A 57,671-nucleotide genomic window follows, 5' to 3' on the forward strand; every position below is an offset into this window, starting at 1 on the left:
TCGAGACGACCTCGGAAACCGCCCCAAACTTTTTGTCGTCATCTTCGATGATCAGAATCTTCATGGAATTTCCTTCATTGCGTCTGCTAATCCCTGTTCCCAAGTGTTGTCATTTTGCTTGAACTGGATCACGCGCATCACAGGCGTCCGATATAGTTCTTGCAGCCTTTTGGGTGCGTCAGTGAGTTTAACGTATGAACCCTCGATTTCGATTTCGGGGTACTGTGTGATAATCAGGAGTCGGACGGCTTTTTGCGCGTAGGACAGCTCATAGATGAGTTCTAGCCCGCCGGACGGTAGCGAAGTCGGAGAACCGCCTCGTGCGGCAAGATCATGGCTCGGAAGCGCCATGTCCAGAATGATAAGCTCAAATTCATCGCCTGAGAGCGCTTGAACGCCCGAATGGACGGATTGGCACCATTTGACATCCGTGTAGCCCACGGACTCCAGTAGAACCTTAATCCGGTCGTATTTAAAGCTATCGTCTTCGACAACCAGTATCATCTAGTTAGCCAATCGCAGTGGTGAAGGTTGCCCTGAAGGTAACCCGGTCGTCATGGTGGACTAACGCCTCAATATTAGTGATCTCGTCGACCTCCTGAGCGAGCTTCCGGACCTTCCTAATGCCGCTAAACCCTTCTTCGACCATCGCATTGTCGATGTCCGCTTCCATTGCATGTTGTAGCTGAGCGCGGACAAATTCGATCTCTCCCGGCTTGATCAGAGAGGTCAACGTCAGGACGATTTTTCTTTCGCGTTTGATGTCTGCGGTCACGATATCGAAAATTAAATCTCCGTCGGCAACACCGTGTTCGGCTACGTTGGCCACCAGAACCTCAAGGACGTCATAGACGTAGTGGTAACGGCTACCCATAAAAATAACGGTCGTGTCGCCCGATCTCACGATCTTGGGCTTAAATTTCGGCTCTTGTTCCATGATCTCACGCACCACCGCATCAAATAAAAGCGAGATTGGAGCGGAGGGAATGGCGTTCGATGGCTTCGAAAACCAACGAGTGGCGTCTTTGAATTTCTGTAGAGTGATGGCGTTGAGCCTGTGACAAAAGTCTCTGGCCAAAGGGTGTTTTGATGTATCAAGGAGGGGCGTGAGATCGCTAGGGTTTATAACTCCCACGTCGGCTCGCATACGATCGACGTAAGCTCGCAAGTTCTCGAGATCTTTCTCGACCAGAAGCCAAGAGTAGTCGATCAGCACTTTGGCGATAGACGATATGCTGGCGTCGGCGCGATACTTTTCGGTCAGGTCAGTGAGGGCCGCCTGTGTTGTATTGCGTTTATCAATCGACGCAATCTCTGCCATGATCGCCCCGCTGGGCTTTGATCTCGATTTAACGTGCAAGCGCTCAAGACCAAAGTGGTCGATAGCGTTCGCATATCGCTCGAGCCACTGATCAGTAGCATCCCGGAAAGCTACGACAGATCGAAGGTCTTTAAACTCCGGACCATCGATAAACGCGCTTACCTCGCTCACCATGTAGCCGCGCAATGTCCCGTGGCGAATGCGCCTGCCGATATAGGAGTCTATCCCATAGAACTTATTGGTACAGAACTCCGTGAAAGCACGCAGGATGACTGATGCGAGGCGTAAGCTCACGTCCTGTCTCACCTTGAGGGGATCCGCGATCTCTTCATTGGTCGTAATGACCTGTGGAACGACCAACGCGATACGGCATGCCTCTCTCAGGTCATCGATCAGCTTGTCCTCGACCCACTGCCCAAACCTGACAGGATCTACGTAGATGCGGTTCTCATTGAAGTCGCCGCGAATATCCTGAAGTTTAAGGTCTAGACGCAATGAATGCGCCCGTTCCGTCGTAACGCGATCGTCGAACTTTTTCCCGTACCACTCAAGGAGGGAGGCTTTGGCTTCAACGACGTCTTTAGCCTGGTGGTACAGCTGATAAAGTTGCACAAGAAAGTTTTCGGTGCAGGTGCTTAGGAAATGTTCAGCAAGGTGCCGCCCTTGATCGTTGAACGAATCCGCAAGTTTAACGATGTCGGAGTCGTAGTTCTCGATAATCAGGTCCTGTACAACTCTGCGGACGGCGTGCTCGCCGATATTGGATGGTTGCGAGTCGTGTTTGAGAATTAGCTCGAGGTATTTGCTCATTCGGTCATGCGGATACTCATAAAAAAGGGCTGAAATGGCGTCAGGATCAAGGAACATCGCGATATCCCTTGTCTGATTGAGGAGCTTAAGCAGCTGATGCGAACGTAGATCCGCGAATGTGTTTCCCAAACGCGCAAGATGCAACAGTGCAATGGACCGGGCAAACATGCCGGCGGATGCGTGATGGAAAGTGGTCTGTTCGACTGAAGTGCTGCTGTACGAGCTGGCAAGCAGTTTCATATCGAACGGTTCGGCGAAGAACTCGTTCAGCCGCTCGGTCGCGTGAAGGGAGGTGCGGAACAGCTCCTGCGACCTCATCGAAGAGTAGTAATCAAAGACAAAACGCTTAGAAGCGATGTTGCCATATTCCAGCCAGGCACATGAGCGGCGGTAGAATCTGAAATCGTCGTGTTCAGGCTCGTCCCTCGACACCTCGATTAGATTGAGCGTGTTAATTTTTCCAAAGGTGTCCGACCAGAACTTGATGATTTCGGGGTCCAGATACTGCTCAACGATCTCAGTGATGCCGAACTCGGTGCCGACGGGAGAGTTGAATGCGTAAAAACACACGATAAAGAGCGTGTCAGCGAGCGAGAGGAGACTGAACGACTGGATCGTGGATGAAAGCACCCCTGCTTGCGCATTGTGGGGGTAGAAGAAAAACTTCACGATGTCTTCGGACGTCTGGCTTATCTTCTGTTGTCCGAATACGGCGCTGAAGGACCGCCGCATTCCCCAATATGACACGGTATCGTCCATCATATCGTAGAGCGCCATCGTTATCGGATTCATACGTTTCCCGCTGTGAGCGGAAAAGTAGGTTTCGATGGTGGACGCTATGCTTCCGCCATCCCGGGTCCGATTGTTAAGGAAGACGAACTTCCGCAACAGCCAGTTACTATATCCGAACTCTGCGATGATCTGAATGTAGGCGCCTAGGGCTTCGTTCGACCGACCAGTCTCTGCCAACCGATTGGCGTTGCCAAACTTCTGAATAAAATCGCAGAGCTTGCTCTTCTCGCTATTAAGTCGAGCGATTTGTGCTGAGAGTTCATGGCTCAAGCTAACGTCAGCGAGGCGAACAACCCCTGCAGACGTAACTGGCTGCTTGGGGAATTTGTCGGTGTGCGGACGCTTACTGAACAAGGGATGTGTTTCCAGGATAGTATAAACTATCCGTGCCTCCGTTGGAGACATGGATTTCCGAAGATTATTGATGGTTTCCCGGAATGCTGATTCCTTCGTATTGGCTACGAGGCCACGCAATCTGTTAGCAGTGTCTTTCCTAAGTCTGTTGTGCATAGTGATTCTCCCGTATGCAATCTACGGAAGCAATGGCTGGGAAAACAACCAAATTCAGCAGTATTGAGGAGTTGATCCCGGAATAACTGGAAGATAATCCGGCGCATGTCGGTTGAGTTGGTACTCACGCGGAGTGACGCGCGCGCGCATCGGGGCTGCCCGAATTCGCGACTCTGTAGCTGCTTGCTCTGTATATCCGTCGTCTTCACATCGATACGCTGAAGGCGAGGGCCGAGAATTTTCAATAATTTATAGCTTGAGACGTAAGGTACCGTAGTTCACATCCTTTCACGGCGGAAACGACGAGTCCCGGCTCGGGCGTAGGCAATAAACATCCGAGCCGAGCACTCATTCAATTTTAGGCAGCTTCCCAGACCTGATTGAGAATCTTGGCGGTCAGTGCCGCCTTGTCTTGAGGCAGGAAGCGACCGTAATGCTGTTGCACGACATCGGGCGTGTCCTGAATGGCGTAGCTCGCCTGCTCGTAGGATCCGGTCTGTTTAAGGATATGCGTCGCGAGAATGTCCCGCAGGTTATGCGGACCATGCGGCAGCAAGCCCTTAATCGCGCCTCGCCCGGTGTAGGGGTTATAAATTCCATAGCGTTGGATGACGGTCCGCCAAGCCTCGTAGAATGTGGTGGAGTTGTAGGCGGCATCAATGCTGGTCGTCTTTACCGTCTTGACGAACAGGGTCCCCGGATCTTTGGCTCCGCCGAGCAGAACTCCACGGTGTTTGTCGATATACGCGTCGAGGTATTTGTAGAGATCGAGCAAATTGGGCAGGATCAGCCGGAAGGGCTTCTGTCCGAAGAAGGAGGAGCCGGAGTTTTTGAATGCGACCGATGGGATGAGGACCTCCCACCCATGATCGCGATCGCTCCAGCGCAATTCGCCGCATTTCAAGTCCTCAAGCCGGCGTTCGGATGTTGGATAATGGCCGCGCGGACAGACACGCAGTTGGCGAAGGTTCTTTTGCCGCAGCCCGAGGTGCAGGCCAAGCCGAAGCAGTAGGAATGATCTGACGGCTTCGGCCGCCGGTCGTGGATATCTGTTCTCGTCCGGCATGCGTTCAAGGATCTCTTCCGTGATCTTGCGATACTCGGCCAATGGACTCTCGGCCTCGAGAACGCACATGATAGGCTCGAACGGGTCGCGATGGACGCGCATGACGCGTTGGATTTCCTTCGAGCGGTTGCGGCATGCCGATGAAGAGCGTCGCAGGCACCGTCCCAATCACGGGCCGCGAATTCGATTTCGTCCAGCTCAACCAAACCTGAGATCGGCCTCACGTTGTTAAGCAATTCCGGGTGCTGTCGTATCCAGCCGACACCCGCGCGAGAAAGGGCTTGGGCGACCATCAGCATGTCTTCTTCCCATTTGGTATAGAAGCTGCGGCGCTGTTCTCGCCACTGCAGATACCAGTCCCAAACACCGGGGAAGATGAGGAGGCCAAAGCTCAGTTGGCTGAGTGGTACGCCATAGCCCTTTACTGCCCCGTTTGGTGAAGCGGCCAGCGCGCCAAACATCAGGCCGAGGTGTTCGATCTTCTGAGAGGCCGTTTCCTCACCCCAGACGCCGTTTCGCTGGAAACCAATCGCGGTCAGTGTCGAGGTTTTGAGACGGATAAGGTCAGCCATCTCCATGGCAAGTCTCGGTGGCGCGTCGACAACGCCGGAAAGCAAATCAGGATCGTCGAAATCTGCCGCGACGTCCTGATTGGCGCCAGCAGCGGAGGCCAACGATCGAGAGGCAAGAGCACTGCCGCCATCGGTGACACCGGGAAAGCGGATGGCATAACGTTGCCTGCTGGCCGCCGCCTGGTATCGACGATACTCCGTGGATCCGGAGATAATTACCCGGCGCACCCAATCAAGGATCTCTTCACGTTTGGTGAAGGGCAAACTGCTGAAATCATCCGGTAGGTGAAATGAAATTCTACGCCGCTCCGCCGGGCTGATGTCACCCAGATCATGGCCGTACAGTGAACGTGCCTGATGCGGCAGCTTCTCTTTTAAATACCCCTGTCGCAACCTGTAGCGCCGCTCGATGCGGCCAAGGATCGTGAAACTAGCAATAGATCGCGGCACGCGCTCGCCTTGGATCCAGGATAGCAGCGTCTTGTTGTCGAAGGTCTCATTCAGATGAATAACAGAGCGGTAGAGCTGCCAGTATGTGTCGCCAAACCGCCGCATGTGATAGACTAATGCGTCCTGAAAGCTTGCCGGATCTTCTGTCGCTTCGAATAGCGGTTCTGGAAAAGGACTGATCGGCTTCGGTGCAGGTCCACGCGGTGCGAAAGCTGAGTGAGCAGCATTGTCGCCTTCGCCGACGCGATGCGGCTTTCTGGTTGAGGAGGCGGTGGTTGTCTTTTTGTCTTGATCTGATTTCTTAGAGCGAAGGATCCGCTTCCGAGTTTTTAGGTCTTCGACAGCCGGCGGTGCGCCTAGCCATCGGATGATAGCATCCAAGCCTGGCCCCATCTGCTTTTTCAGTTCTGTCGTCAGCTCGGCTTCGATCCCACACGCCTGACCGATCGTCGTCCAGTCGATATGGCCATTCAGGAGCGGGGGCGATTTTCGATAGATGATGAAACTGACTAGGTAGGGCCGAATATTCTCCAGTACCCTTTTGGACGCAATCGGCGCGATACGCAGCTCGCAGAATTCTAATATCTTTCGCTGAAAATGATGTGATGAAAGGTCGTTTTTGGTCATGCTCTTTCCGTTTCTCTCGGCGTTAATCCCGAGGGCGAGCGGGAATATGAGGTGAGTTTTAAGAAAGGATGTATCGGGTCTGACACTGTGAATGTTGCCTCATCAGCATTATCCCTTTACTCAGATCACTCTGGATCAGCGCTCTGGACTTCGTGTCTCCGCGTTAATTAAGCGCGCTTATCTAAGTCTGTGGCTTAATTAAATGAAAAGCGTCTTGCTTAAATAACGAGCGAGCCCGATAGTGGGTTATGTCAGATTCCCAATCCAAAAATCGCTTAGGTCGCTTCGTCGAGACGACCGCTGCCAGTGAAACAGTACGGGCGTTCGTACCCCCACCTTTGCCGCCCGAACCGGCGATCGATGTGCTTTCATTGCTGGAGCGTCTCAGCTTGGCTGAGCGCGCACTAGGCCGCTTGGACGGTATCACAATGTTGCTGCCGCGGCAGGAGCTGTTTCTTTATATGTATGTGAGAAAGGAAGCTGTTCTTTCCTCGCAGATCGAAGGAACGCAGTCGACGCTTTCCGATCTCTTGCGGTTTGAGACGGAAGCGCAGGCGGGGCAGCCGGTCGATGATATTCGTGAAGTCTCCAACTATGTTGATGCCATGATGTATGGTTTGGAGCGGCTGGAAACGCTGCCCATGTCATTGCGTCTGATCCGCGAAATGCACGCCAGGCTCCTACAAAGTGGGCGAGGCGGCTCCAAGGATCCAGGAGAGTTCCGCCGCTCGCAAAATTGGATTGGCGGCACGCGCCCCGGTAACGCACTCTTTGTGCCGCCACCCCTCACTGAAATGGCCGGTTGCCTGGATGCTTTCGAGCACTTCATCCATGACGACCGATCGCGGCTACCAGCACTCATCAAAGCCGGCCTGCTGCATGTGCAGTTTGAAACGATCCATCCATTTCTCGATGGCAATGGTCGTATCGGCCGGCTGATCGTAACCCTATATCTCTGCATGAACGGCGTTCTGAGAAAGCCGCTGCTATACCTCAGCCTTTACCTGAAGTCCCATCGGCGAGAATACTATCGGCTACTGCAAGAGGTTCGCGAACAGGGAAACTGGGAAGCCTGGCTAGACTTTTTCCTGGCCGGCGTGGCCGATACAGCCAATCAGGCTTTTGAGGCTGCGACTCAGATCGTCGCTCTTTTCAAGGAAGATCGGGAGCGGATCACTATGGAGAGTGATAGAGCAGGGTCGGCGCTGCGCATTCACGAGCTTTTCCAGCAGAATCCTTTTCACACGGCGAACCAGATTGTCCAGATTACAGGCTTGTCTGCGCCAACGGTCAACGCAGCGCTCGCCGATCTGGAGCGCTTAGGCATCGTTGATGAAGTAACCGGCCGCAAGCGAGGTCGCGTGTTCAGCTATCGAAGATATCTTGCAATTCTAAGCGAAGGCACCGATCCTCTACCGCTCAGTTCATGACAAATTGATGGATCGATGGTTCTATTTGCATCACGGCGGCGCCATCGCGAGCAGACCGGCAACGAGCAAATCTGGGGATAGATACTTTCGCTTCTCACTCGGCCTTACGCCGGCCGAGAGGACCGCTCGAGGTAAATCAGCGTAGGTTGGGGTGACAGAACGCCATGCAATTTCGTGCCGCCATTTTGACGTGCATTTAGCCGGTTGCGCTCGCACGCGCTGATGTTAGTTTATAAGGGAGTGCCGATGGACTGGCGATCTGTCGGAGGCCTTTTTCGCCGTGAGGGGGGCACATATCGTGTCGGCGCAAGGATCATAATAGATACAGGGAAGATCTGGGGGACGTCTCGCCGCCTTTTCTGGTTGGTGCTGCTGTTGTGCCTTACCAAAGGTGTTGGGGGAGCTGAAGAGCCGCAACGGGTGCTGTTGTTGCATTCGTTTGGTGCGCGGTTTTCCCCGTTCAACGCCTTCTCGAGCGCCTTTCGCGTTGATCTCATAAGTCGTTCGCTAAGGCCGATCGACATCTACGAGGCATCGCTTGAAACCGCGCGCTTTTCTGCTGACCAGCAGAACGACCCGTTCGTGGACTACATCACCGCTCTGGTAAGGGCGCGGGCGCCGAAGCTTGTTGTCGCTATCGGGGGTGCTGCCACGCGATTTGCCCAGGCTCATCGCAGCGAATTATTTCCCTCGACACCTATGCTTTTCACGGCTCTGGACGAGCGCGTGTTGAAGGCCGACTCTCTGACAGCCAATGACGCTGCGGTCACCGTCAGTCTCGACCTGCCGGCAATGGTCGAAAACATACTGCAGGTGCGGCCCGAGACGAAAAAAGTCTTTGTCGTGATCGGCAGCTCTCCGCTCGAACGGTTCTGGGCGCAGGAAGCCGAGGCGGCTTTCAAGCCCTTTCAGGATCGGGTTGCCTTCGAGTTTTCCAGCTCAATGTCGTTCGACCAGATCGTTTCCCGGGTTGCGGCGTTGCCGCCCAGCACAGCGATCCTGTCAGGCCTGATGGTCGTCGATGCGGCAGGGGTGCCTTACGAAGAGGATCGGGTAATCGCCAGACTGCATGAGGCCGCCAGCGCTCCGTTGTTCGGCCTGTTTGACAGTCAACTCGGCAAGGGCATTGTTGGTGGACCTCTGTTGGCAATTGACGATCTCGCCAGCGACGCCGCCGATGCCTCGTTGCGAATGCTCGCCGGCGATGCGCCAGCCGATATCCACATACCTCCTCGCCGCCCCAGCGCGCCGACCTTCGATGATCGGGAGCTCGCCCAGTGGGGAATACCCGAAAGTCGCTTGCCAGCAGACAGCGTCGTGCTGTTCAGGGAGCCGACTTTCTACGAAACCTATCGATGGCAAATCCTCGGTGTTTTGGCTCTTCTGCTGATCGAAACGATCTTTGTCGTTGCGCTGCTTGAACACCGCAGGCGGTTGAGACGAACCAAGCAAGAGTTGAGTGTCAGCGAGGAGCGTCTGAGCACGGCTGCGATTGCCGCCGACGTTGGCCTATGGGTATGGGACATACAGAAGAACGACATCTGGGTGTCGGAGAGTGGGCGACAACTGTTCGGCCTCGGCGTCGAGGGGACGACGTTCGAGCACTTGGTCAAAGTGGTCCATCCCGATGATCGCAGGCCGTTCTGGCGCGCCGTTGGCGAGGCGCTTACCCAGAGAGGGGAGTTCGAGCCGCGGTTTCGCCTCACTGTGCCGGGCCGCGGCCTTCGTTGGGTCTCCTCACGCGGACGAGTGGAATTCGATTCCGCGGGCAAACCCAGCCGCATGCGCGGCGTAGCTGTCGACATCACCGGCCGGCAGGCAGCGGAGGAGGAGGCAAGGGAGCTGAGCGGCCGGCTCATTCATGCTCACGAAGACGAGCGGGCGCGGCTTGCGCGTGAGTTGCACGACGATGTCACGCAGAGGCTGGCAGTCCTCGCCATCAATGCGGGCCGCGCTGAGCGAAGCGCGGACAGCCCCGCCGACAGTGCCGCGATGTACGAGATGCGCGAGGAGCTGGTTCGGCTGAGCGAGGATGTGCATTCGCTGTCTTATCGACTTCATCCATCGATCCTCGAAGATCTTGGACTTGAGGAAGCGTTACGGGCCGAGTGTGATCGTTTTGCCGCCTTGGAACGGACGATCATCAATCTGGATACCGAGAACTCCACCACGAACATATCGCCGGATATCGCCTTGTGCCTGTTCCGTATCGCCCAGGAGGCGCTCCGCAACGTCGGCCGTCATGCAGGCGCCAGCCGAGTGCGGGTATCTCTGGTCCAGAGGGGTGACAAGTTGAACCTGACTATCAAGGACAATGGCAAAGGCTACAATCCGCTGGCCGTAACGGGGAAGGCGAGCCTCGGTCTTGCCAGCATGCGGCAACGCGCCAGATTGGTCGGCGGAACAATCGAGATCGAAAGCGCCACGGGAACCGGGACCACCGTGTTCGCGTCGGTTCCACTGTAGGAGAAGGCCGATGGAACGGCTACGGTTGCTGCTGGCAGATGACCACGTAATGATCGCGGAAGGCCTGAAGCGTATTCTTGCCGACGATTTTGAGCTGATCGGTGTGGTGGAAGACGGCCGAGCGCTCGTCGACACCGCAAGGAGGCTCAAACCCGACGTCGTGGTCACCGACATTTCAATGCCCAACCTCAACGGCATCGAGGCTATCTACCACCTGAAGCGCGACAACCCGGCCATCAAGATCGTTATCCTGACGATGCACCAGACGGCGGCGTACGCGCGTCGCGCGATCGAAGCCGGCGCCTCCGCCTTTGTGGTGAAGCACGCGGCACCGGCCGAGCTGGTGATGGCCATCCACGCCGCATCCAAGGGGAAGACCTTCATCGCTCCTTCAATGACCGCGGAAGTGCTGACGGATATCGAGCGCGGCCCCAAGCACGATGCCGAGCCCGGCCATGCGGTTCTCACCCAGCGCCAGCGCGAAATACTGCAATTGCTGACCGAGGGACGCTCCGCCAAGGAGATTGCGGCGGCGCTCTCGATATCACCGAGGACCGTGGAATTCCATAAATATCAGATGATGGACACACACCGTCTGCGCAACAGCGCCGAGCTCCTCCACTTCGCGATCAAGAACGGCATCGTCACAGTCTGAACGCTTGAGGCCCCGTAAATTTTCGGGCTGAGAACCCGTATTTTTGCGAGGTGACATTTCAGTTCCCTCGACCGACTTTTTAGGCTGTCCGCCTAAGGGAGGGTACGATTAGCCAGTCACCTCGCTGCGCTCTGCTAGCCGACCGCCACCTGGCCTTGAGCGACGGCATTCGCGGTCTATTGGAGACGACGTTTGCCGTTGTCGTGATGGTCGCGGACGAACCGTCGTTGTTTACGACCATCGACCGTATGCGCGTGGAGCTTGCCGTTGTGGACATATCGATTTCGCATGGCAACGGCTCGAATATCATCAGCCGGCTACGCGAACAGTTTTGCGACCTCAAGCTGATCGCTATCAGCGTTCACGACGAGCCGAGTGTCCGCCGCGCAGTCTTGCGGGCGGGAGCGGATGCGTTCGTGCTCAAGCGAGCGATTGCAACAGACCTCATCCCCGCGCTGGATGCGGCGCTCATAGGCAGTGCTGAGCGGTGACGGGCACTTGAACAGTGAGTTCCGCCGCAGCAACACGAGTGTTGAGACAAGAATTATCAATAGAAATCGTGAGGTTATGGACGGCTCAACCTCCGAGGGCGGGCCTTCGAGAAGGCTTTGACCGATGAGGCGAGCGCTCACCTCGTAAATTTTCCACCCGGGAACTCGTAATATTACGAGGTGATTTTGGGCCTCGTTTTAAGCAACCTAGCGTTGGGGTCAGCGCCAAGCGGGCGTCTGGCTAGCATCTATGTCGATCCTGCGGCGCCTACCCGTACTCGCCTTCTCATTGAGGCAACTGAGCAAGTCGCAGAATACCGTGAAATTGTTGAGGGGAAGCGCATGCAGAAACGATCTCGCATTTTCAGTTGCGCGCTTTTGACGACGTTGGTTGCCGCCAGCGTCGTCCGCGCGGAGACGATCAGCTTTGCAGATGCCGTGTCGACGCTCGCTCAGGCCTGTAGCACCGACATCAAGAAGCACTGCAAGGGCGTGAACCTCGCCAACAACAGCATTCAACAATGCCTGCAGCAGCATCAGGCCGAGGTCTCCCCGACCTGCACCACGACGCTCGGTGAGGTGACGAATTCGATCCAGCAGCGTCTGGAGGCACAGGCCAGCGTTACCAAGATTTGCCGCGAGGATGCCGCGCGGGTCTGCCACGACGTGGCACTCGGCGAGGCGAACCTTGTCAATTGTCTGGCCAGGGCGACAGAGGTCGTCGGCAAGAAGTGTAGTCAAGTCATAACTGATGCCGGTTGGCGATAACCTTGCTGGGAGGGGCAAATGCGGATTTCAGAATTTCGGTTCACGCTCACATTGGTTGGTTTGGTCGCAGCGGGTGCTGCGAGCGCAGAAACGTTCACGAACCAGCAGCTGATCGCGACCCTTGGCCAAGTGTCCGAGGGAGCGCCATCGATCGACGCGGCGCTCCTCGTCGAGGAGGTCGCTGCAAATGTCGGCAAGGGAAGCGATGCGCTGCCGACGTGGTCCCGGCTCGCGGCGATGCCGCAGATCAACGTCGATATCGAGTTTGAACTCAACTCGGTGGCGATCGCACCGGAGTCGTATCGAAATGTCGGCGTGATCGCTGATGCGCTGCATGATCCGAGACTGCTCGGCCACAAGATCTTGATCGTCGGTCACACCGATTCGACCGGCGATGCGAAAGACAATCTCAAACTCAGCGCGGCCCGCGCCGATGCGATCCGGGACGCTTTGAGTACGACATTCGCCGTCGCACCCGACCGGCTGTTCGCGGTTGGGGTCGGTGAGGAAATGCCATTGAACGTCGCCGATCCGAAGGCCGCCGCAAATCGGCGGGTCCAGCTAATCAACGTCGGATTGCTCAAGTAGCGCTGTCTGGAAGGAGCCCATGATGAATATCACCCGTCGAACCCTGACTTTCGCTGGCCTCAGCCTCCTCGCTGGAACCGCAATCTCTCCTGCGTATGCCGAGTTCGGCGAAGGAGGATTGCAGCTCGGTGCGGACCTTGAGGATTTCTGGATCGCCACCGATGCATACATCTACGGCTACCCGTTGGTGACCATGGAGATGACGCGCCGCGTAATGACCAACGTTGCCGAGCTCAAGGGCACGCGCGGCCCAATGGGGCATATCATCAAGCTACGGCAGTATCCGGACTCGTCCTTCAAAGATGTCACCGCACCGAACGCTGATACACTTTACACGACCTCCTGGCTTGATGTCGGCAAGGAGCCCTACGTGCTCAGCGTGCCTGATATGAACGGCCGGTACTTCCTGCTGCCGATGCTCGATGGCTGGACAAACGTCTTTCAGGTGCCGGGCAAGCGGACGACGGGCACGGGGCCGCAGACATATGCGATCACGGCCCCCGGCTGGAGTGGCAAGCTTCCCGACGGCGTCACGAAATACGAGTCCCCGACCAACATCGTCTGGCTGCTCGGCCGAATTTACTGCACGGGAACCCCCGAGGACTACGCCGAGGTCCACAAGCTGCAGGACGAGTTCAAGCTGGTCCCGCTCAGCGCCTATGGCAAGGACTACACGCCGCCTGCCGGCAAGGTCGATCCGTCAATCGACATGAAAACGGCCGTGCGCGACCAGGTGAACCGTCTGACTGCCGTCGAGTATTTCACGCTGCTTGCGGAGCTCATGAAAACCAACCCGCCATCAGACGCAGATGCGCCAGCACTGGAACGGTTTGAGGGCATAGGATTGGTCGCGGGCAAAGATTTTGACGCCAGCAAGCTGAAGGCTGACTTCCAGAAGCGGATCCCGACGGTCGGGTTCGATCGGATCATGTTGCAGTTCAAGATCAACAGCCAGGTCAAGAATATGAATGGCTGGGCATTTACGACCAAGACCGGGCTTTACGGCACCGACTATCTCATGCGGGCTCTTGTCACGGCGATTGGTCTCGGTGCCAATCGCCCGCAGGACGCGGTCTATCCGACGTCCCAAAAGGATGCCCACGAGCGGGCCTATGATGGCCGGAAGAATTACGTCATCCACTTCGACAAGGGCAAGGCGCCACCGGTCTCCGGCTTTTGGTCGATCACCATGTATGACGAGAGCTACTTCTTCGTCGCAAACCCCATCAATCGCTACTCCATCAGCCCCCGACAGGATCTGAAGTACAACGCCGATGGGTCGTTGGACCTTTTCCTGCAGCACGAGTCTCCGGGTGCAGGCAAGGAGTCGAACTGGCTGCCTGCACCGGCCGGCAAGTTCCTCCTGATGCTCAGAATGTATTGGCCGAACGAGAACGCCCCTTCGATCATCGATGCGACCTGGACGATCCCGCCCGTTGAGGTGCGCAGCTAGTGCGTCCGGCCCGTCGTCCAACCGGGACGACGGGCCGGATCGTTCTCACCATTCGAAGGAGAAATACCCATGACCTTCAAAAGAACTGCATTCACCATTGCAGCCTTGGCGGGCTTTGCCCTATCCGCCGGCACCGCGCTGGCACAGGACGCGATTTCGGCTCCCGCCGCGAAGTCCATCGGCGCGCCGAGCAATCAGAAGACCGAGCTGGTTCCCTCGCTGATCGTGATGAATTCCGGCGGTGCGACATTGAAGGGCGATACTCTCACCCTGACGAGCATTTCCGGCAACTCGATCCTGTTCGCCGATCGGCCGGTTCGCTCCGCCGGCCATGCCTTGACCAAGCACTTGCTGGAAGAATGGGCACAGGGCGGCAGCTTTGAAAAGGATCCGCCGAACGCTACCATCTCGGTGCTGAACAAGGACGCGTCAGGTGTCGAAGACGCTGTCGTCGTCCTGAAGGAACCGAAGCTCGAAGGCGCGAACCTGTCGTTCAAGGTGGATGTGCTCGAGGGCGGTCTTTCCAAGGCCGATGGCCCTGCATCGATCTTTATCGACATCATTGGCATGCCGAGAACACCGATGTCCTTTGCAGGCGTGGCACGCCGCACTGCATTTCGGGGAGCATGGTATGCCGGAGCCGCAGCGGGAGCAGCGGCTGCCTACGGCCGGCCCGCTTGTGGCTTCTATCCATATCCTCCCTGCTACTAGGACCCGAGACTTCAATGCGGTTGAAATTCTGGACGATGTCATTAAGTGCGGCGCTGTTGCTCAACAGCGCCGCACTTGCCGCCGATATGGCGCGCACGGTCACTCCTGACGCCAAGGAGATCGAAACGGAGAGTGGCTGGACCTTTGTCTTTGCACCCTATTTCTGGGGCGCGGGGCTATCCGGTGACGTTGCCCAGTTCGGCCTGCCGGCGGTTCATGTGGATACGTCATTCAGTGAAATCTGGGACCATCTCGACTTTGGCGCCATGGCCATAGGAGAAGCTCGCTACGACCGATACTCCGTTTTCGGCGACGTTCTCTACACAAAGATATCCGGCAGCAAAGCGACACCCTTTGGGGTTCTAGCCGATGAAGGGAAGCTCGAAACTGAAGTTTTCAGCGGACTCATTGGCGGTGGATATTCGGTGTTGGAAGATGCGACCGGCCAGCTTGACGTTGTCGGCGGCGCGCGGATTTGGTCGGTCGACACGACGATTTCGTTGCAGGGTGGCTTTCTCGACGGCAGATCGAGGAGCGATGGCGACACCTGGGTCGATGCCGTCGGCGGCCTCAAGGGAAGCTATTCGCTGACCCCGGATGTCTACCTCAGTGGATGGGGTCTTGTTGGGGGTGGTGGCGCAAACCTCGACTGGGACGTTGCTGCAACCGTCGGCTACAAATTCAACGAGACTTTTTCAGCTCTGGTCGGATATCGTGCCATCGGCGTCGATTTCGAGAACGACGGCTTCGAGTTCGACGTCGTCCAACAAGGGCCCATCTTCGGCTTGGTCGTTCATTTCTAGTTCGATGCCACAGACGCGGAGGGATTGGATTGGTCAATTTTTTCCAGAGTTCCGGCAGCGTCGTTCGATGCTCGCTCGGCTCTCTTAGCGCAGCGATGATCCTGACCTTGCTCTGTGCCTGTGCGGGCCGCCCCACGGGCGTGCTCGAACCGGTAACAGCCAATGCCTCAGCAAGTCAGGTCGAGATGCTCGTTGCCACGACCCGTGCGAAAGCAAATAACCCGGGCGAGATGTTCAGCGGCGAGCGCGCTCGCGCGCCGAACTATGCTGACATAACTGTATCCATTCCGCCGGCCAAGGCCCGAAAAGTGGGGGACGTCGCCTGGCCGCGGCGGCTGCCGCCAAATCCTGCGACGGATTTTGCGACGCTGAAGGCCGAGGAAATCGACCGCCGTACGGCAGAACAATGGCTGAGCAACCATGTGCGCAAGACCTCGGACGGCAGCGTTCTGGTCTTCATACACGGGTTCAACAACCAGTTTGACGACGCGGTCTTTCGTTTCGCGCAATTCGTGCATGATTCAGGCGCTCACAGCGTGCCGGTGCTCGCGACATGGCCATCACGCGGCAAACTGCTGGACTACGGCTATGACCGCGAAAGCACCAATTTCACGAGAAACGCTGTCGAAAATTTGTTTCAATATCTGGCGCGTGATCCGCAGGTGAAGGAAGTGTCGATCCTGGCCCACTCGATGGGCAATTGGCTGGCGTTGGAATCCTTACGCCAAATGGCCATTCGCAACGGAGGCCTTCCAGCCAAGTTCAGGAACGTCATGTTGGCGGCGCCGGACGTCGATGTCGACGTTTTCGGCTCGCAGATCGTTGACATGGGCAAGCAACGGCCGCGCTTCACGCTCTTCGTTTCTCGCGACGACCGCGCGCTTGCTGTCTCCCGCCGCCTCTGGGGCAACGTCCCCCGATTGGGAGCAATCAATCCTGACCAGTCACCCTATCGGGAGGAATTGGAAGCGAACAAGATCACCGTTATCGATCTGACGAAGCTTAAGGAGGGGGATAGCCTTCACCACACGAAGTTCGCCGAGTCGCCCGAGATCGTCCAACTGATCGGCAAGCGCCTGTCCGACGGACAAACCTTGACCGACAGCAGGCTGGGGCTTGGCGACGGTATCGTCTTGGCGACGACCGGCGCTGCGCAAACAGTCGGGACGGCCGCCGGCTTGGTCATTTCTGCTCCGGTCGCCATCGTCGATCAAAACACGCTGCAGAACTACGGCCACTATGCCGAGACGCTTGTCGCGTCTGGCAGTGAATCGGAGCCGCATATAGCCAAAAGCAGGTGTAACCCCACCAGCCAGACAGAAGCCAAAAACTGCGATCGTTAGGCTGCTGCAACAATGGCTTGCGCTTGGATGAAAACTCGTCCCCACTGTCCTTGGTAAGCTGCTTGGCGATAGTCCGCCACGTCACCATTGGTTCAACAGGCCAGAAAAACAAAAACTGCTGAGCCACGCGGCCACCCTCGTGATCAACCTCCCAAGGTGAGCTCAAGATAGGAGATGTTATGCTGAACGAAATTACAGCTGCTGAACAGATCTCTCGCGTGATTTCGCAGGCGACTGCCCCGGCCTTTCTATTGGGTGCGGTCGCAGCATTCATCTCGGTTCTGATCACGCGCATGAACCGCATCGCGGATCGCAGCAATGTCTTGAGCGCCTTTCCCGAGGGGGACAACAGCCGCAGCCACCTTCAGGTCGTTCTACCGCGGTTGAAACGGCGTGCGAGGTTGCTCAACAAGGCGATTGAATTTGCCGTGATGAGCGGGATATGCACGACAGTGCTTGTCATATTGGCTTTTGCCAGCTCTCTTCTCAACCTCAAGCACGAATATGGTGCGGCGGTCATGTTCTCGATAGCGCTTCTATTCTTCGCCGCCTCCCTGGTTACATTGCTGTTGGAAGTGCGCGCCGCGCTCCACGACCTCGATTTCTATGTGTAGGTGACGTCGAACATCAGGATAGGAGCACCTATCTGAAAGCGCATATCGTTCTCGTCTTTCAGGGCATAGAGGGGAAGCACTATCCGGTCTTCGCTGAATCCCCTTTCCGCCATCGACGGCCCGATAAGGCCATATCTGGCGGTAAATTTTCAGCTAAACGGGCCGCTCACAAGAAGTTCATGGAATCGATGCAACGCGGGTCGACGGTTCTGATCCTATCAAGAGCAAGTTGCCCGGTATCGGCCCATTCGCGGCTAACCTGAAATCCGCTCCATGCAAACTGCCTTTACGAGCTCCTGCAATACCCTCACGCGCTCGACCAGCCAGGCGAGTTCCTCGCTGGTGATGGTGTATTTCGACGAATACCGCGCCTCGACGTAGGCCCGCGACAAGAGCTCGAAGCAGCGCCGTGAAAACCTGTTGTCACGCGGCCATGCCTCGACCAGCCGATTATCCACCCCCTCGGCCTGGGAGCGCAGCACCTTTATCCGATGAGACTTGGGGCTGTAGAGCGTGAGTGTTAACAGGGCACAATGATAGGCACTCTCGGTTGCTTGGTGAAGCATGAAAACGCCGTGACGCCAAATGCCATTCGACAGACCGTATTCAGCAAGTCTCAACGCTTCTTCAGACAACCTATGCCATTGTTCAAAGAAGCTCTTTGCTTCGACATCGGCATCCACCGCCATCAGCGGCTTCGGTTGCGCCAGCGGATGGCCGGGCTCCTCGTAGAGGGGAATGCCGTCTCTGGCGATGTCGACGAAGAAGGGGCGACCGCGGGAAAGCTGGTCGTTGACATCGGCCAGCGTGTGGACGATCGGCACGACCGGGGTTTCGATGCGATGGGCGATCTGCTCCGTCAATAGCCGCTCCTCGATGTTCTCCCAGAGCTCGTGCTCCTCGGCAAAGGCCTTGCTGTTGACGACGATCAGGAGATCGTAGTCGGAGCGATAGCCGCTCAGGTGATCCTCGACCCAGTCGCCGCGGCCATAAGAACCATAGAGAATGACCTTCAGGATCCTGCCGAAATTGCGCTTGGCCGACAGCTTGCCGGCCTGGAAGCGTTCGACCTCGGCAAACAGGATCTCGAGAATCCGCGCCAGTTCGCGCCGCTTCCTGTCCGGCAGGTGTTCGATATGGTCGGTCAGGGTCAAAGCCGCGTCAAAGCCTTCGGTCAGAATCGCATCCATCGTAGCGGTTCCGTCATGATTGCACACCAAATCCTTTTACGGGATTTCTTTCATGGGAACAATCCAAGGATGTGGTCATTGCGCGATACATCTGTACTTAGATGGAATGCTGCGGGCAGCCAGTCCCGCCCGGCCACCGACGGCAGACTTCGAAACCAATCTCGATCTTGGATAAATCAAAGACTGCGGTAAGCGCTGAAGTTTCCGGTGACGCGGCTATCACAGCTAAAAACCCAATGGCTCTGGCGGCGATCCAGGTCGGGATCCGGCCGCCATCAAACGAGATTAATGCGGCGATCATCGCCGCAAAAACTCATCTTTATAAACCGAAGCTCCCGCTCGTTTTCGCTCAACGAGGGGATCCAGCCTTCCATCGTCGAGGAAATCGAGGCTTATTTCGCCAAGATGGAAGAGGGCCGCATTCCCACCAACAGGCGTTCGAGCCACTCCCTGAAGGCATTTAGCGGCGGGTAAGTCGCACGCGACCGTGGCCAAACGAGCCAGTATGCGCCCGAACCCGCTACTGACCTTTTCAAGATGGGAACGAGACGGCCCTCTTTTATCTCTACGTCAGCGAGATAGTCCGGAAGCAACGCAACTCCCAAACCTGAAATCGCCGCCTGGGTCATGGTGCCAAACTGGTCGAACAGCATTCCTGTCAACTGCGGAACGTCAGCCTCCTGAGCCCCGAACCACGTCTTCCAAGCGTTCGGACGGGTCTCCAACTGAAGGAGGTGATAACCAGCGACATCCTTGACGCTCTCGATCGGACGCTTTGCCGCTAGGGCCGGCGAAATGCAGGCAGTCAGTCTTTCATCAAAAAGCTTCAGGTGATCGGCATCGCGCCAGTCGTTGGTACCAAAATGGATCGCGGCATCGAAGCTCTCGGAATCGAAATTGAATCTCCTAAGACGGGTCGCAAGATTGACCGTGATTCCGGGATGATCCGTCAGAAATTCCCCGAGCCGAGGCGCAAGCCAGCGAGTTCCAAACGCTGGCAGTATCGCGAGAGAAAGGGTGCCTCCGCCTGGATTGGTGGTGAACTCCATGCTGGCCCGTTGGATCAAGTCCAGTGCCCGGGTGATATCCTTGCCATAGGCAATTGCTGCTTCGGTCGGAATAAGCTTTTGCCGGTAGCGCTCGAACAACGATCGTCCCAGTTGCAGTTCCAGATTTTGAAGCAGCCGGCTCACTGTACTTTGGGTAAGGTCCAGATCTCGGGCTGCGGCCGACGTCGAACCGGTTCGCAGCACTGCCTCGAAGGCGGAAAGCAAGCTGACGGACGGAACGAAACGTCGTGACCGCATGGGATCCTATGCCTTTTATACATCGTCGTAGAGAGAAATGCCGTTATTCAGCGGACGAGGCAAGCATTATCTGAATAGGTATTGCTACGTGCGTTCCGCACTTGATGGAGATCTCCTTGACCAACGCTCATCCCTCCAATCAATCTCATACCCAGAAAGCTGATCCCTTTGTTTGGAACGACCCCTTCCTGCTGGACGATCAACTTTCCGGGGAGGAGCGGATGATCCGCGACTCGGCCGCCGCCTTTGCCGAAAGCGAGCTTCTGCCGCGCGTGCAGGATGCTTATCTTGAAGAGAAGACCGATCCAGAACTCTTTCGCCTCATGGGCAGGGCCGGCCTGCTCGGTGTGACGCTGCCGGAGAAATACGGTGCAGCGGATGCCAACTACATCGCCTATGGCCTAGTCGCACGCGAGGTTGAGCGCATCGATTCCGGCTATCGGTCGATGATGAGTGTGCAGTCCTCGCTCGTCATGTACCCGATCTTCGCCTACGGCTCGCAAGAGCAGAAGGACAGGTATCTGCCGGGCCTCGTCGCGGGCGAACTGATCGGCTGCTTCGGCCTGACCGAGCCGGATGCTGGCTCCGACCCCGGTGGCATGAAGACCCGCGCCGAGAAGATCGAAGGTGGCTACCGCCTGCGCGGGTCCAAGATGTGGATCTCCAACGCGCCGATTGCCGACGTCTTCATCGTCTGGGCGAAGTCGGAAGCGCATGACGGCAAAATCCGCGGCTTCATCCTCGAGAAGGGTATGAAGGGCCTGTCGGCGCCAAAGATAGGCGGCAAGCTGTCGCTACGCGCCTCCATCACTGGCGAGATCGTGCTCGACGGTGTCGAAGTCGGCGAAGAGGCATTGCTGCCTGGTGTCTCCGGCCTCGCCGGCCCCTTCGGTTGCCTCAACCGCGCCCGCTACGGTATTTCCTGGGGTGTGCTGGGCGCGGCCGAAGACTGCTGGCTCCGCTCCCGCCAATATGGCCTTGATCGCGTCCAGTTCGGAAGGCCGCTCGCAGCTACCCAGCTTTTCCAGAAGAAGCTCGCCGACATGCAGACCGAGATCGTGCTCGGACTTCAAGGTTCGCTTCGCGTGGGCCGCCTCCTGGACGAACACAAGTTCGCCCCGGAAATGATTTCGATCGTCAAGCGCAACAACTGCGGCAAGGCGCTTGATATCGCTCGTCAGGCCCGTGACATGCATGGCGGCAACGGCATTCAGATCGAATACCATGTCATGCGGCACGCGCAGAACCTGGAAACGGTCAATACTTATGAGGGAACGCACGATGTCCATGCCTTGATCCTCGGGCGGGCGCAGACCGGGTTGCAGGCATTTTTCTGATGGCCGACCGCAAAACCACCGCGCTTGCCGGACTGAAGGTAGTAGAACTGGCCCGCATCCTTGCGGGACCATGGATCGGCCAGACGCTGGCCGATCTTGGCGCGGACGTGATCAAGGTGGAAAGCCCACAGGGCGATGATACCCGTTCCTGGGGACCACCTTTCATCAAGAGGCCGGACGGCAAGGGTGGCACGGAGAAAGTGGCCGCATACTTCCATGCCGCCAATCGTGGCAAACGCTCGATCGTTTGCGATTTTGCCGTCGCCGCCGATCTGGAAAAGCTCAAGGACCTTATCGCCGAGGCCGATGTCCTGGTCGAAAACTTCAAGGTTGGAGGTCTGAAGAAGTTTGGTCTCGACTATGAGAGTGTGGCAAAGCTCAATCCGCGTATTGTCTATGCGTCCGTAACGGGCTTCGGTCAGACCGGACCACGGGCAAGCCATCCCGGCTACGACTTCCTCATCCAGGGGATGTGCGGCATTATGGACCTTACCGGCGAGCCGGAGAGGGAGCCCCAGAAGGTCGGTGTCGCCTGGATCGACATCTTCACCGGTCTCTATGGCGTCATTGGAATCCAGGCAGCGCTCGTTGAACGTGAGCGCTCCGGCAGAGGGCAGCAGATCGACCTGTCGCTGATGGATACGGGCGTTGCCGTGCTCGCCAATCAGGCCATGAACTATCTCGCCGGCAATAATCTGCCACGCAGATTGGGAAACGCGCATCCGAACATCGTGCCTTACCAGGTCTTCCCGGCCGCCGATGGCCATATCATCATAGCCTGCGGCAACGACCGGCAGTTTACCGCGCTTTGCGATGTGCTGGGACTGGGCGGCTATTCAAGCGACCCCGCCTATGGGTCCAATGCAGCCCGCGTCACGAACCGGATCGCGCTCTGTGAGGCCATTGCCGAAGCCACAAAGTCGCGGGCGAAAGCAGAGCTCATTGCGGCTCTCGAGAATGCCGGCGTTCCGGGAGGACCGATCAACACGGTCGGCGAAGCGTTGAACGATCCTCAAGTCCAGGCGCGCGGCTTGCGGATCGAGCCGGAGGGCCTCCCCGGTCTTCGGACTCCCATCCGTTTTTCACGGAGCTCGCTCTCACTCGAACGAGCGGCGCCGATCCTTGGCGACACGGCGTGGCATTTTTCTCGATCAGATGCAGAAGAGGGATGACATGACCGTACACACAGTGGGCATCATCGGGGCCGGGCAGATGGGCTCCGGCATCGCTCAGGTTTTCGCTGTCACGGGCTTCGACGTTGTCCTTATGGACCAGCACGCCCAAAAGCTAACCGAAGCACTCGCCTACATCGAGACTAATGTCGATAGACAGGTGGCTCGCGGCAAGATCACGTCGGACGCGAAGACGGCGGCACTGTCGCGCATTCGAACGACGCAGAAAATCGAGGAATTCGGATCGAGCGATCTTGTGATCGAGGCCGCAACCGAACAGGAAGCTCTAAAACTGACGATTTTCGAATCGCTGAAGCCGCATGTAAGGCGGGATGCGATTTTGACCTCGAACACATCGTCGATCTCCATTACCAGGCTTGCCGGGAGGACGGCTCATCCCGAACGCTTCATGGGATTGCATTTCATGAATCCGGTTCCGGTGATGCAGTTGGTGGAGCTGATCCGCGGCATCGCCACCAGCGACGACACGTTTCACACGGTGCTTTCGGTTGTAGAGCGGCTCGGCAAGACACCGGTGAGCGCGGCGGACTTTCCGGCATTCATCGTGAACCGCGTGCTCATTCCAATGATCAACGAGGCTGTCTACGTGCTCTACGAAGGTGTGGGATCTGTCCGCGACATCGACTTAAGCATGAAACTCGGCGCCAACCATCCGATGGGGCCGCTCGAACTCGCGGACTTCATCGGGCTGGACACCTGCCTTTCGATCATGGGTGTCCTGAACGATGGATTTGCCGATCCGAAATACCGGCCGTGCCCGCTCCTCATCAAATATGTCGAGGCAGGTTGGCTGGGGCGCAAAACTGGTCGCGGTTTCTATGACTATGGAGCTGGCGAACCAATCCCGACACGATGAGCTGGGCTTCTTAAAGTACGTGTTCAATCGACCAGGAATGAGCTTTGAGGAGAACCTGACGATGGTGACGACACCGATCGGCGTGTCCAGTTTCGAGGAGGATCGGACACCGATGCACGATCTGTTCCCGCGCCTCAAGAAACAGCAAAACCAGGCCGCCGGCACTATGTCGGGCGGTGAGCAGCAGATACTCGCGATCGCACGCGCCATGACCGTCCGCCCGGAATTGATCCATTGGACGACCCTCGCCCGGTCTGGCGCCACTCGCAGTCAAACCCCTCTTCGAACTTCTCTGCGTGAATAGCGGCCATGGGCAAAACCATCTTCCTTGTCGAGCAGAACGCCAACCATGCGCTCTAGACAAAGCCGAGGGCCGCAAAGCCTACCTCGGTCTTCACTGAACGGACACTCGATATGCTCCACAGAAATCTGATCGGCGGCGAATGGGTCGCGGGCGAAGCCTCGCCGAACATCAACCCGGCCAACACGAACGAAACCATTGGCGAGTATGCCCGTGCCAGCGTCAAGGATGCCCAAGCGGCAATCGCTGCCGCAAAGGCTGCCCTCCCGTCCTGGTCGCGCGTGCCAATTCTCCAACGGCAATCCGTTCTGCGAAAAACCAGTGACGAGATCCTGGCGCGTAAAGACGAGCTTGGCCGGCTGCTTGCGCGGGAAGAAGGTAAGACATTGCCGGAAGCAATCGGCGAAGTCCTGAGGGCGGCACAAATCTTCGATTTCTTCGCGGGAGAGGTCTTGCGCCTTGCCGGCGAAACCCTGCCGTCGGTCCGTCCGGATATCGGCGTCGAAATCACCCGTGAACCAGTTGGCGTTGTCGGCATCATCACGCCCTGGAACTTTCCGATCGCCATTCCCGCCTGGAAGATCGCCCCGGCACTTGCCCACGGCAATACCGTGGTATTGAAACCGGCCGACCTGGTGCCGGGTTCGGCCTGGGCCCTCGTCGATATCCTCCATCGCGCCGGTGCGCCGGCCGGCGTCATCAACCTTGTCATGGGACGCGGTAGTGTGGTGGGCCAGACCCTGCTCGACAGCCCCGACGTCAATGCACTGACCTTCACCGGCTCGACCGGAACCGGCAAGCGCGTGGCGCTCGCCTCGATCGAGCACAACCGCAAATTCCAGCTAGAAATGGGTGGCAAGAATCCCTTTGTAGTTCTCGACGACGCCGATCTCGACGTCGCAGTCGAGGCCGCCGCCAACTCGTCGTTTTTCTCCACAGGCCAGCGCTGCACCGCCTCTTCGCGCCTGATCGTCACAGAAGGCATTCACGACCGGTTCGTGGCAGCCCTCACAAGCAAGCTTCAGTCGTTGGTCATCGACGATCCGCTGAAGGCTGGCACGCATATCGGGCCGGTGGTGGACGAAAGCCAACTTTGCCAGGACGTCGACTACATCGCGATCGGCAAGGCCGAATGCGCTAGGCTCGCTTTCGGCGGAGAACGGCTCGAGCGCGAGAACCCAGGCTTCTATCTGCAACCAGCACTCTTTACCGAGGCGACAAACGCCATGCGTATCGCGCGCGAGGAGATCTTCGGCCCAGTCGCTACGGTCATCCGCGTTAGGAACTATGAGGAAGCGCTGGCCACCGCCAATGACACCAACTTCGGACTGTCTTCCGGCATTGCCACGACGAGCCTCAAGCACGCCACGCATTTCAAGCGCAATTCCGAAGCGGGGATGGTGATGGTCAACTTGCCGACAGCCGGTGTCGATTTCCATGTGCCCTTCGGCGGTCGCAAGGGCTCTTCTTGCGGTCCGCGTGAACAGGGCCGCTATGCCGCCGAGTTCTACACCACGATTAAGACCGCCTATACTTTTGCCTGAGGAGATCCCGTCATGAAGATTCTCGTCCCCGTGAAGCGGGTGGTTGACTACAACGTGAAGATCCGGGTGAAGCCGGATGGCACGGGCGTCGAGCTTGCGAATGTGAAGATGTCGATGAACCCGTTCGACGAGATTTCCGTCGAGGAGGCGCTCAGGCTGAAGGAAGCCGGCAAGGCCGAGGAGGTGATCGTCGTGTCGATCGGTCCGGCCAAGGCGGAAGAGACGCTGCGCACCGCGCTCGCCATGGGTGCCGACCGGGCGATCCTGGTGGAGACCGACGATCAAGTCGAGCCGCTCACTGTGGCCAAGATCCTGAAGGGCGTCGTCGACGCCGAACAGCCGGGCTTGATCATCGTCGGCAAGCAGGCGATCGACGACGACTCGAACCAGACCGGCCAGATGCTGGCGGCCCTGCTTGGGCTCGCCCAGGCGACCTTCGCCTCGAAGATCGAGATCGGTGACGGCAAGGCTCAGGTGACGCGCGAAGTCGATGGCGGCCTGCAGACGATCGAGATCAAGCTGCCCGCCGTCGTCACCTCGGACCTGCGCCTGAACGAGCCGCGCTATGCCTCGCTGCCGAACATCATGAAGGCGAAGAAGAAGCCGCTCGACAAGAAGGCTCCTGCCGATTTTTCCGTCTCCACCGCGCCGCGCCTGAAGGTCTTGAAGACCGAGGAACCATCGGGCCGCAAGGCCGGCGTCAAGGTCAAGTCGGTCGCCGAGCTGGTTGAGAAGCTTAAAGTCGAAGCCGGCGTCCTCTAAGGTTCGAGACAGGGAGATATATCCATGGCCATTCTTCTTCTGGCTGACCACGACGGCAGCCACCTTTCCGACCAGACCGCCAAGACGTTGACGGCGGCCGCCAAGATCGGCGGCGACGTCACCATCCTCGTCACCGGCGCCGGTGCCAGGGCTGCGGCCGATCAGGCCGCCAGGCTGTCGGGCGTGTCCAGGGTGCTCCTTGCCGAGGATGCAAGCCTCGCCAACGATCTCGCCGAGCCGCTGGCCGCGCTGATCGTTTCGCTGGCAGGCAGCTACGACACGATCATCGCCGCTGCCACCTCGACCGGCAAGAACGTCATGCCGCGCGTCGCCGCTCTCCTCGACGTCGCTCAGGTTTCGGAAATAACAGAAGTTGTTTCTTCCGACACCTTCAAGCGGCCGATCTATGCCGGCAACGCCATCCAGACGGTGCAGACGACCGACGCCAAGAAGGTCATTACGGTTCGTACAGCTTCCTTCGCACCTGCCGGAGGAAGCGGATCGGTCGCCGCCGTAGAAAGCGTCGCGGTGGCGGCCGATCAAACCCTCTCAACCTTCGTCAGTCAGGCGATCGCCGCCTCCGACCGTCCGGAACTGACCTCGGCGAAGATCATTATCTCCGGTGGCCGCGCGCTTGGTTCGGCGGAGAAGTTCAGGCAAGTCATCCTGCCGGTGGCCGACAAGCTCGGGGCCGCCGTCGGCGCAAGCCGCGCCGCCGTCGATGCCGGCTACGCCCCGAACGACTGGCAGGTCGGCCAGACCGGCAAGGTCGTCGCGCCTGAGCTCTACATCGCCTGCGGCATCTCCGGTGCGATCCAGCATCTTGCCGGCATGAAGGACTCGAAGGTCATCGTCGCCATCAACAAGGACGAGGAGGCCCCGATCTTCCAGGTCGCAGACTACGGTCTCGTCGCCGATCTCTTCGATGTCCTGCCGGAATTGCAGAAGGTGCTACAAACCAGGCCATGACCTCCTCGGACATCAAACGAACCATAATTGACGGTGCTGCCGTCGAAACGTTCAGCTTGACCATGTTCGACTTTGCCGGCAAGGCCGTGTCTTCGTTGGAAGATGTATTTGGAGCGAGTCCTGTTTTTGACCGTCAGAGACCAAGATTGCGCTTGGCTTGCATGAAGCTGCGAGGATCGTTCAGGCAATCGACAGCGAGAAGACGATCGCCACTCAGATAGGACACAGTCAAACTGCCCTCCGTCGCACCTGCCGCGGCGGTGGCTCGGTCATAACCCCGGTTCAGGCCGGCGATCTGCAGTTTCGTCTGATATTGATCGGACCAAAACCACGGACGCGGGCAATAAGGAACTTCCGCTCCGAGGATATTGCGCGCGACATGTTCCGCCTGGTCGATTGCGTGCGGAACCGACTCGATACGGATCAGCTCTCCTTTATGGAAGAATGTGGCGCAGTCGCCTGCAGCCCAGACGGTGGGATCGGATGTCCGGCCGAACCGGTCGACGAGAATGCCGTTATCCGTATCGATGCCGGCGAACGTTGCGAGAGTGGTTTCCGGTTGGACTCCGATCCCGACCACGACCGCGTCACAGGACAGAGACGATCCGTCCCCCAACGCGGCCGCGACCGCCGCACCCTCCGTTTTGAGCCCGATGAGCCCGGTGCCCTCGCGGATGTCGACGCCTTGGGAGCGGTGCAATTCCCGAAAGAAGGTCGCTGTCGGTTCAGCGGCGACGCGGTTCAAGATGCGTGGTGCCGCTTCCACCAGTGTCACCGCTGCGCCGACTTGGCGCGCAGCCGCCGCCACCTCGAGCCCAACATACCCTCCGCCGACGACAAGAAGCCGGGCTCCGGGAACAAACAGCGGCTGCAATCTATCCGCATCGGCCTTGCTCCTCAGGTAGAAGATTCCATCGACACCTTCCGTCATGCGTGCCGGCAGTCGCACCGGATTGGACCCGGTGGCAAGAACGAGATGATCGTAGGATAGTTGCGAACGTGATGTTTCGACGGTCCTGCGGGCGCGATCGATCGAGACTGCGGGTTCGTCGGGCCGTATATCGATCCCCTGCTGCTGGTAGAACGCCTCGTTACGAAGGGACAGGCGCTCGGCCGAAAGTTTGCCCAACAGATAGGCCTTGCTGAGCGGTGGGCGCTGATAGGGCATGACCTTCTCAGCGCCGAGCAGTGTTATCGCACCTTCGAACTTCTCCTGCCTCAGTTTCGCAGCAGCGGCGAAGCCTGCTTGTCCGGCGCCGACGATGACGATACGCGTGGTCATGGTTCACAGTTCTGTCGGGATTCGGATCAATGCGCCATTGAGGCGTGCATCCACCTTGATCTGGCAGCTGAGGCGGCTACCGGGTTCGCGTGCCGCGGCCGTAAAGTCGAGCATGTCGTTTTCGTGCTCGCCGACAGGACCAAGCTCGCTCGAGAGCTTTTCATCGATGATCACATGACAGGTCGCACAGGCGGCCGCGCCATTGCACTCGGCGATGATGCCCGTGACCGAGTTCTGCAGGGCTACTTCCATCAGGCTGAGGCCTTCGGATGCATTGCAGGCAAGCTTGCTTCCGTCCGGAAGGATGAAAGTGATGTTGGTCATTTTGTCTTCCTCTCAACGGTTCCAGGTGACCGGAAGGGTGGTCGGGCCGCGGAAGACCCACCCCTGGATGCGGACCGCGCCAGGATCAGTCAGGCGCAGATTGCGAAGGCGCGCGAACAATCTCGGCACGACGAGGCGTCCGACCATATGGCGCGCGAGCCAAGTGCCGGCGCAGAAATGAGGTCCGGCGCCGAAAGCGAGATGCGATTTCTTTTCCCGGAAGACGTCGAAGCGATCCGGTTCGGCGAACCGGCCAGCATCGCGGTTGGCGGCGCCGACACAAAGACCGATCTGGTCTCCCTCACGCAACCGAACGCCGGAAAAGACGATGTCACGGGTAACGCGCCGCGGATACAGGCCGATCGGTGAGATCCAGCGGATCGATTCCTCAAAAGCCATGGGCCACAGGTCCGGGTCAGCTTTGATCCGCTCGAGCTGATCGGGGTTCTCCAGAAGCCCCAGCACCAGCGTCAGGATCGAGTCGCGCGGTTCGTTCAGGCCGCCGCCGACCGCGACTTTGATATTGGCGTAGATCTGCTCGAGCGTATGTGGATCTTCGGCATGGATCATCGAGGACAGAACGGAGCTGTTCGGATTGTCGCGATGATGGGGCAGGGCGCGGTCGATTGCCTCTTCTACCCCTCGTGCGGCTTCTTCCGCCTTGCGGGAAATCTCCGGATCGGCGGAGTAGTTGCCGGCGCCGTCGATCAATGATTGCGACCACAGCGCCATCGTCGGCCAGTCGACATCGATGAAACCAAGCACCTCCGCCAGCGCCCGACCGGCCATGGGCGCTGCCAGCGCGTGGAACAGATCGGCCGCACCATCCTTCTCAAACGCGGCCATAACCTCGTCGAAAATGACCTCTAGCCGCGGCGCCCAGCAGGATTTGACGGCGCCTGGACGCAATGCCGGCTCGATGGCTTTGCGCTCCCGCGCGTGAGCCTCCCCGTCCTTGCGCATCATGGTGCGGCCCATCACCTTATTGACAAGGGATTGCGGGTTGACCGAGGAGAAGGTCTCCAGGTCTCGCTCCATGGCCATGATGTCGTCGTAGCGGGTCGCGACCATGATATTGGCCGCTTCGATCCTGACGATGGCAGCCATCTCGCGCGCGCGTTTGTAAGTCGGGTAAGGGTCCGTCAGAAGTTCCGCAAATGAGACGTCCGAAATAACGGGCACAGATGTTTGATTGCTTGCGAGCATGTTATCTCCTCCAAACTCGCCCTCCAGCGACTTGCTCGTCCTTGACGTTATAGAGGGACTTTTCTTGCGGCAATTGGATGGATACGATGGAGGCCATCGGATTCTTCGATGACATAGGAGGAGCGATGATTCCGGACGATTTGGCCCAGATCGATCTCAGATCGATGCAGGTGCTTGTGACGGTCCATGACGCTGGGTCGTTTTCAGCCGCGGCCGCGCAGCTGGATGTCAGCCAATCGACGGTGAGCTATGCGATCGATCGCCTTCGCCGCGCCTTCGGTGACCCCCTCTTTGTGCGCCAGGGCAATGGTATTGCCCAGACAGACAAGTGCGGCGACCTGGTATCTCAGGCGCGTGAAATGGTGAACCGCATGCTGGCGATTGCGGTGCCGCAGGAATTCGACCCGGTGACGGCGGAAGGCGCGGTGACACTTTCATGCAATCACCATGAACGTTTCCTGCTATTGCCCGCATTGATCGCGGCCCTACGCGCTGCGGCGCCCAAGGTCGTCCTGAATGTCTTGGAATCGGCGGTCAATGGAAAGCAGCAGTTGAGGGAAAACAGTGCCGATATCGTGCTTGGGCCGGTTCGCATCCTCGGGGAAGGCTATTTCCGCAGGAGACTATTCAGTGACCACTATTCGTGTGTCATGGATGCGGACAACCCGCTGGCCACAGGTGAGTTGACGCTCGATCGCTTTCGGGAAGCGGCTCACGTCGCCGTCACGCATAACGGCCAATGGCAGGCGCTTTACTTCGCTGCGCTGCGCGAACGCGATATCTTTTTGACGCCACAGCTCACCCTTCCGAGCCATGACAGCATCGAACTGATGATCGCCGGCACGGATCTTGTCGCGACCATTCCCAACAGACTGGCGCGTACTTATGGCGGGCGGCTTTGCGTGCGACGCTTTCCGGTCCATATTCCAATCGAAATCGACATGTATTGGACGGAGCGAACTCATAAATCAGGCTTGCATCGCTGGGTGCGGCAGCTTCTGGCTGACGTCACCGCTTCGCGTCTTAATCGGTCCCCGGACGGATGCGATGATGAACAGGAGTTTGAGACACCAATCCGGAGCGACAGCTCATAGACGGAACTCGGATTGGTGCTTTTTTTGACCTCGGAACGACGAGTTGCCGCCATCCTTTCGCCAGACAGGTAAAGAACTCGCCCGACAGTCGTTACTCGGCGGCTACGGTCGCCGGCTTCTTGGTGGGGCGCCGGGTTTCTGTCGTCAATTCTGGAAACAGATGACCTGCATGCTCGATGACGTTCTCGCTTGTTTCGCGGATGTGGCGTTCGATCAAGCTAAGAGCCGTCTCGATATTCCGATCCATGACCGCGTCGACGATCATCTTGTGTTCAACGTCCTTTTCCCGCCATTTCGTACGAAACTGTGACGACATGCGGCGGTAGCGATGCGCACGTTCGAACAATTTCGCTCTCATCTCAAGCAGCACTGGCGAGCCGCAGGCTGCAACAAGCGAATAATGGAATTCACCGTGCACCACGCTCCATTCATCGGAAAGATAATATTCCCGGCCGATGCGTTGCTGGAGCCTCTCCATTCGATGAAATGCGGAGAGAATATTACCTTCCCAAAGGTCATCGCCTTTGCGTATCGCTTTGGCAAGCGCTTCGCGTTCAACGAGCACACGCACGTCCGTGAGATCGTTGAGATCGGCAATCGACACGGGGGCGACGACAAAACCGCGCTGCCCCTCCGCTACCACAAGGTTCTCGGCGGCGAGGCGTGAGAGAGCTTCTCTCAATGTCGAGAAACTAACTTCGTAGCGTTCGCGCAGGCTTTCGAAGCGCAATTTCTCGCCGGGTTTGAGAACGCAATTCACGATATCCTGCCGCATGCGCTGCAGCACGTCGCCGGCTCTCGTCTCACCGCCTGCATTCTGTTGTTCCAAGACTTGCCTCCCGGCACCTCATCGGCTGAGCCGCCATGCGTTTAACACGGAGTGGAGTCTAGAGAAAATTTCGAAAAAATCAATCTTGGCGAAATTTCGCCGTCCTCGCCGAGCTGAGAATTTCCCAAAACCCGTCGGTTCCAAGATTTTCGTAAAACGCTATAATTTCGAAAATATGTTGCACCGATGACATAACTAGGGTATCAGGATCGGCAACGGGCCTAAGGCATCGTGATTTCAAGGGAGGAAAATATGACGCACCTCGTGCACGCCGTCGGGCACATGAAGGTCAACGTGATGGATCCGGATGCGGTCATTCGGGATTCGACCGAAATTCTGGGCCTAAGGGTCTCCCATCAGGACAAGAGTGAGACCTGGCTGAGTTCGAATGGTCGCGCAGCCGAACTGGTGCTGGTCCATAGCGATGAGAATTCCGCCCACACGATCGGCCTTGAGACCCTGACCAGCACCGATGTGGAGGCTGCGGCGTCGCGTGTAGAGGCTGCCGGTTGTCGTCTTCTGTCTCGGGAGCCGAGCCTGTCCTGCATGGACGCCGGCTTTACCTTCGCGACACCGGAGGGCCTGCGTTTTGAAGTCCATACGCCGATCCGCAATGACATTCGGGGCCAGCGCTTTCCGACGAACGGGATCATGCCGCGCCGGATCGATCACATCAATCTGATCTCGCCGGATCCTGTTGCCACGAGGGCGCAGCTTGAGGCCATTGGCGGCATGAAGCTCTCGGAGCGCATGGTCAATGATGCCCTTAGCTGGATGCATGGCGGCAACCGCCAGCACCATATCCTTGGCCTGGTCAAGGGGACCGCGGCCGGGTTGCACCATGTCTCGTTCGAGTTCCCGGAGTTCAACATGTACTGCCGGCTCGGCGATATTCTCGATCGCTTTGACCGGCAGCTCCTTTGGGGGCCTGGACGACATCGTCCTGGAGACAACACTTACGCCTATTACACCGATGCCAGCGGCATGATGATCGAATGCTCGGGCCCAATGTCGCATATCGCTGACGATGCCCATTTCGAGCCCAACGTCATCACGAATCTGGAGCGGCCCGGCAACGTGCGCGACATGAACGTCTGGGGCACGCCGGCGCCTCTGGAGTGGCGGGAATACTTCCACCCTTTCACCAAGATCGCCTGAACAAATTCGAGGTAAGAGACAATGCAAGAGAAACTCACGTTCATGTCGGATGGACTGAAGCTATCGGCCGTTCTCCATGTTCCGGATGGTCGCAAGGCCGGGCAAAAGCTTCCCGCGTTCATCGTCTGCCATGGCTTTGTCGGCTCGAAGGATGAGAGCCATGCCCAGATCCAGGCGGAAATGATGGAAACATTCGGCTATGTGGCGCTGCGTTTCGACTTCCGAAGCTGCGGAGAAAGCGAGGGCGAGCGTGCGCAGGTACGTTGCTTCGACCAGGTCGCGGATGCCAAGAACGCCCTGACTTTCCTCGCGGGCCGCGAGGAGGTGGATCCGGCGCGCATCGGCATCACCGGTCATAGTTTTGGCGCAGCTGTCTCCGTCTATACGGCGGGTGTGGACGATCGCGTCGCATGCTGCCTTTCCTCCTGTGGCTGGGGTGACGGCGAACGCAAATTCCGCGGCCAGCACCCGACGACGGAGTCGTGGGACAAGTTCATCGGCATCCTCGAAAAGGGTCGCAAGCATAAGCAGGAGACCGGCGAAAGCCTCTGGATGTCTCGCTTCGATGCCGTGCCGATCCCGGAACATCTGCGCAAGAACCTCTCTCCGAAGGCGATCATGGAGATCCCGGTCGAAACCGCATGGTCCATGTACAATTTCCGGGCTGACGACGTCGTCGGGAACATCGCGCCGCGGCCGCTGCTTCTGTTCCATACCGCCAACGACATCATCACGCCAACCAGCGAATCCATCCGCATGTTCGAGAAGGCCGGTCACCCGACCGAGCTCATGCTGATCGATACGACGGCGCATTTTCCGCTCGCGCCAGGTGATGCGCCGCGCACGAAGGCGATGATGAAGGGCTGGCTCGACAAGTTTTTCCCGTCTCCGTTGAGTAGTGCGTCATGAATGGTGCTTCTGAGAAAAAGCTGATCGGCAGCAGCGCATTGGCCGATTTCGCCGCGGCACTGTTGAAGTCCGGCGGTTTCGGCAAGGAATATGCAACACAATCCGCTGAACTTCTGGTCTGGGCCAATCTTCGCGGTGCCGATTCCCACGGTGTTTTGCGCATTCCCCGCTATATCGAGATGGTCGAGCTCGGCATCGTGAAGGGTAACGCCGAGCCTAAAGTGAAGCACGAGTTCGGCGCTATCTGCCGTCTCGACGGCGATCTTGTTCCCGGTGCGGCCGGTATGTCCATCGCCACGAAGAAGGCAGTGGATCTGGCGGTAAAGTTCGGCATCGGTCTTTGTGAAATCTCCCGCACCAGCCATTCTGGCGCTATTGGTTACTTTGCCGAAAAAATCGCCCAGGCAGGTATGATTGGTATCGTCATGTCGGCCTCGAAGCCCTTGATGGTCTATCATGGAGCACGCGGCGAGGGGGTTTCGACAAATCCGGTGGCGATCAGTGCTCCGACAGGGGATGGGCGAAATCCGTTGATTTTCGACATGTCGACGGCCGCCGTCGCGCTCGGGAAAGTCATGGCCGCGAAGGACGCCGGCCACCCGATTCCTCCGGACTGGGGCGTGGACGCCGAAGGGGTCCCGACGACCGATCCTGCCAAGGTCAAGGCCTTGCTGCCAATGGCGGGGCCCAAGGGTTCCGGCCTTTCGCTGATGATTGAGGTCCTCGTGAGCCTACTTGGCGGCAATCCGCTGATATCCGCAGCCCTGTCGGACAAGAAGGACAACGGGTTCAACGGCCTGGCGATTGCTGTCAATCCGCTCGCCTTCGGTCTTTCGCATCCGGTTGCCCAAGACGTTGCCAACTTGGCGCAAGCTATCAAGGCCTTACCCCCCGCTGCCGGCGTCGAGGAGGTATTCCTGCCTGGAGAACGCGGATATCTGATGGCCGAAAAACGAAGCGCCGCAGGCATCCCGATTGCTGTGGGCACCGCCCGGCGTCTCTGTGAGGAGAGTATCAAACGCGGCGTTCCTGTGCCGTCCGAACTGACCTGACGGGCTGGTGTATCGCGCTGTCGCCGACAGTCCACCGGCGCGGACCAGGAAATCCCCACCCGCCTTCCAACCCGGTCACACCTGAACGGGCAGTACCTTCGCGGCGTGCGGCAGCACGGGATGTTCTGATATCGTCAACTGATGGGGCTATGTCCATCGACCCCATGATCACCCACACCATGCTGCTAAAGGGCACCGACACGTGTCTCGAGCTGATGCATGGTCCCGCCAAAGCATCGCAGCATCGTCGTTTATCGATGCGATACAACGTGTTGAAACGGAAAAACGCAGGAGACAGGTTTGCTGATCGGTACCCCAAAAGAGACGCGTGAGGGAGAAGCACGCGTTGGCATGACACCCGATGCTGCGCAAGCACTGCAGAAGCTCGGCTATGACTGTGCCATAGAAACCGGCGCCGGCAAGGGCGCTGGAATATCCGATGATGCTTATCGCGCCGCAGGTGTGGCGATTGTACCCGACGCGGCCACGCTTTATGCGGTCGCCGATGTTATCGCAAAGGTGCGCCCGCCGGAGCGCGCGGAGGTCGAGCGCCTGCGAGCCGGCCAGACGCTGATCTCGTTCTTTTATCCCGGCCAGAACGGTGAGCTGCTGGAGCTTGCGCGGTCGAAAGGCGCCAACCTCATCGCCATGGACATGGTGCCGCGCATCTCGCGTGCGCAGAAGATGGATGCGCTGTCGTCGATGGCCAATATCGCCGGCTACCGGGCGGTGATCGAGGCGGGCAACAATTTCGGCCGCTTCTTCACCGGCCAGGTAACGGCGGCCGGCAAGGTGGCGCCGGCAAAGGTGCTGGTGATCGGCGCGGGGGTTGCCGGTCTTGCGGCAATCGGTGTTGCCACCTCGCTCGGCGCCCAGACCTATGCCTTTGACGTGCGCCCTGAGGTCGCCGAACAGATCGAGAGCATGTGCGCGGAGTTCGTCTATCTCGACTTCGACGGCGCTCAGCAGGACGGCGCGGCAACCGGCGGCTATGCTGCCCCGTCCTCTCCGGAATTCCGCGAGAAGCAATTGGCCAGGTTTCGCGAGCTTGCGCCTCAGATCGACATCGTCATCACCACGGCGCTGATCCCCGGCCGGGACGCGCCGAAGCTCTGGCTTGCCGATATGGTGGCGGCGATGAAGCCGGGATCGGTGGTGGTCGACCTTGCCGCCGAACGCGGCGGCAACTGCGATCTGACCGTCGCCGATCAGCGCGTCGTCTCCGACAACGGCGTGATCATCATCGGCTACACCGATTTCCCGAGCCGCATGGCCGCGCAATCCTCGGCGCTCTATGCCACCAACATCCGTCATATGATCGGCGATCTGACGCCGGGAAAGGATGGCAAGATCGTCCACAACATGGAGGACGACGTCATCCGTGGTGCGACCGTCACCTTCGACGGCGCGATCACCTATCCCCCGCCGCCGCCGAAGATCGCCGCGATCGCCGCGCAGAAGCCAAAGGAAAAGGTGAAGGAGCCGACGCCGGAGGAAAAGCGTGCCGCCGAGGCTGCCACCTTCAAGGCACAAACCAGAAGCCAGTTCGCGCTTCTCGCCATCGGCACGGCTCTGCTGCTCTTCGTCGGCGCATTTGCGCCGCCAGCCTTCATGAGCCATTTCGTCGTCTTCGTGCTGGCTTGCTTCGTCGGCTTCCAGGTCATCTGGAACGTCTCCCATTCGCTGCACACGCCGCTGATGGCCGTCACCAATGCCGTTTCCGGCATCGTCATTCTCGGGGCACTGTTGCAGATCGGCTCGGGCAACTGGCTGGTGATGGTGCTTGCGGCGCTTTCGGTGCTGATCGCCACGATCAACATCGTCGGCGGCTTCCTCGTCACCCGGCGCATGCTCGCCATGTTCCAGAAGTCCTGATCGGGCAGGGGTATCACTATGATGATCGGTATCGTTTCGGCCGCCTACATCGCGGCAGCCATTCTCTTCATCCTCTCGCTTGGCGGGCTTTCCGGCCAGGAAAGCGCCAAGCGCGCGGTCTGGTACGGCATGACAGGTATGGGCCTTGCCATCATCGCCACGGTCTTCGGACCTGATGTCGGCAACTGGCTGGTGGTCGTGCCGATGATCGCCGGTGGCTCGGTGCTCGGCTATTACGTCGCAAGCCGCGTCCAGATGACCGAGATGCCGCAGCTTGTCGCGGCGCTGCACTCCTTTGTCGGCCTAGCTGCCGTCTTCATTGGATTCAATGCCCATATTGAAGCAGCCCATGTCGCGGTCCTCAATGACGCTTCGCGGGCGGCGCTCACCGGCTTTGCCGCAATCCTCGCCCACAAGGAACCTGTGGAACTGTCGATCATGAAGGTCGAGGTCTTCCTCGGCGTCTTCATCGGCGCGGTCACCTTCACCGGTTCCGTCGTCGCCTTCGGCAAGCTCTCCGGCAAGGTGGACGGCAAGGCGAAGAAGCTGCCGGGCGGGCATCTTCTCAACGCCGGTGCATTGGGGCTTTCGTTGGCCCTGCTCGCCCTTTACTTCAACGGCGCCGGCACCTGGACGCTCGTCCTCATGGCGCTCGCCGCCTTCTTCATCGGCTATCACCTGATCATGGGCATTGGTGGCGCCGACATGCCGGTGGTCGTGTCGATGCTGAATTCCTATTCCGGCTGGGCGGCAGCGGCCATCGGCTTTACGCTCGGCAACGACCTGTTGATCGTCACCGGCGCGCTCGTCGGCTCGTCGGGCGCGATCCTGTCCTACATCATGTGCAAGGCGATGAACCGCTCGTTCATCTCGGTCATTCTCGGGGGCTTCGGCACGACGAGCGGGCCACAGATTGAGATATCAGGCGAGCAGATCGCGATCGATGCCGAAGGCGTGGCCGCAGCCCTCAACGATGCCGACAGCGTCATCATCGTGCCGGGCTACGGCATGGCCGTGGCTCAGGCTCAACAGTCCGTCTCCGAACTCACCCGCAAGCTGCGCGCCGCAGGCAAGAACGTCCGCTTCGCTATCCATCCTGTTGCCGGCCGTCTGCCGGGGCACATGAACGTGCTGCTGGCTGAAGCCAAGGTTCCCTACGACATCGTGCTCGAGATGGACGAAATCAACGACGACTTCCATGAGACCGACGTCGTCATCGTCATTGGTTCCAATGACATCGTCAATCCGGCCGCCCAGGAAGACCCGAATTCGCCGATATCAGGCATGCCTGTTCTCGAAGTCTGGAAGGCCAAGCAGGTCTTCGTGTCCAAGCGTGGCCAGGGGACCGGCTACTCCGGCATCGAGAACCCGCTCTTCTACAAGGAAAACACACGTATGTTCTATGGCGATGCGAAGAAGAGTATCGACCAGTTGCTGCCGGCATTCAGGTGAATCTTGCGAGCTGACGCGGGCACACCTTCACTATCGAGTGCTTCCGAAAATTATGCAATATTTCGAAAATATTTTTAATATTAACCATTGTATATTTATTTCGAAATATAACTTGGTCTCAATCCACCGAGGGCGGGCGCATGTTTTCACTGACCAGGAAGCTTTCACTGAAGGCACTTCTCTACAGCTCGATCTATCTTCCTTTGGCGGCCATGACAGGCGTCACCGGCTACGAAATCTGGCGAGGGTACGAAAACTATCAAAGCTTCAAGAGACAAGTTTTCCTGCAGCAATTGGCAAATGCCGGCGGCGAACTGGCTCAAGCCCTCCCTCATGAGATTTTTTCATCGCCGCAACAGCTGAACGAAGCCCGCGACAGAAGCGATCGGGCGTTTCAGGCGCTTGACGTAGCCTACTCCGCCTATGTGAAAAGCGGCCAGTCGGATGCGGTGGTGGATAAGAAGGTCCAATTCGTCCACTCGAAGATGGCGGCGTGGGCAGGATTCCGGGATGCCGTTACCAAAAACAACGGCGCGCTGACCCCTGAACTGCTTGACATGTCGATCGCTTTTCAACCGGTCGCCGCCGCCGGGATCGAGATCACGAGACGGACCGCGGCCGTCGCTCAGGATCCCGAAATGGCTCGACAGATACAGGGCTATTTCGCGCTGATGGCTCTCAGTGACAGCGGCGTAATGGAGATGTTCAACGGCCAGGCATTCTTGTCCGGAGCGGACCTTTCAAGCCTGCAGAAGACGCTGATAATCACGTCTAAAGTCTATCGCGAGACCTACCAGGCAGTTGCATTCGAACAATTGCCAGCCGAACTCGTACAGCCCTTAAGCGAATTCATAGTGTCCGGGGACAACGAATTCATCGAGGCGAAGCGTTCAGAGATCTTTTCCTTGAAGAAGCTCGCCCCCGCCGTCGACGAAGCCGTCGTCAAGCATTGGATGAGCGCCACCCAACGTCGCCAGGCAATCCTCTTCGCCTCGATCGACAAGACGCGCCTCCATCTTGATGAATTGTCCTTGGACAACCTCTCGGCGGCTCGCAAATATCTGATCATTCTTGCGATCGCCGCGGCAGCAACCGCCATGGCGATCATCGCGGCCGCATCGATGTTCGCTCAGGGCATAACGCGTTATCTCCAATGCCTCACCGACAGAATGGAGGCGCTGGCGAACGGCGATGCCGCAACCAAGGTGCCGCTGATGGCGCGCGACGACGAGATTGGGCAAATTGCAAAAGCGCTCGAGCACTTTCGGGTCGCGGAGATCGAGAAGCGCGAGCTGCAACAGCAGTCGGCGGCTATGCGAGAGACCGCCGAGCGAACACGGTTGGACGATCAAAAGCGCGTCGAAGAGGAGGCCGAGCGTCGACTGAGCGAGACGACATCAGCACTGGCTTCAAGCCTTCGCAAACTCGCCGACGGTAACCTGAATTGCGAGATTGATGAAGCGTTCGCGCCGCGGTTCGAGGAACTGCGCAGAGATTTCAATTTGTCGATCCGGCAGCTTCGCAACGCCCTTCTTTCCGTTGAGCGTTTGGCCTCCGAGGTCGACAATGGGTCACGGGAAATCTCACACGCCTCAGGCGACTTGGCAAAGCGTACCGAGAACCAGGCTGCATCGTTGGAAGAAACCGCAGCCGCTCTTGAAGAGATCACGTCGAATGTCGTTGCTACAACAAAGCGGACTGGACAAGCCCGACAAGTGGCACAAACAGCGTGTGATCGCGCCGACACGTCAGGCGAAATTGTCACCAGCGCGGTCAGCGCGATGCAACGGATCGAACACTCTTCCCGGCAGATTACGCAGATCATTGGCGTAATCGATGAAATCGCCTTCCAGACCAATTTACTGGCTTTGAACGCGGGTGTGGAAGCGGCGCGAGCCGGTGATGCGGGGAAGGGGTTTGCGGTCGTCGCGCAGGAAGTGAGAGAACTCGCGCAGCGTTCGGCAAATGCGGCCAAGGAGATCAAGGGGCTGATTGCAAACTCGGCGGCTGCCGTTGACGAAGGTGTAAAGCTCGTAGGCCAAACCGGCCAAGGGCTGGCCGAAATCGAAAGCCTTGTCCGCGACATTAACGAGCATATGGATGCAATTTCGGTGGCCGCGCAGGAGCAGTCGACCGGGCTTTCCGAGGTCAATATGGCCGTCAACCATATGGATCAATCCACCCAACAGAATGCGGCAATGGTCGAGCAGATGAATGCCGCAGGGGTCGGTCTGGCCACTCAAAGTGCCGAGCTTCAAAAGCTTTTCGCGCAGTTTCAGCTCGGTCAGGGAAAAACGGTATTTTCAATGCCGGAAGAACACTGGTCTTCCAGCAGACGCTTGGCGTCCTAACCCGACACCCTCCGCCGGTTTCTCGGTCATTGAAAACGGCTGTCCAGGTTTCCCGTCGGCCCGATCCACACGGGCTCCGGCCGACGAGGATCGGGTTCCATTCAGAATTCTTGACCGAATTTCTCGCGCGCGCTGTTTTTCAGTTCTCAGATGCGCACTTCAGCGGCAACCGTGTTGCGCAAGACACCGATGCCTGTGATTTCCACTTCCACAACGTCGCCCACCTGCAGAAATCTTGGCGGCTGAAGGCTTGAACCGAACCCTTTTGGTGTTCCGGTTACGATGACGTCGCCCGGTTCCAGTTTGGTGAACTGGCTGAGATAGGAGATCAGCCACGGTATCGAGAATATCATGCGCCTGGTGTTGGTCGACTGGCGCAGCTCTCCGTTCACCCTGGTCGACAGATCCAGTCCCGAGGGGTCCGGAATCTCGTCCGCTGACACCATCCAAGGTCCGAAGCCGGCGGTTTGCAGGAAGTTCTTGCCGGGCGTGAACTGGGAGGAGTGCTTTTGCCAATCACGGACGCTGCCATCATTGAAACAGGTGTAGCCCGCGATATGGCTAAGGGCGTCGGTCTCGGCGATCTTATGGCCCGACCGACCGATTATTACGGCCAGTTCGCCTTCGTAATCGAACTTGTCAGAGACGTCGGGCTTGATGAGCGGTACTTCGTGACCCGCCTGGGCATTGGCGAACCTGGTAAAAAGAACGGGATATTCTGGTTCGTCTGGAGAGGGATGGTCGCTTTCGCGATAGTTGACCGCCACGCAGATAACCTTCTCCGGATTAGGAATGACAGGCTGAAGCAAGACTTCAGCCAGATCGAAATCTGCTTCGAGGTCCGCTTCCCTGCCGAGGCTGTCGAAATACGTCCCTATATGGCCTTTCAGGTCCGGCAGGCCCGTACGCCGCCCGAGATCGCAAAGATATTCACCTCCGACAACACAGCCATATCGCGAGACGCCATTGTGAACGAAACTCAAATACCGCATTCGAAATGCCCTCTAATTTCGAAAATCTCTATAATATCGTAAATTCAGGCGCGCGGTTTGACAAGTGTGTTGTTTATTCTCTCCACGCATTGGCTCGACAGGCGCTGCCCTAGCCGTAGGCGTAAGGACAGACAGCGACATTGCCGCGGCCCTCACGGTGCCGCCGCCACACGGATGCAAGGAAATGTCGTTCATCTACGAGCTCGCCGGAGGCCCGGCGATGACTAAAGATTCTCGGATGAATGATGATTTTTACGAAAAGACTTGAAATTTCGAAAATATGGGAGTAGCTCTTGCGATATGGAGGGGCCGGCTGGAGGAAGTCGGCAAATTTCAGCATCGGAGGAATACATGAATATCCCGACAACGATGACGGCTGCGCGCATGCATGCCGTCGGCAGCGCGATGAAGATCGAAACGCTGGAGATGCCGAAACCTGGCGACATGGACGTACTTGTCCGCGTGAGAGCTTGCGGCATCGTGCCCAATCTTCACAATATTCTCGCCAACTGGCCGACCTGGTTTCCGCATATGCCACAGCCGCCGCTGCCGGCGGTATTCGGTCTCGATCCCGCCGGCGAGATCGCGGCCGTTGGCAAAGGCGTGCGTGGCCTGAAGTCGGGGGACCGCGTTTACGTCAACCCTGGCCGCAGCTGCGGAACGTGCCGCCACTGCCGTCACGGCGATCACATTTCCTGCCGCCACTACGCCTTCCAGGGTTATTTCGGTTTCAGCACAGAGGCGCTGCAGACTTTTGACGATTATCCGATCGGTGGCCTGAGTGAATACATGGTTGCACCCGCGTCCGCGATCGTGACCATCCCCGACAACATGACCTTCGACCAGGCGGCGCGTCTCGGCTACATGGGGACGGCATATTCTGCTCTCAAGAAAGTAAAGGCGGGCCCCGGCGACACCATCCTCGTGAACGGTGTCAGCGGAACGCTCGGTATTGGGGGCGTGGTGTTCGGACTGGCTCTCGGGGTCAACAAAATTCTTGGTACCGGCCGTGACAGGAAGCTCCTTGAGGAAATCAAGGCGCTTGCGCCGAACCGCATCGAGGTGTTTTCCATCGACGACGGCAGCGTAACCGACTTTGCGCACGCGCACACCGACGGGGAGGGGGTGGACGCCTTTATCGACTGCCTTGGTCCCGGTGCCAAGCAGGAGACCTTCCTGCAGGGTCTTCGCGGTCTGCGCCGCGGCGGTATCGCTGTGGACATCGGCGCCGTCGCCGGGGACGTTCCGATCGATATCCACTGGCTGATGGACCACAATCAAAGGCTCTACGGCTCGGCATGGTTCACCGCGCAGGAAGGGCAGGAGATGGCCGACATGGTCGCCTCCGGCGTAGCCGATTTTTCGATCCTTGAGACGCAGAGCTTCCCGCTGGCCGACGTGAACACGGCGATTTCGGGCATCGCGCAACGTCACGGTGGCTTCTCGAACTATGTGATCCATCCCTGAAGAATGTGGCCTGCCGGGATGCCGGCGAGCCTTTTGTCTTAGTGTCACACGGGAGGTTTTCATGACAATCAGACGAGTCGTTCTCGGGCAGAATTCTGCAGGTAAAGCCGTGGTCATCAGCGACGGACCGTCGCCGAGGGAAATGACGCTTCAACATACTCCGGGCTTTGTCTCGGCGCCCATCTGGACGACCTCAGAGGTGCCCTCGGTACCGTATAACGGAACCGATCCGATGGCCTCGAGCGGGACCTTGCTCCAGCCGCCCGGCGGATCGACCTTCATGCTGATCACCTTTCCTCCCGACGCGGTATTCATGTCCCCGGACTTCAGGCCGGAGCTTGCCGGACCCGAACATGCCAAAGCAGCGCCGGGCATCGCTGAGACGTTTGAACTGGAAAACCCCGGCATGCACAAAACGCCTACGCTCGACTACGGCGTCGTGCTTGATGGGCGGATCACTCTGGAACTCGATGATGGCGCAACCGTCGATCTGAAGCCTGGAGACACCTTCGTGCAGCACGGCGCGCGTCACGCCTGGCGAAATCCGAACGACAAGCCGGCCACCATCGCGGTCGTCCTGCTGGGCGCTCGTTAAGGCTAGAAGCCGAAAAATCACAGGGCATGAGAGCACCGTCCGCCGGATGTAGGCGAACGGTGAACGGGAAAGGCATGTCCGCATCAAGGCATTGATCCGTGGGAGGAAAACCATGATGAAGTTTACAAGACGCAGCGTAATTGCGGGAGCGGGGTCGGCCGCGGTGCTTGCGGCGGGGTTTCCCTTGCGAGCGGCCGACGACCGCAAGTCGGTCAAGATCGGCTACATCGTTTCCAAGACGGGCGTGAACGCGCCGGGTGCCGGATCCACCACGATCCCGAACTATGAACTTTGGGCGGCCGACGTCAAAGCGGCGGGCGGGCTGAAGCTCCCCGACGGGAGCCGCCTTCCGATCGAGGTGGTGGCTTATGACGACCGTTCGACGACGGAAGAGGTCGTCCGCGGCATTGAACGCCTGGCACGCCAGGACAAGGTCGACTTCATTCTCCCTCCGTGGGGAACGGCCTTCAACCTCGCGGTGGCACCGCTGATGGATCGCTTCGGCTATCCGCAGCTGATCGGCACCTCGCTGATCCCGGACGAAATCGACGTCCATTCGAAATGGAAGCGAAGCTTCTGGTTCCTGGGGGCCGCCGGCGACTATGCGGCCGCCTTGGCCACGGTCGTCACAACTGCCGGCGACGCCACCAACAAGAAGGTCGCAATTGTTTCCGTCGCGGACGGATTCGGTATCGAACTTGTCAAGGAAGCGCGGATCAAGCTGCCGGAGGCCGGCCTCGAAATCGTGATGGACAAGTCCTACCCGATCGGAACCCAGGATTTTGCCGGCCTGTTGAACGAGGTCGCGGCCTCGGGCGCCGATGTGTTCATGGCGCTGTCCTATCCGCCGGACAGCTTCGCCATCGCCAAACAGGCGCGTCTCAACGCGTTCAATCCGAAGGTGTTCTACACAGGGGTGGGCACAAGCTTCCCGATCTATGCCGATATTAATGAGGGCAAAGTCGAGGGCGTTATGAGCCTTGGCGGCATCGATAATTCCCGGCCGGAAATGCAGGCTTACGTCGAACGCCACAAGGCGCTTCTCGGAACGCCTCCTGATTACTGGGCAAGCTCGGTTATCTATACCAGTCTCCAGATACTCCAGCAGGCCATCGAACGGCGCGGTCTCGACCGCGAGGCCGTCACCGACGAAATCGCCTCAGGCAGCTTCGAGACCATCATTGGCAGCGTGAAGCTCAACGAGAACAGGATGTCCGATCTGTGGCTGCTTGGTCAGTGGCAGGGCGGAAAATTCGTCGGCGTTGGCCCTGCGGATCGCGCAGGCGCCGTCAAGCCGGTCATCCCCAAGCCGGCCTGGGCCTAGCTGCAAAGGAGACTTCGATGGTCACGACCCTCGTCGTTGGACTGGTGCTTGGTGGCAGCTTCGCGCTGATGGCGCTGGGCCTGACCATACAATACGGCGTAGCGCGGATCATGAACCTTGCCTACGGCGAATTCGTGATCGGCGGATCGTTCCTGACATACCTGGCGGTCTCCGCCGCCGGGTTCAATCCATTCGTGGCGTTGCTCCTGGTCGTGCCGTCGGGCTATTTCGCTTCCTATCTCTGTTATGCGCTGATCATGCGTCCGCTGGAGAGACGGTCTCGCGGTACCGGAAGGCTCGAAGTGGATTCGATCCTCGTCACTTTCGGGCTGATGTTCCTGCTGCAGGGCATCTATCTGTCTTTGTTCGGCAGCGGCTTCACGGGCTATAACTGGCTGGAGGCACCCGTCGACATCCTCGGGACCAAAATATCCACCGGTCGCCTGGTCGGAGCGCTTCTGGCGGTGGCGGTCGGTGCCAGCCTTTACTGGGCGATCCAGAAGACCCGCTGGGGGATGGCCATGCGGGCGGTGGCGACGAGGCCGGGCTTCGCGCCGCTTGTCGGGATCGACAACGAACGCCAGGCGCGTTCCGCCTTTGCTGTCGGAGGCGCATTGGCTGCGGCAGGAGGCGTCGTGCTTTCCATGTACCAGCCGTTCACGCCGACCGACGGGGTATTCCTCACCATGAAAGCGCTCGTCGTCGTCATCATGGGCGGCGTGGGCAACTTGGCTGGTGCTATGGCGGCGGGTCTGATCCTCGGCTTAGTCGAAGCGGGAGTATCGGCGACTGTCGATCCCGGCCTGACGCTTGCGGCCACATACGCGATTTTCCTGGTCGTACTGCTGTGGCGACCGAACGGCTTGTTCAGTTGAGGCCCGCCATGAAGAACCTGACCTTTCCAATCGCCCTTGCAGTGCTTCTGGCGTTGCTCGCCCTCGTTCCCGTCTTCATCGATGAATATGGTCTGGGGCTTGCCATTGGCGCGATGAGCTACGTCGCCCTCTGCTCGAGCTGGGCGTTGTTTTCGGGTCCGACGCGATATGTTTCGCTCGCCACGGTCGCCTTCTTCGGTACAGGCGCATACACGGTCGCGGTCCTTGCTGACTACCTGCCATTTTTTGCGATCCTCGTGATAGCCGCACTGGTCGGGCTGATAACGTCTCTCGTGGTCGGCCTGGCGACGTTGAGGCTGGCTGGGATCTATTTCGTCATCTTCACTTTCGGGTTGGCGGAGATGGTGAGGCAACTGCTCACCTGGTACGAGGTGAACGTCACCGGCACGCTCGGGCGCTATATCTTCGTGGAGATCAAGGCCTACCAAATCTTCTATATGCTTCTTGTGGTCGCCGCCGTGGCACTCGGCTTGCGCTGGTGGATGGACCGGGGTCGACTGGGATTGGCGGTGCGGGCAATCGGCGACGACGAGATGGTCGCCCGGCACGCAGGCGTCGACGTCACGAGGGTCAAGCTGATCCTGTTCTCCGTAAGCTCGATGCTCATTACACTCGTCGGTGCAATCCAAGCGCCGCGCTGGACTTATGTCGAGCCGAGTATCGTCTTCAACCCGACGATCTCCTTCCTCACCCTGATCATGGCGCTGCTTGGAGGCGCGTCCCGCATTTGGGGTCCGGCTTGCGGTGCCGTCCCTTTGTTCTTCCTGTTCGAATGGCTGTCGGGCCGGTTCCCGGACCATTATTCCATCATTCTCGGTCTCTTGTTTATCGGGATTGTCTTCCTGTTTCCCGAAGGCCTGCTCGCCCGGGTCGAGCGGTTATGGAAGCGCCTCGTACGCCGAGAGGAGTGCGAGAACTCGACCAAGGAGGTGTCCAATGAGCGTCTCGCTTGAATTGAGAGGTCTGCGCAAGGAATTCGGAGGTCTTGTCGCCGTCAATGACATCGACCTTGCAATCCCAAGGGGTGCGGTCGTGGGGCTCCTCGGTCCAAATGGTTCTGGAAAGACGACCGTCTTGAATCTGATCTCGGGCGCGCTGCCCCTGACGTCGGGAGAAGTGCTCCTCAACGGCCGGCCTGTGCAGCATCTTGCCGCCCACCATCGGGCGCGGCTCGGCATCGCGCGCACCTTTCAGCTTGTGCGCCTATCGCGATCATTGAACGCGAGAGACAACGTTCTGCTGTCGCTGGCTTTCGGTCGCGATGCGCTTTGGGGAGCCACCGCGCGCGAACGCGCGGACGCTGCCCTCGCCACCGTCGGATTGCCTGGAAGGGGTAACGTGGATGTGGGCAGTCTCAACTATATCGACCAGAAGAGGCTGGAACTCGCGCGTGCCATAGCGGCAAAGCCCGATATCCTGCTTCTTGATGAATGGCTCGCCGGACTGAATCCAACCGAGCTTCGCACAGGAATCGACCTGATCTGCGCGCTGAAGGAACAGGGCATGACGATCATCCTCGTCGAACATATCATGGAAGCGATCCGCGAAATCTGCCCCCGCTGCGTGGTGATGAGTGCCGGGATGAAGATCGCGGACGGTCCAACCCCGGACGTGTTGACCGACCCGCAGGTGGTCGCGGCGTATCTGGGAGATTTCGAATATGCTTGAGGCGAGAAACCTGTCGGTCCGTTACGGCAAGCACCTCGCGTTGAACGAGGTCTCCATCAAGGTGGAACCAGGCGAATGCGTGGTTATCCTCGGCGCGAACGGAGCCGGGAAGAGCACGCTCCTGCGGGGGCTCACCTCGATGGTGCCGCTTGCGGGAAATGGCGACGTAATGTTCCGCGAAAAGCCGATTGCAAGGATCGCTCCACAGAAGATCGTCGAGCTTGGTATCGCCCACGTACCGGAGGGGCGCGGCGTGTTCACGGAAATGACTGTCGATGAAAACCTTCGGCTCGGCGCGAATCCAAAACGTGCACGCGCAGGAGCCGATAGCCGGCGCGAAGAGGTGCTGAAGCTTTTTCCGCGTCTTGCCGAACGCAGCCGCCAGCGCGTCGGCACGATGTCCGGCGGAGAGCAGCAGATGGTAGCCGTCGCGCGCGCCCTGATGTCCAAGCCGGACCTTCTATTGCTCGACGAGCCGAGCCTGGGGCTCGCTCCGATCGTCGTCGGCGAACTTTTTCAGGCGTTGAAGCGTGTCCGGGACACCGGCATGTCGATGCTCGTCGTCGAGCAGAATGTCCGCGCCAGCCTCGCGATCGCGAACCGCGGCTATCTTCTTGAGGCGGGGCGCATCGTCGGGCAGGGGGCGGCCGAGGCGCTGATGGACGATCCGGGTGTCAGAAAGGCCTTCCTGGGTCACTGAAATAGGGCGTCCCGATACCAATCGGGACGCCGGTTGGGCGGACGGATGATGGAACGAGTAGATGGAAAAGATCGAATTCAAGCGGCTTGCCGCGGCTGATTTCCAAGTGGTTGTCGTCGGGCTTGGCCCGGTCGGCATTACTATTTGCAACCTGCTCGGAAATCTGGGCGTCTCTGTGTTGGGAATTGACGCCCGCGATGACGTGTTTGCCCTGCCGCGCGCGGTCGGTATGGACCACGAGGTTATGCGTGTATTCCAGGGAGTCGGGATAGCGGACGATCTTGCCTCTGTGGTGGGGGAGTACAAGGACTCGGAATACCGCGCGGCCGACGGCTCGCTGCTGCGCAGGTTCGTCTCGCCGGCGCGTCCGTACCAACTCGGATGGCCTGCTTATCTGACTTTCGTGCAGCCGCCGCTGGAGCGCATTCTGCGGGACAAGGCCAGTAACGCGCCGACGGTCACGATATTGACCGGCGTGGAGGTGACCGCGCTCGACGACCCTTCCAAGCCCCGCTTGATGCTTCGGGAAATGAGCACCGGAGACACTACGGCGGTCAACGCGACATATGTCGTTGGATGCGATGGCGGCAACAGTTTCGTCAGGCGCACCCTCGAAATAGGTTTCGAAGACCTTCTCTTCGACCAGCCATGGCTCGTCATTGATGTCGTTCTGGGGGAAGAAAGCGTGGATCTTCCCCAAACGAATGTCCAGTTCTGCAATCCGGCCAGACCTCACACCTTCGTGGTTTTACCGGGGAATTTGCGTCGTTGGGAATTCATGATGCTACCCGGGGAGACCGCTGAGGAGATCAACCAACCGGAGCGTATCTGGGAGTTGCTTTCCCCCTGGATAAAGCCCGGTCAGGCCGAAATCTGGCGCTCGGCGACATACCGGTTCCACGCCCTGGTGGCGGAATCCTGGCGCAAGGGCAACGTGTTCCTCGCGGGCGACGCCTGCCACATGACGCCGCCCTTTCTCGCGCAGGGAATGGTCCAGGGCATCAAGGACACGTCGAACCTCGCCTGGAAGATCGCGCGCGTGCTCCAGGGCGGTCCCGCAACATTGCTCGATACATATGAGCAGGAGCGCAGGCCGCTGGTCCGCAAGGTCATTTCGATCACGAAAAACCTGGGCGAAGTCATATGCGAAATCGACGAAGAACGGGCGGAGGCAAGAAACGTCGCAATGAAAGCCTTGGTGGCCGAAGGGAAGGGCACCGTTGTGAGGCAAAGCCTCTTTCCCCCGATAACGGATGGCATCATCGGCTTCCAAGGTGATGGTCAGCCCGCACGTGGCGCCGGTGAAGCATGCCCGCAACCGCGCGTAATGGCGGACGGCAAGTCTTTTCTGCTTGACGATCTTCTCGGGCGCGACTTTGCGATCCTTGCACTTGGAATGAATTTCGGTGACACGGTTCGCAACCGAGCGCGCCGGCTCGGCACACGGCTCTTCGAGTTCGGCGGTGAGCACGGATTGCGGGAAGAGAATCATGTCTTTGAAGATTGGCTCTCGAAATGGGCTTGCAGGGCGGTGATTGTTCGCCCCGATCGTGTGGTATTTGGATGTGCCGTCGACGAGAGCGAATTGGCTGAGTTGCTTGACCAACTTGCTCGGTGGATTGAACTCCAATCATGAAGCGCTGCGCACCCACCAGGAACTTGGGCTTTAAGTAAAATCCGGCAAAGTCGCGGTCTGAAACGTGCGAACCCGCTTCGATGCTGGTTCGTCGAAGGCATTATCGATCTTCCGGGATCGTTGTCAGCGACAGAGGAGGGAATTGCAATCGGCTGGGGCCAAACAGGCACATCGATGGACACGTTGAAGCACCCGGCCGAACAACATCATGAGGCGATGACCCCGGCAAGGATGTTGCAGGCGCTTGACAAATATCCGCAATTAAAGGACCGAGTGACGCCCAGTCAGAAGCGAAGCCAATCAAGGATAGGCCGTTGCGCCATCAGGTTTGCGAGTGATCTTTCGCTCCCAGTGAATATAGTCTTCGGCCTGAAGCGCTTTCTCGTCAATTTCCAGACCCCAGCCGGGCCGCTCAGGGCGCAGCTCCATATGGCCATCGACAGGCATGTAGGGATCGGCCGCCCAAGGCGCGTGAACGTGCGGCTTGAATTCCAGCACCTTGAAATTCGGTTGCGCTGCACAGAAGTGGATGTTGACCGCGGTTGCGAGCGGCCCCATCGGATTGTGCGGCGCGACCGTCACATAGTGTGCCTCGGCGATGGCAGCGATGCGTCGCATTTCGCTGATGCCACCGACCACGCAGATATCCGGCTGGATGATATCGGCACCGCGCGCAGACAGCAGCGACAGGAATTCGAAGCGCGAATAGAGCGATTCACCGGTCGCCAGCGGAACGGTTACCTTCGACTTCAACTCCGCCCAGGCCGGGATGTGTTCCGGCCGGATCGGCTCCTCGTAGAACAACGGATCGTTCGGCGCGATGGCGGCGGCGAGCTGGACGGCTTGGTAAGGTTCGAAGATCTTCGCATGTGCGTCGAAGGCATAGTCGAAATGCGATGGCGTGATCTCGCGGATCTTGCCGAACCAGTTGCCAGTCTCCTTGACAAGTTCGCCCCAGCGGCCGGTATGAAGATCTCGCCGATAAGGGCTGAGCTTGAAGGCGGTGTAGCCGTATTTCTCGTTCAGTTCGAGCGATTGGTCGCGCGCGGCTTCCGGATCCGGTGCGGTATAGACGCCGCAATAGACCTTGACCCGATCACGCACATTGCCGCCGAGCAGCATATAGACGGGCAGACCGGCAGCTTTGCCGGCGATGTCCCAGAGCGCGTGATCGATCGCCGAGATTGCCGCAAGGCCGAGCGCGCCCGGCGGAAAGCGGCATTGCTGGTTGAGCTTGAGTACGAGGAATTCGACACGGCGCGGGTCCTCGCCCTCGATCTGATGAAAGAGGTAGTCGAAGAGTGGCGGCAGCGCCCAGTCGGGGCCGTGATTGTAGCATTCACCCCAACCGCAAATGCCTTCGCTGGTTTCGATTTTCAGAAGCAGGCGCGGCCGGTCGTCGACGCGCTGCATGTAGGTCTTGAAGCCTGTGATATGCATGGGATTCTTCCTTAAGCCGCGCGGCTCTTTTCGGCGACATTGTCGACAATCGCACGCAGATCGGCGCGTTCGGCGTCGGTCAGGCTTTCAACGCCGGGCACGCGCACGGGGCCGACATCGGTTCCAAGCATGCCGAGCGCTTCCTTGACGACAGTGACATTGGCGCCATTCAGGTATTTGGTGCGCAGTGCCTCGAAGCCCGCGATGTCATCGATAAGCGCGCGGGCCGCAGCGTAATCACCCTTTTCCAGAGCCTGATGGATGGCGTGAGAGCGTTCCGGGAAAACATTGACGAGACCGGAAGTGAAGCCGCGAGCGCCCATGGCATAGAAGGCCGGCGCCCAGCCCTCGGCAAGACCACACACCCAGATCGCTGGCGCATCCCTGGTTGCGCGGATCACCTCTCCGAGCAGCATCAGGTTGCCGGAGGCAAACTTGATGCCGGCGATATTGGGATGCAGCGCAAGCTTGCGGAAGTCGGCCACCGAGAAGGTGTCGCTGCGTACATAGGCGATCACAGGAACGGTGCTGGCTTCCGCGAGCTCCAGGAAATACCTTGCCTGGAAGCTGGGGCCGGCAAACGGATCCATCGGGTGATGCCCCATGATCGCATCGGCGCCTTCGGCTATGGCATCACGGGCGAGCGCCTTGGCTTCCGTCAGCGAGCGGCCGACGGCTGCGCTGACCAGCGCCTTGCCGGCGGCGGCCTTGATCGTCGCGGCATGGACGGCGCGCACTTCGTCCATGGTCAAGGTAAAGAACTCGCCGGTATTGCCGGCAGCCATCAGATTGTGAACCCGCGCATTGGCGAGGCGGGTGATCAGAGCCGAGAGCTTTGCGGTATCGACGCTGCCATCCGCTCTGTAAGGGGTCACAGGCACGCCCGATATGCCCGTCAGGGCCTTGCGGATCTTTTCCATTGCCTCGGTCACGTCAGACATCCTCTTTCTTCTTGAACACGATGTTGAGGTAAGTTTCGCCGGAACGGACGACGTGGTCGCGCATCACGCGTTCGGCCTTGTCGCTGTCGTTGGATATGATGGCGGCGGCGATCGCGGAATGCTCGGCCAGCGCCTTGCCGCGTTCGAGTGGATCGGAATGGATGACGCGGCGGATGCTGCCGTCGTAAAACTGCTGCCGCTCAATCATCCGCGAGAGATATTGGCACCGCGAAGCGATGTGAATCTGCTCGTGGAATGTCTCGTTCAGCGAAATCAGATCGTCGGCCACGCCGTCTTCCGTCGCCTTGCGCATCAGAGCGACGATGTCTTCCAGCTTGCCGGCCTCGGCCTTTTCGATGCGCTTGGCGGCCAGGTGCGCGATCATCGATTCCAATGCGGCGCGCGCCAAAATCATCTCCTCGGCCCAGCCCGCATTGAAACGGATAAGCACGCCGCGGCGTGGCAAGGTCTCCACCAGCCCCTCCGTTTCGAGCTGGCGCAAGGCTTCCTTGATTGGCGTGGTGCTGACGCCAAGCTGCTCGGCAAGCTGACGTTCGTTAACGCGCTCGTCCGGCGCAAAGCGACCGGAAAGGATCGCCGTTCGCAGCGCCTTGTGCACATGGTCGCGCAGGGTCGTCAAAAACCGCGGGTCAATCTTGTCGATGCGGTCTGCGCTAGGCTCTGTCGATGCCTCTTTTTGCATGTCCCGAAAATTCCCCCGTTGACGGCAAAATCGTTTTGTGAGATCTGATATACCAGATTTCAGATTAATGTCGACATGAAAATTGGCGCTAGGGGCGAGGTCCGGCGCACCAGGGAGGAGAAAACAACTATGAAAAGACGCAGTTTTCTGATGGCGTCGGCAATGGTGGCATCGATGCTTGCCCTGCCGATCGCTGCGCCGGCGGCAACGCCCAGGGACCAGCTGGTGATTGCCATCAACATGTCTTCGATGCGCGGCCTGGATCCCAATGAGCTGAACCAGTTGGAATCGGCCGAAATCGTCGCCAACCTCTATGAGAGGCTGATCGTCCTTTCCGCCGAGGACATCACCAAGCCACTGCCGGGCATCGCCGAAAGCTGGGCGGTGTCGGATGACGGCAAGACCTTCACGTTCAAGATCCGTTCGGGCGTCACATTCCATTCCGGCAACAAGCTGACAGCGAAGGATGTCGAGTGGTCGCTGCGCCGTCTGGTGAAGCTCGGCCTCGCGCCGTCTGTCGACCTTCGCCAGTGGGGCATCACCGCCAAGAATGCAGATGATCTGATCAAGGCGACGGACGATGTGACCGTCGTGCTGCAGACGCCCGAGGTCTGGAATCCGAACCTGATTCTCTTCTCGCTTGCGAGCTTCTCGACCTCGATCCTCGACAGCAAGCTTCTCGCCGAAAATGAAAAGAGCGGGGATATGGGCCGCGAATACCTGCAGACCAATGATGCCGGATCCGGCCCCTATTCGCTCAGGACCTGGCGCGTCAACGACCTGCTGATTGCGGACGCCTTCAAGGATTACTGGCAGGGCGCGCCAAAGATGCGCCGCGTCATCCTTCGCCATATGCCCGAGTCTTCCAGCCAGCGTCTTCAGCTGGAGGCTGGCGACGTCGACGTCGCGACGCGTCTTTCCTCCACCGACCTTACGGCAGTCGAAGCGGGCGGCAAGGCCGATATCCAGAAGACGCCGGGCTTCGGCTTCTACTATCTGGCGCTCAACCAGAAGGACGAGATCCTCTCCAATCCCAAGGTTCGCGAGGCCTTCCGCTATCTCATCGACTATGACGGTCTCGCCAATACCGTCATGAAATATTACGGCATCAAGCAGCAGACGATCATTCCAGCCGGCCTGCCGGGCGCAAACGACGTCACCCCTTACAGGCTCGACATTGATAAGGCCAAGCAGCTTTTGGCCGAGGCGGGCTATCCCGACGGTTTTTCGAAAGTCTACTTCTGTCAACCAGGAACGCCGGAGTCGGAGGTCGCCACCTCACTGCAGGCGAACGCAGCAAGGGCCGGCGTGAAACTGGATCTGCAAGTCGGTGATCACATTGGAAAATTCCGCGTTCGGGAATTCACAATCTTCTCCTCGCGCACCGGCGAGCGTCTTCCCGATCCGCACGCAGTGCTGCACTCCTACGCGACCAACGCCAACAACGCCGATGATGCGAACCTGACCGGTCTGATGGCATGGCGTGCCGCCTGGGAAGCTCCAAAAGACATTCAGGACATGGTCACCGCGGCCGCACACGAGACCGACCAGCAGAAGCGGGTCGACCTCTATGCGAAGATCAACAAGGCCTATCTGGAGTCGTCCCCGCCGCTCATCACGTCGTTTCTGCGCACCGACCCGAAGGCGGTTCGTAAGGAAGTCAAAGGCTATCTCGGCCACTCAACATGGCTCACGCGCTGGGACACTGTTTCCAAGGGCGAGTGACCTCCTCCAAGGGAGAATGACGTGAGCATCTCACAAACATCCGGGGCCGCATCAAGCGGCGCAGCAGCTGCGCTCGACGCGGTGAAGAAGGTGGCGACGTCCTTCAGCGTCATCCTGACGACGCTTCTCGGCCTGCTGATCATCACCTTCGTCGTCGGCCGCATGGTGCCGGCGGATCCTGTAATCGCCGTCATCGGCGATCAGGCCGATCACGAGACCTATGAGCGCGTCTACAAGGAGATGGGGCTCGATCAGCCGCTTTATGTGCAGTTCGCCACCTATCTCGGCAATGTTGCGCATTTGGATTTCGGGCAGTCGCATGTGACGAAGAACCCCGTCGCCAGCGATCTCGCCCGCGTCTTTCCGGCGACGCTGGAGCTCGCCACGCTGGCGACGATCATTGGCGCCGGCCTCGGTATTCCTCTCGGCGTCATATCCGCAGTTCGAAAGGGCACATGGGTCGATCATCTCGCCCGCATCGTTGGCCTTCTCGGCCATTCGACGCCGATCTTCTGGCTGGGCACGATCGTCATTCTCGTCTTCTACGCCAAGTTTGGCCTCATTCCCGGCAGCGGTCGTCTCGATGTCTATAACGAAGGATTGGTCGAAGGACCGACGAACTCCATCCTCGTCGACGCGGTCCTTGCCGGCGAGTGGGAGGTCTTCTGGGACGCGCTGCTGCATGTCGCAGCTCCCGCACTGATCCTCGGCTATGCCGCCATGGCCTATCTCAGCCGCATGAGCCGCAGCTTCATGCTCGAGCAGCTACGCCAGGAATATGTACTGACCGCCAAGGCCAAGGGCCTCGGGCAGCGGGCGATCGTCTGGCGCCACGCCTTTCGCAACATCCGGGTGCAGCTCCTGACGATCGTGGCGCTGGCCTACTGCGGCCTCCTCGACGGCACGGTGTTGATCGAGACGGTTTTCGCATGGCCGGGTCTTGGCCAATACCTCACCTCGGCGCTGTTCTTCGCCGATATGAACGCGGTGCTCGGCAGCGTGCTCCTCATCGGCATCATCTCGATTGCCATCAACCTTCTGTCGGACCTGACATATCGGTTCCTCGATCCGCGTACCCGGTGACAAGATGGCGACACGTTATTTCAACGATCTGCACAATTGGCTGATCAGCGAGGAGTTTTCCTCGACGCATCAGGCGCGTCTCCACAAGGCCTATGTCCTGTGGCTGAACCTGATCGCCAATCCATTGGCCTTCGCAGGCTTCCTCGTCGTGCTGGCGCTGGTCCTGATTGCGATCTTCGCACCGTTGCTCGCCAACCACGATCCGATCCTGCAGGATCTCACCATGGCGCTGAAGTCGCCGTCGTTGGTGAATTGGTTCGGCACCGACGAATTCGGCCGAGACGTCTATTCACGCCTCATCTACGGCGCCCGCACGACGCTCTACATCAGCATCCTGGTCACGATCATCGTTGCGCCGATCGGCTTTGCCATCGGTGCGACCGCTGGCTATCTCGGTGGCTGGGTTGATGTCGTGCTGATGCGCATTACCGATATTTTCCTGTCGTTCCCGAGTCTGGTACTGGCGCTCGCTTTTTCCGCCGCCCTCGGTCCGGGCATCGAGAATGCGGTCATCGCCATTGCGCTTACCGTCTGGCCGCCGATCGCGCGGCTGGCCCGCGCCGAAACGCTGACTTTCCGCGCTGCCGATTTTGTCGTCGCCGCCGAGTTGCAGGGGGCGGGAATGGGACGAATTCTGTTTCGCCATATCGTGCCGCTTTGCGCGCCGTCAATCATCATTCGCCTGACGCTCAACATGTCGAGCGTCATCCTGACGGCGGCCGGCCTCGGCTTCCTCGGGCTCGGCGCGCAGCCACCGATGCCCGAATGGGGTGCCATGGCTGCCTCCGGCCGGCAATATCTCCTCGATGCGTGGTGGCTGACGACGGTTCCCGGCATCGCCATTCTTCTGGTCAGTCTCGCCTTCAACCTGCTCGGCGACGGACTGCGCGACATCATGGATCCCCGCAATGCCTGAACAGTCAAAACCGATCCTTTCGGTCAAGAACATGTCGGTGCAGTTTCCGACGCTGTCCGGCGTGGTCAACGCCGTCAAGAATGTCAGCTTCGATGTCGGCCGCGAAAAAGTGGGCATCATCGGTGAATCGGGCTCAGGCAAAAGCACGACGGGACGCGCGATCATGCGGCTGCAGCCGGACACCGCCAGCGTCGTTGCCGATGAGATGCGCTTCGAAGATGTCGATCTCCTGGCTGCCAGCGAGGCCGATATGCGCGCGATCCGTGGCAGCCGGATTGCGATGATCCTGCAGGATCCGAAGTATTCGCTGAACCCGGTGATGACCGTTGGCGAGCAGATCGCCGAGACCGTCATCCTGCATGAGCGGCTTGGAAAGAAGGCGGCGCGAGAGCGCACGCTCGCTATGCTGGAGAGAGTGAATATTCGTGATCCGCAGCGCGTCTTCAATCTGTACCCGCACGAAGTTTCCGGCGGCATGGGCCAGCGCATCATGATCTCCATGATGCTGATTTCTTCACCGTCGCTGATCATCGCGGACGAGCCGACTTCGGCACTCGATGTGACTGTTCGCCAACAGGTACTGTCAATCCTTGATGACTTGATCACCGAGCGCAACATCGGCTTGATCTTCATCTCCCACGATCTCAACCTCGTGAAGAGCTTCTGCGACCGTGTCATCATCATGTATGCGGGCCGGATCGTGGAGACGCTCGAAGCCGCGAAGCTTGATGAGGCCACGCATCCCTATACCCGTGGCCTTCTGGAGGCGTTGCCGAGCCTTGATCAACCGCGAGATCGTCTGGAAGTATTGAAACGTCAGGCAAGCTGGGCGGAGGCGTGACATGTCCATCATATCGGTAAACGACCTCGCCGTTTCCTTTGGCAGCGGCAATGCCTTCAAGCAGGTCGTCAAGAACGTCTCCTTCGAGGTCGCATTTGGCGAGACGTTCGGCCTGGTTGGCGAAAGCGGCTGTGGCAAGTCGACGGTGCTCGGCGCGCTTGCCGGCCGCATCAAGGGTTGGAGCGGCTCTGTTTCGATCGACGGCGAGGTGGTTGGCGCGAAGCGGTCCCGTGCGCAGCTCGCCAAGCAGCAGATGGTATTTCAGGACCCTTTCGGCTCCCTG

Annotated in this window: 50 protein-coding genes and 2 pseudogenes (2 of these 52 running past the window's edge); 38 read left to right on the forward strand and 14 right to left on the reverse strand. The window is 58.8% G+C overall.

Annotated elements, in window-relative coordinates; translation table 11 throughout:
• The 4 genes and pseudogenes from NBG89_RS31650 to NBG89_RS31665 form a co-directional block, all read right to left on the reverse strand.
• Positions 1-64, reverse strand: partial view of a hypothetical protein gene (locus NBG89_RS31650; RefSeq protein ID WP_431324858.1) — the beginning only. It extends 1,094 nt beyond the left edge of the window; the window shows 64 of its 1,158 coding nt (coding positions 1-64); the start codon lies at positions 62-64; its stop codon lies off the left edge, out of view.
• Positions 61-504: a response regulator gene (locus NBG89_RS31655; RefSeq protein WP_431324859.1), complete on the reverse strand. Its 444-nt coding sequence runs from the start codon at positions 502-504 to the stop codon at positions 61-63. The genes NBG89_RS31650 and NBG89_RS31655 overlap by 4 nt, the downstream gene beginning before the upstream one ends.
• Positions 505-508: 4 nt before the next feature.
• Positions 509-3,277 carry a hypothetical protein gene (locus NBG89_RS31660; RefSeq protein ID WP_431324860.1) on the reverse strand — a complete coding sequence of 923 codons (2,769 nt, stop codon included), beginning with the start codon at positions 3,275-3,277 and terminating at the stop codon, positions 509-511.
• Between the two features lie 514 nt (positions 3,278-3,791).
• A pseudogene (locus NBG89_RS31665) lies at positions 3,792-6,148 on the reverse strand (hypothetical protein).
• A 248-nt stretch (positions 6,149-6,396) separates the two neighbouring features.
• Between NBG89_RS31665 and NBG89_RS31670 the strand changes: the two are divergent.
• The 11 genes from NBG89_RS31670 (at position 6,397) to NBG89_RS31720 (ending at position 17,470) form a co-directional block, all read left to right on the forward strand.
• Positions 6,397-7,578 carry a Fic family protein gene (locus NBG89_RS31670; RefSeq protein ID WP_431324861.1) on the forward strand — a complete coding sequence of 394 codons (1,182 nt, stop codon included), beginning with the start codon at positions 6,397-6,399 and terminating at the stop codon, positions 7,576-7,578.
• Positions 7,579-7,953: 375 nt separating this feature from the next.
• A complete protein-coding gene (locus tag NBG89_RS31675; RefSeq protein ID WP_431324862.1) occupies positions 7,954-10,044 on the forward strand; it encodes a PAS domain-containing protein in 2,091 nt (696 codons plus the stop codon).
• Between the two features lie 10 nt (positions 10,045-10,054).
• Positions 10,055-10,699, forward strand: coding sequence for a response regulator (locus NBG89_RS31680; protein WP_431324863.1), 645 nt, complete (start codon positions 10,055-10,057; stop codon positions 10,697-10,699).
• A gap of 131 nt (positions 10,700-10,830) precedes the next feature.
• Positions 10,831-11,190: a response regulator gene (locus NBG89_RS31685; protein WP_431324965.1), complete on the forward strand. Its 360-nt coding sequence runs from the start codon at positions 10,831-10,833 to the stop codon at positions 11,188-11,190.
• A gap of 342 nt (positions 11,191-11,532) precedes the next feature.
• The gene (locus tag NBG89_RS31690; RefSeq protein ID WP_431324864.1) at positions 11,533-11,958 is read left to right on the forward strand and encodes a hypothetical protein; all 426 of its coding nucleotides are present in this window, start codon (positions 11,533-11,535) and stop codon (positions 11,956-11,958) included.
• A gap of 18 nt (positions 11,959-11,976) precedes the next feature.
• On the forward strand, positions 11,977-12,546 hold the full coding sequence (locus NBG89_RS31695) for an OmpA family protein (protein ID WP_431324865.1): 570 nt from the start codon (positions 11,977-11,979) through the stop codon (positions 12,544-12,546).
• A 22-nt stretch (positions 12,547-12,568) separates the two neighbouring features.
• A complete protein-coding gene (locus NBG89_RS31700) occupies positions 12,569-13,999 on the forward strand; it encodes a DUF1254 domain-containing protein (RefSeq protein ID WP_431324966.1) in 1,431 nt (476 codons plus the stop codon).
• Positions 14,000-14,068: 69 nt separating this feature from the next.
• Positions 14,069-14,710, forward strand: coding sequence for a hypothetical protein (locus NBG89_RS31705; protein ID WP_431324866.1), 642 nt, complete (start codon positions 14,069-14,071; stop codon positions 14,708-14,710).
• 14 nt (positions 14,711-14,724) lie between these two features.
• On the forward strand, positions 14,725-15,513 hold the full coding sequence (locus tag NBG89_RS31710; RefSeq protein ID WP_431324867.1) for a hypothetical protein: 789 nt from the start codon (positions 14,725-14,727) through the stop codon (positions 15,511-15,513).
• Between the two features lie 95 nt (positions 15,514-15,608).
• Positions 15,609-16,856 carry an alpha/beta hydrolase gene (locus NBG89_RS31715; protein ID WP_431324967.1) on the forward strand — a complete coding sequence of 416 codons (1,248 nt, stop codon included), beginning with the start codon at positions 15,609-15,611 and terminating at the stop codon, positions 16,854-16,856.
• 179 nt (positions 16,857-17,035) lie between these two features.
• Positions 17,036-17,470: a DUF2721 domain-containing protein gene (locus NBG89_RS31720; protein WP_431324868.1), complete on the forward strand. Its 435-nt coding sequence runs from the start codon at positions 17,036-17,038 to the stop codon at positions 17,468-17,470.
• A gap of 254 nt (positions 17,471-17,724) precedes the next feature.
• Here NBG89_RS31720 and NBG89_RS31725 read toward each other — a convergent pair whose 3' ends face one another.
• Positions 17,725-18,660 (reverse strand): HEPN domain-containing protein, encoded by a 936-nt coding sequence (locus NBG89_RS31725; RefSeq protein ID WP_431324869.1) that lies wholly within the window; start codon positions 18,658-18,660, stop codon positions 17,725-17,727.
• Between the two features lie 392 nt (positions 18,661-19,052).
• Complete coding sequence (locus NBG89_RS31730; protein ID WP_431324870.1) at positions 19,053-19,967, reverse strand: LysR family transcriptional regulator; 915 nt, start codon at positions 19,965-19,967, stop codon at positions 19,053-19,055.
• A 221-nt stretch (positions 19,968-20,188) separates the two neighbouring features.
• Between NBG89_RS31730 and NBG89_RS31735 the strand changes: the two genes are divergently transcribed.
• The 7 genes and pseudogenes from NBG89_RS31735 to NBG89_RS31765 all read left to right on the forward strand — a co-directional run bounded on the left by NBG89_RS31735 (position 20,189) and on the right by NBG89_RS31765 (position 26,929).
• On the forward strand, positions 20,189-21,304 hold the full coding sequence (locus NBG89_RS31735; protein WP_431324968.1) for an acyl-CoA dehydrogenase: 1,116 nt from the start codon (positions 20,189-20,191) through the stop codon (positions 21,302-21,304).
• Entirely contained in the window at positions 21,304-22,476 is a 1,173-nt protein-coding gene (locus tag NBG89_RS31740; RefSeq protein WP_431324871.1) for a CaiB/BaiF CoA transferase family protein, read from the forward strand. Before NBG89_RS31735 ends, NBG89_RS31740 begins: the two co-directional genes overlap by 1 nt.
• Before the next feature lies 1 nt (position 22,477).
• Positions 22,478-23,353: a 3-hydroxybutyryl-CoA dehydrogenase gene (locus NBG89_RS31745; RefSeq protein WP_431324872.1), complete on the forward strand. Its 876-nt coding sequence runs from the start codon at positions 22,478-22,480 to the stop codon at positions 23,351-23,353.
• Positions 23,354-23,384: 31 nt separating this feature from the next.
• Positions 23,385-23,710, forward strand: a pseudogene (locus NBG89_RS31750) (ABC transporter ATP-binding protein); the annotation flags it as partial.
• Positions 23,711-23,767: 57 nt separating this feature from the next.
• Positions 23,768-25,198 carry an aldehyde dehydrogenase family protein gene (locus NBG89_RS31755; protein ID WP_431324873.1) on the forward strand — a complete coding sequence of 477 codons (1,431 nt, stop codon included), beginning with the start codon at positions 23,768-23,770 and terminating at the stop codon, positions 25,196-25,198.
• Positions 25,199-25,210: 12 nt separating this feature from the next.
• Positions 25,211-25,960, forward strand: a complete 750-nt coding sequence (locus NBG89_RS31760; protein WP_431324874.1) for an electron transfer flavoprotein subunit beta/FixA family protein — start codon at positions 25,211-25,213, stop codon at positions 25,958-25,960.
• Positions 25,961-25,984: 24 nt separating this feature from the next.
• A complete protein-coding gene (locus tag NBG89_RS31765; protein WP_431324875.1) occupies positions 25,985-26,929 on the forward strand; it encodes an electron transfer flavoprotein subunit alpha/FixB family protein in 945 nt (314 codons plus the stop codon).
• A gap of 133 nt (positions 26,930-27,062) precedes the next feature.
• Here the strand turns inward: NBG89_RS31765 and NBG89_RS31770 are convergent, their stop codons facing one another.
• The 3 genes from NBG89_RS31770 to NBG89_RS31780 are packed head-to-tail and all read right to left on the reverse strand — an operon-like array spanning position 27,063 to position 29,741.
• Positions 27,063-28,211: an NAD(P)/FAD-dependent oxidoreductase gene (locus NBG89_RS31770; RefSeq protein ID WP_431324876.1), complete on the reverse strand. Its 1,149-nt coding sequence runs from the start codon at positions 28,209-28,211 to the stop codon at positions 27,063-27,065.
• A gap of 3 nt (positions 28,212-28,214) precedes the next feature.
• Entirely contained in the window at positions 28,215-28,535 is a 321-nt protein-coding gene (locus tag NBG89_RS31775; RefSeq protein ID WP_431324877.1) for a 2Fe-2S iron-sulfur cluster-binding protein, read from the reverse strand.
• Between the two features lie 12 nt (positions 28,536-28,547).
• Positions 28,548-29,741 (reverse strand): cytochrome P450, encoded by a 1,194-nt coding sequence (locus NBG89_RS31780; protein WP_431324878.1) that lies wholly within the window; start codon positions 29,739-29,741, stop codon positions 28,548-28,550.
• A 125-nt stretch (positions 29,742-29,866) separates the two neighbouring features.
• Here NBG89_RS31780 and NBG89_RS31785 point away from each other — a divergent pair, with 125 nt between their 5' ends.
• The gene (locus NBG89_RS31785; protein WP_431324879.1) at positions 29,867-30,835 is read left to right on the forward strand and encodes a LysR family transcriptional regulator; all 969 of its coding nucleotides are present in this window, start codon (positions 29,867-29,869) and stop codon (positions 30,833-30,835) included.
• Between the two features lie 91 nt (positions 30,836-30,926).
• Here NBG89_RS31785 and NBG89_RS31790 read toward each other — a convergent pair whose 3' ends face one another.
• Complete coding sequence (locus NBG89_RS31790) at positions 30,927-31,664, reverse strand: FCD domain-containing protein (protein WP_280951841.1); 738 nt, start codon at positions 31,662-31,664, stop codon at positions 30,927-30,929.
• A 252-nt stretch (positions 31,665-31,916) separates the two neighbouring features.
• On the opposite strand from NBG89_RS31790, the gene NBG89_RS31795 reads away from it, so the two are divergent.
• From NBG89_RS31795 to NBG89_RS31820, 6 genes are all read left to right on the forward strand, one after another.
• Positions 31,917-32,822 carry a VOC family protein gene (locus NBG89_RS31795; protein ID WP_431324880.1) on the forward strand — a complete coding sequence of 302 codons (906 nt, stop codon included), beginning with the start codon at positions 31,917-31,919 and terminating at the stop codon, positions 32,820-32,822.
• Positions 32,823-32,843: 21 nt separating this feature from the next.
• Positions 32,844-33,731 carry an alpha/beta hydrolase gene (locus tag NBG89_RS31800; RefSeq protein WP_431324881.1) on the forward strand — a complete coding sequence of 296 codons (888 nt, stop codon included), beginning with the start codon at positions 32,844-32,846 and terminating at the stop codon, positions 33,729-33,731.
• Complete coding sequence (locus NBG89_RS31805) at positions 33,728-34,783, forward strand: Ldh family oxidoreductase (RefSeq protein WP_431324882.1); 1,056 nt, start codon at positions 33,728-33,730, stop codon at positions 34,781-34,783. Before NBG89_RS31800 ends, NBG89_RS31805 begins: the two co-directional genes overlap by 4 nt.
• A gap of 300 nt (positions 34,784-35,083) precedes the next feature.
• A complete protein-coding gene (locus tag NBG89_RS31810) occupies positions 35,084-36,658 on the forward strand; it encodes a Re/Si-specific NAD(P)(+) transhydrogenase subunit alpha (protein WP_431324883.1) in 1,575 nt (524 codons plus the stop codon).
• Between the two features lie 18 nt (positions 36,659-36,676).
• Positions 36,677-38,110 carry an NAD(P)(+) transhydrogenase (Re/Si-specific) subunit beta gene (locus NBG89_RS31815; protein ID WP_431324884.1) on the forward strand — a complete coding sequence of 478 codons (1,434 nt, stop codon included), beginning with the start codon at positions 36,677-36,679 and terminating at the stop codon, positions 38,108-38,110.
• 140 nt (positions 38,111-38,250) lie between these two features.
• Complete coding sequence (locus NBG89_RS31820) at positions 38,251-40,461, forward strand: methyl-accepting chemotaxis protein (RefSeq protein ID WP_431324885.1); 2,211 nt, start codon at positions 38,251-38,253, stop codon at positions 40,459-40,461.
• A gap of 146 nt (positions 40,462-40,607) precedes the next feature.
• Here NBG89_RS31820 and NBG89_RS31825 read toward each other — a convergent pair whose 3' ends face one another.
• Positions 40,608-41,453, reverse strand: coding sequence for a fumarylacetoacetate hydrolase family protein (locus tag NBG89_RS31825; RefSeq protein WP_431324886.1), 846 nt, complete (start codon positions 41,451-41,453; stop codon positions 40,608-40,610).
• A 351-nt stretch (positions 41,454-41,804) separates the two neighbouring features.
• On the opposite strand from NBG89_RS31825, the gene NBG89_RS31830 reads away from it, so the two are divergent.
• From NBG89_RS31830 to NBG89_RS31865, 8 genes are all read left to right on the forward strand, one after another.
• Positions 41,805-42,920: an alcohol dehydrogenase catalytic domain-containing protein gene (locus NBG89_RS31830; RefSeq protein ID WP_431324887.1), complete on the forward strand. Its 1,116-nt coding sequence runs from the start codon at positions 41,805-41,807 to the stop codon at positions 42,918-42,920.
• Positions 42,921-42,981: 61 nt separating this feature from the next.
• Positions 42,982-43,515, forward strand: a complete 534-nt coding sequence (locus NBG89_RS31835; RefSeq protein ID WP_431324888.1) for a cupin domain-containing protein — start codon at positions 42,982-42,984, stop codon at positions 43,513-43,515.
• A 112-nt stretch (positions 43,516-43,627) separates the two neighbouring features.
• Entirely contained in the window at positions 43,628-44,839 is a 1,212-nt protein-coding gene (locus NBG89_RS31840; protein WP_431324889.1) for an amino acid ABC transporter substrate-binding protein, read from the forward strand.
• 17 nt (positions 44,840-44,856) lie between these two features.
• Entirely contained in the window at positions 44,857-45,714 is an 858-nt protein-coding gene (locus tag NBG89_RS31845; RefSeq protein ID WP_431324890.1) for a branched-chain amino acid ABC transporter permease, read from the forward strand.
• A gap of 8 nt (positions 45,715-45,722) precedes the next feature.
• On the forward strand, positions 45,723-46,688 hold the full coding sequence (locus tag NBG89_RS31850) for a branched-chain amino acid ABC transporter permease (RefSeq protein ID WP_431324891.1): 966 nt from the start codon (positions 45,723-45,725) through the stop codon (positions 46,686-46,688).
• Positions 46,672-47,403 (forward strand): ABC transporter ATP-binding protein, encoded by a 732-nt coding sequence (locus NBG89_RS31855; RefSeq protein WP_431324892.1) that lies wholly within the window; start codon positions 46,672-46,674, stop codon positions 47,401-47,403. Before NBG89_RS31850 ends, NBG89_RS31855 begins: the two co-directional genes overlap by 17 nt.
• Positions 47,396-48,103, forward strand: a complete 708-nt coding sequence (locus NBG89_RS31860; protein ID WP_431324893.1) for an ABC transporter ATP-binding protein — start codon at positions 47,396-47,398, stop codon at positions 48,101-48,103. The genes NBG89_RS31855 and NBG89_RS31860 overlap by 8 nt, the downstream gene beginning before the upstream one ends.
• A gap of 61 nt (positions 48,104-48,164) precedes the next feature.
• The gene (locus NBG89_RS31865) at positions 48,165-49,739 is read left to right on the forward strand and encodes a bifunctional 3-(3-hydroxy-phenyl)propionate/3-hydroxycinnamic acid hydroxylase (protein ID WP_431324894.1); all 1,575 of its coding nucleotides are present in this window, start codon (positions 48,165-48,167) and stop codon (positions 49,737-49,739) included.
• Positions 49,740-50,039: 300 nt separating this feature from the next.
• On the opposite strand, the gene NBG89_RS31870 is transcribed toward NBG89_RS31865, so the two are convergent.
• From NBG89_RS31870 to NBG89_RS31880, 3 genes are read right to left on the reverse strand one after another with little or no spacing between them, the layout of a single operon-like run.
• Positions 50,040-51,179, reverse strand: a complete 1,140-nt coding sequence (locus tag NBG89_RS31870; RefSeq protein ID WP_431324895.1) for a mandelate racemase/muconate lactonizing enzyme family protein — start codon at positions 51,177-51,179, stop codon at positions 50,040-50,042.
• 11 nt (positions 51,180-51,190) lie between these two features.
• Positions 51,191-52,099 (reverse strand): dihydrodipicolinate synthase family protein, encoded by a 909-nt coding sequence (locus NBG89_RS31875; protein WP_431324969.1) that lies wholly within the window; start codon positions 52,097-52,099, stop codon positions 51,191-51,193.
• Between the two features lie 13 nt (positions 52,100-52,112).
• Positions 52,113-52,823, reverse strand: a complete 711-nt coding sequence (locus tag NBG89_RS31880; protein WP_431324896.1) for a GntR family transcriptional regulator — start codon at positions 52,821-52,823, stop codon at positions 52,113-52,115.
• 129 nt (positions 52,824-52,952) lie between these two features.
• Here NBG89_RS31880 and NBG89_RS31885 point away from each other — a divergent pair, with 129 nt between their 5' ends.
• The 5 genes in view from NBG89_RS31885 to NBG89_RS31905 are tightly spaced (at most 21 nt apart) and all read left to right on the forward strand, a layout consistent with a single transcriptional unit that may run on beyond the window.
• Complete coding sequence (locus NBG89_RS31885) at positions 52,953-54,548, forward strand: ABC transporter substrate-binding protein (protein WP_431324897.1); 1,596 nt, start codon at positions 52,953-52,955, stop codon at positions 54,546-54,548.
• Between the two features lie 21 nt (positions 54,549-54,569).
• Positions 54,570-55,631 (forward strand): ABC transporter permease, encoded by a 1,062-nt coding sequence (locus NBG89_RS31890; protein ID WP_431324898.1) that lies wholly within the window; start codon positions 54,570-54,572, stop codon positions 55,629-55,631.
• Between the two features lie 4 nt (positions 55,632-55,635).
• Positions 55,636-56,547, forward strand: a complete 912-nt coding sequence (locus NBG89_RS31895) for an ABC transporter permease (protein WP_431324899.1) — start codon at positions 55,636-55,638, stop codon at positions 56,545-56,547.
• Positions 56,540-57,388: an ABC transporter ATP-binding protein gene (locus NBG89_RS31900; protein WP_431324900.1), complete on the forward strand. Its 849-nt coding sequence runs from the start codon at positions 56,540-56,542 to the stop codon at positions 57,386-57,388. Before NBG89_RS31895 ends, NBG89_RS31900 begins: the two co-directional genes overlap by 8 nt.
• 1 nt (position 57,389) lies before the next feature.
• On the forward strand, positions 57,390-57,671 hold the beginning of the coding sequence (locus NBG89_RS31905; RefSeq protein ID WP_431324901.1) for an ABC transporter ATP-binding protein. It continues 519 nt past the right edge of the window; 282 of the gene's 801 nt are visible here — the first part of the coding sequence; its start codon is at positions 57,390-57,392; its stop codon lies off the right edge, out of view.

This window comes from Rhizobium sp. YTU87027 (genome assembly GCF_050644135.1).
Taxonomy (GTDB): Bacteria; Pseudomonadota; Alphaproteobacteria; order Rhizobiales; family Rhizobiaceae; genus Rhizobium.

Bases quoted from the DNA above. Each gene is read 5' to 3' on its own strand.
- NBG89_RS31695 (WP_431324865.1), top strand. From the start codon at position 11,977: ATGCGGATTTCAGAATTTCGGTTCACGCTCACATTGGTTGGTTTGGTC.
- NBG89_RS31830 (WP_431324887.1), top strand. From the start codon at position 41,805: ATGAATATCCCGACAACGATGACGGCTGCGCGCATGCATGCCGTCGGC.
- NBG89_RS31700 (WP_431324966.1), top strand. From the start codon at position 12,569: ATGAATATCACCCGTCGAACCCTGACTTTCGCTGGCCTCAGCCTCCTC.
- NBG89_RS31885 (WP_431324897.1), top strand. From the start codon at position 52,953: ATGAAAAGACGCAGTTTTCTGATGGCGTCGGCAATGGTGGCATCGATG.
- NBG89_RS31805 (WP_431324882.1), top strand. From the start codon at position 33,728: ATGAATGGTGCTTCTGAGAAAAAGCTGATCGGCAGCAGCGCATTGGCC.
- NBG89_RS31785 (WP_431324879.1), top strand. From the start codon at position 29,867: ATGATTCCGGACGATTTGGCCCAGATCGATCTCAGATCGATGCAGGTG.
- NBG89_RS31875 (WP_431324969.1), bottom strand. From the start codon at position 52,099: ATGGAAAAGATCCGCAAGGCCCTGACGGGCATATCGGGCGTGCCTGTG.
- NBG89_RS31670 (WP_431324861.1), top strand. From the start codon at position 6,397: ATGTCAGATTCCCAATCCAAAAATCGCTTAGGTCGCTTCGTCGAGACG.
- NBG89_RS31715 (WP_431324967.1), top strand. From the start codon at position 15,609: ATGATCCTGACCTTGCTCTGTGCCTGTGCGGGCCGCCCCACGGGCGTG.
- NBG89_RS31800 (WP_431324881.1), top strand. From the start codon at position 32,844: ATGCAAGAGAAACTCACGTTCATGTCGGATGGACTGAAGCTATCGGCC.
- NBG89_RS31835 (WP_431324888.1), top strand. From the start codon at position 42,982: ATGACAATCAGACGAGTCGTTCTCGGGCAGAATTCTGCAGGTAAAGCC.
- NBG89_RS31705 (WP_431324866.1), top strand. From the start codon at position 14,069: ATGACCTTCAAAAGAACTGCATTCACCATTGCAGCCTTGGCGGGCTTT.
- NBG89_RS31655 (WP_431324859.1), bottom strand. From the start codon at position 504: ATGATACTGGTTGTCGAAGACGATAGCTTTAAATACGACCGGATTAAG.
- NBG89_RS31745 (WP_431324872.1), top strand. From the start codon at position 22,478: ATGACCGTACACACAGTGGGCATCATCGGGGCCGGGCAGATGGGCTCC.
- NBG89_RS31870 (WP_431324895.1), bottom strand. From the start codon at position 51,179: ATGCATATCACAGGCTTCAAGACCTACATGCAGCGCGTCGACGACCGG.
- NBG89_RS31765 (WP_431324875.1), top strand. From the start codon at position 25,985: ATGGCCATTCTTCTTCTGGCTGACCACGACGGCAGCCACCTTTCCGAC.
- NBG89_RS31895 (WP_431324899.1), top strand. From the start codon at position 55,636: ATGGCGACACGTTATTTCAACGATCTGCACAATTGGCTGATCAGCGAG.
- NBG89_RS31735 (WP_431324968.1), top strand. From the start codon at position 20,189: ATGATCCGCGACTCGGCCGCCGCCTTTGCCGAAAGCGAGCTTCTGCCG.
- NBG89_RS31845 (WP_431324890.1), top strand. From the start codon at position 44,857: ATGGTCACGACCCTCGTCGTTGGACTGGTGCTTGGTGGCAGCTTCGCG.
- NBG89_RS31725 (WP_431324869.1), bottom strand. From the start codon at position 18,660: ATGGATGCGATTCTGACCGAAGGCTTTGACGCGGCTTTGACCCTGACC.
- NBG89_RS31865 (WP_431324894.1), top strand. From the start codon at position 48,165: ATGGAAAAGATCGAATTCAAGCGGCTTGCCGCGGCTGATTTCCAAGTG.
- NBG89_RS31720 (WP_431324868.1), top strand. From the start codon at position 17,036: ATGCTGAACGAAATTACAGCTGCTGAACAGATCTCTCGCGTGATTTCG.
- NBG89_RS31820 (WP_431324885.1), top strand. From the start codon at position 38,251: ATGTTTTCACTGACCAGGAAGCTTTCACTGAAGGCACTTCTCTACAGC.
- NBG89_RS31825 (WP_431324886.1), bottom strand. From the start codon at position 41,453: ATGCGGTATTTGAGTTTCGTTCACAATGGCGTCTCGCGATATGGCTGT.
- NBG89_RS31740 (WP_431324871.1), top strand. From the start codon at position 21,304: ATGGCCGACCGCAAAACCACCGCGCTTGCCGGACTGAAGGTAGTAGAA.
- NBG89_RS31730 (WP_431324870.1), bottom strand. From the start codon at position 19,967: ATGCGGTCACGACGTTTCGTTCCGTCCGTCAGCTTGCTTTCCGCCTTC.
- NBG89_RS31690 (WP_431324864.1), top strand. From the start codon at position 11,533: ATGCAGAAACGATCTCGCATTTTCAGTTGCGCGCTTTTGACGACGTTG.
- NBG89_RS31880 (WP_431324896.1), bottom strand. From the start codon at position 52,823: ATGCAAAAAGAGGCATCGACAGAGCCTAGCGCAGACCGCATCGACAAG.
- NBG89_RS31860 (WP_431324893.1), top strand. From the start codon at position 47,396: ATGCTTGAGGCGAGAAACCTGTCGGTCCGTTACGGCAAGCACCTCGCG.
- NBG89_RS31680 (WP_431324863.1), top strand. From the start codon at position 10,055: ATGGAACGGCTACGGTTGCTGCTGGCAGATGACCACGTAATGATCGCG.
- NBG89_RS31775 (WP_431324877.1), bottom strand. From the start codon at position 28,535: ATGACCAACATCACTTTCATCCTTCCGGACGGAAGCAAGCTTGCCTGC.
- NBG89_RS31770 (WP_431324876.1), bottom strand. From the start codon at position 28,211: ATGACCACGCGTATCGTCATCGTCGGCGCCGGACAAGCAGGCTTCGCC.
- NBG89_RS31850 (WP_431324891.1), top strand. From the start codon at position 45,723: ATGAAGAACCTGACCTTTCCAATCGCCCTTGCAGTGCTTCTGGCGTTG.
- NBG89_RS31900 (WP_431324900.1), top strand. From the start codon at position 56,540: ATGCCTGAACAGTCAAAACCGATCCTTTCGGTCAAGAACATGTCGGTG.
- NBG89_RS31840 (WP_431324889.1), top strand. From the start codon at position 43,628: ATGATGAAGTTTACAAGACGCAGCGTAATTGCGGGAGCGGGGTCGGCC.
- NBG89_RS31755 (WP_431324873.1), top strand. From the start codon at position 23,768: ATGCTCCACAGAAATCTGATCGGCGGCGAATGGGTCGCGGGCGAAGCC.
- NBG89_RS31780 (WP_431324878.1), bottom strand. From the start codon at position 29,741: ATGCTCGCAAGCAATCAAACATCTGTGCCCGTTATTTCGGACGTCTCA.
- NBG89_RS31795 (WP_431324880.1), top strand. From the start codon at position 31,917: ATGACGCACCTCGTGCACGCCGTCGGGCACATGAAGGTCAACGTGATG.
- NBG89_RS31760 (WP_431324874.1), top strand. From the start codon at position 25,211: ATGAAGATTCTCGTCCCCGTGAAGCGGGTGGTTGACTACAACGTGAAG.
- NBG89_RS31710 (WP_431324867.1), top strand. From the start codon at position 14,725: ATGCGGTTGAAATTCTGGACGATGTCATTAAGTGCGGCGCTGTTGCTC.
- NBG89_RS31855 (WP_431324892.1), top strand. From the start codon at position 46,672: ATGAGCGTCTCGCTTGAATTGAGAGGTCTGCGCAAGGAATTCGGAGGT.
- NBG89_RS31815 (WP_431324884.1), top strand. From the start codon at position 36,677: ATGATGATCGGTATCGTTTCGGCCGCCTACATCGCGGCAGCCATTCTC.